Annotated in this window: 63 protein-coding genes and 1 tRNA gene (1 of these 64 cut by a window edge); 29 read left to right on the forward strand and 35 right to left on the reverse strand. The window is 39.1% G+C overall.

The window, feature by feature from the left end:
• Positions 1–378 (forward strand): TetR family transcriptional regulator (locus E0H82_RS13220; protein ID WP_131265225.1); only part of this gene is annotated, 378 nt, incomplete at its 5' end.
• Positions 379–526: 148 nt separating this feature from the next.
• On the opposite strand, the gene E0H82_RS13225 is transcribed toward E0H82_RS13220, so the two are convergent.
• The 6 genes from E0H82_RS13225 to E0H82_RS13250 form a co-directional block, all read right to left on the reverse strand.
• On the reverse strand, positions 527–958 hold the full coding sequence (locus tag E0H82_RS13225; protein WP_131265226.1) for a hypothetical protein: 432 nt from the start codon (positions 956–958) through the stop codon (positions 527–529).
• Positions 959–1,120: 162 nt separating this feature from the next.
• Complete coding sequence (locus tag E0H82_RS13230) at positions 1,121–1,885, reverse strand: alpha/beta fold hydrolase (protein ID WP_131265227.1); 765 nt, start codon at positions 1,883–1,885, stop codon at positions 1,121–1,123.
• 142 nt (positions 1,886–2,027) lie between these two features.
• Entirely contained in the window at positions 2,028–2,906 is an 879-nt protein-coding gene (locus E0H82_RS13235) for an MBL fold metallo-hydrolase (protein WP_131265313.1), read from the reverse strand.
• Entirely contained in the window at positions 2,903–3,328 is a 426-nt protein-coding gene (locus E0H82_RS13240; protein ID WP_131265228.1) for a YeeE/YedE family protein, read from the reverse strand. The genes E0H82_RS13235 and E0H82_RS13240 overlap by 4 nt, the downstream gene beginning before the upstream one ends.
• A 2-nt stretch (positions 3,329–3,330) precedes the next feature.
• Positions 3,331–3,744, reverse strand: coding sequence for a YeeE/YedE family protein (locus E0H82_RS13245; protein ID WP_131265229.1), 414 nt, complete (start codon positions 3,742–3,744; stop codon positions 3,331–3,333).
• 275 nt (positions 3,745–4,019) lie between these two features.
• Positions 4,020–4,919, reverse strand: a complete 900-nt coding sequence (locus E0H82_RS13250; protein WP_131265230.1) for a LysR family transcriptional regulator — start codon at positions 4,917–4,919, stop codon at positions 4,020–4,022.
• Positions 4,920–5,042: 123 nt separating this feature from the next.
• On the opposite strand from E0H82_RS13250, the gene E0H82_RS13255 reads away from it, so the two are divergent.
• Positions 5,043–5,453, forward strand: coding sequence for a CidA/LrgA family protein (locus E0H82_RS13255; RefSeq protein ID WP_416224503.1), 411 nt, complete (start codon positions 5,043–5,045; stop codon positions 5,451–5,453).
• Positions 5,450–6,145 (forward strand): LrgB family protein, encoded by a 696-nt coding sequence (locus tag E0H82_RS13260; protein ID WP_131265232.1) that lies wholly within the window; start codon positions 5,450–5,452, stop codon positions 6,143–6,145. The genes E0H82_RS13255 and E0H82_RS13260 overlap by 4 nt, the downstream gene beginning before the upstream one ends.
• A gap of 17 nt (positions 6,146–6,162) precedes the next feature.
• Here the strand turns inward: E0H82_RS13260 and E0H82_RS13265 are convergent, their stop codons facing one another.
• The 12 genes from E0H82_RS13265 to ybaK form a co-directional block, all read right to left on the reverse strand.
• Positions 6,163–6,921, reverse strand: coding sequence for an adenosylcobinamide-GDP ribazoletransferase (locus tag E0H82_RS13265; RefSeq protein WP_131265233.1), 759 nt, complete (start codon positions 6,919–6,921; stop codon positions 6,163–6,165).
• Entirely contained in the window at positions 6,918–7,523 is a 606-nt protein-coding gene (locus E0H82_RS13270; RefSeq protein WP_131265234.1) for a histidine phosphatase family protein, read from the reverse strand. The genes E0H82_RS13265 and E0H82_RS13270 overlap by 4 nt, the downstream gene beginning before the upstream one ends.
• A 10-nt stretch (positions 7,524–7,533) precedes the next feature.
• Complete coding sequence (gene cobT / locus E0H82_RS13275) at positions 7,534–8,586, reverse strand: nicotinate-nucleotide--dimethylbenzimidazole phosphoribosyltransferase (RefSeq protein WP_131265235.1); 1,053 nt, start codon at positions 8,584–8,586, stop codon at positions 7,534–7,536.
• Entirely contained in the window at positions 8,583–9,104 is a 522-nt protein-coding gene (gene cobU, locus E0H82_RS13280) for a bifunctional adenosylcobinamide kinase/adenosylcobinamide-phosphate guanylyltransferase (protein ID WP_131265236.1), read from the reverse strand. The genes cobT and cobU overlap by 4 nt, the downstream gene beginning before the upstream one ends.
• Positions 9,086–9,730, reverse strand: a complete 645-nt coding sequence (locus E0H82_RS13285) for a 2'-5' RNA ligase family protein (protein WP_228258666.1) — start codon at positions 9,728–9,730, stop codon at positions 9,086–9,088. Before E0H82_RS13285 ends, cobU begins: the two co-directional genes overlap by 19 nt.
• A 106-nt stretch (positions 9,731–9,836) precedes the next feature.
• Positions 9,837–11,978 carry a bifunctional mannitol-1-phosphate dehydrogenase/phosphatase gene (mtlD, locus tag E0H82_RS13290; protein WP_131265237.1) on the reverse strand — a complete coding sequence of 714 codons (2,142 nt, stop codon included), beginning with the start codon at positions 11,976–11,978 and terminating at the stop codon, positions 9,837–9,839.
• Positions 11,979–12,249: 271 nt separating this feature from the next.
• Positions 12,250–12,486 (reverse strand): hypothetical protein, encoded by a 237-nt coding sequence (locus tag E0H82_RS13295; RefSeq protein WP_131265238.1) that lies wholly within the window; start codon positions 12,484–12,486, stop codon positions 12,250–12,252.
• A 611-nt stretch (positions 12,487–13,097) separates the two neighbouring features.
• A tRNA-Met gene (locus E0H82_RS13300) sits at positions 13,098–13,174 on the reverse strand.
• Between the two features lie 180 nt (positions 13,175–13,354).
• Positions 13,355–13,564, reverse strand: coding sequence for a cold-shock protein (locus tag E0H82_RS13305; protein WP_016167826.1), 210 nt, complete (start codon positions 13,562–13,564; stop codon positions 13,355–13,357).
• 170 nt (positions 13,565–13,734) lie between these two features.
• Positions 13,735–13,956, reverse strand: a complete 222-nt coding sequence (locus E0H82_RS13310) for a transposase (RefSeq protein ID WP_131265239.1) — start codon at positions 13,954–13,956, stop codon at positions 13,735–13,737.
• A gap of 239 nt (positions 13,957–14,195) precedes the next feature.
• Positions 14,196–14,930, reverse strand: a complete 735-nt coding sequence (locus E0H82_RS13315; RefSeq protein WP_131265240.1) for a hypothetical protein — start codon at positions 14,928–14,930, stop codon at positions 14,196–14,198.
• A 238-nt stretch (positions 14,931–15,168) separates the two neighbouring features.
• On the reverse strand, positions 15,169–15,636 hold the full coding sequence (gene ybaK / locus E0H82_RS13320; RefSeq protein WP_131265241.1) for a Cys-tRNA(Pro) deacylase: 468 nt from the start codon (positions 15,634–15,636) through the stop codon (positions 15,169–15,171).
• Between the two features lie 156 nt (positions 15,637–15,792).
• Here ybaK and E0H82_RS13325 point away from each other — a divergent pair, with 156 nt between their 5' ends.
• The 6 genes from E0H82_RS13325 to E0H82_RS13350 are packed head-to-tail and all read left to right on the forward strand — an operon-like array spanning position 15,793 to position 21,661.
• Complete coding sequence (locus E0H82_RS13325; protein ID WP_131265242.1) at positions 15,793–16,443, forward strand: CDP-alcohol phosphatidyltransferase family protein; 651 nt, start codon at positions 15,793–15,795, stop codon at positions 16,441–16,443.
• 22 nt (positions 16,444–16,465) lie between these two features.
• Entirely contained in the window at positions 16,466–18,220 is a 1,755-nt protein-coding gene (locus tag E0H82_RS13330; protein WP_131265243.1) for a bifunctional alpha/beta hydrolase/class I SAM-dependent methyltransferase, read from the forward strand.
• A 6-nt stretch (positions 18,221–18,226) separates the two neighbouring features.
• Positions 18,227–19,579: a phosphatase PAP2/dual specificity phosphatase family protein gene (locus E0H82_RS13335; RefSeq protein WP_131265244.1), complete on the forward strand. Its 1,353-nt coding sequence runs from the start codon at positions 18,227–18,229 to the stop codon at positions 19,577–19,579.
• Positions 19,576–20,019 carry a hypothetical protein gene (locus E0H82_RS13340; protein ID WP_131265245.1) on the forward strand — a complete coding sequence of 148 codons (444 nt, stop codon included), beginning with the start codon at positions 19,576–19,578 and terminating at the stop codon, positions 20,017–20,019. The genes E0H82_RS13335 and E0H82_RS13340 overlap by 4 nt, the downstream gene beginning before the upstream one ends.
• 14 nt (positions 20,020–20,033) lie before the next feature.
• Positions 20,034–20,720, forward strand: coding sequence for a lysophospholipid acyltransferase family protein (locus tag E0H82_RS13345; RefSeq protein WP_131265246.1), 687 nt, complete (start codon positions 20,034–20,036; stop codon positions 20,718–20,720).
• On the forward strand, positions 20,717–21,661 hold the full coding sequence (locus E0H82_RS13350) for a phosphatidate cytidylyltransferase (RefSeq protein WP_131265247.1): 945 nt from the start codon (positions 20,717–20,719) through the stop codon (positions 21,659–21,661). The genes E0H82_RS13345 and E0H82_RS13350 overlap by 4 nt, the downstream gene beginning before the upstream one ends.
• 319 nt (positions 21,662–21,980) lie before the next feature.
• Here E0H82_RS13350 and E0H82_RS13355 read toward each other — a convergent pair whose 3' ends face one another.
• On the reverse strand, positions 21,981–22,475 hold the full coding sequence (locus E0H82_RS13355; protein ID WP_131265248.1) for a CinA family protein: 495 nt from the start codon (positions 22,473–22,475) through the stop codon (positions 21,981–21,983).
• Positions 22,476–22,616: 141 nt separating this feature from the next.
• Here E0H82_RS13355 and E0H82_RS13360 point away from each other — a divergent pair, with 141 nt between their 5' ends.
• From E0H82_RS13360 to E0H82_RS13375, 4 genes are all read left to right on the forward strand, one after another.
• Positions 22,617–22,847 (forward strand): hypothetical protein, encoded by a 231-nt coding sequence (locus E0H82_RS13360; protein WP_131265249.1) that lies wholly within the window; start codon positions 22,617–22,619, stop codon positions 22,845–22,847.
• A gap of 234 nt (positions 22,848–23,081) precedes the next feature.
• Positions 23,082–23,732 (forward strand): TetR/AcrR family transcriptional regulator, encoded by a 651-nt coding sequence (locus E0H82_RS13365; protein ID WP_131265250.1) that lies wholly within the window; start codon positions 23,082–23,084, stop codon positions 23,730–23,732.
• Positions 23,733–23,838: 106 nt separating this feature from the next.
• On the forward strand, positions 23,839–24,759 hold the full coding sequence (gene argF, locus E0H82_RS13370) for an ornithine carbamoyltransferase (RefSeq protein WP_131265251.1): 921 nt from the start codon (positions 23,839–23,841) through the stop codon (positions 24,757–24,759).
• 93 nt (positions 24,760–24,852) lie between these two features.
• On the forward strand, positions 24,853–25,326 hold the full coding sequence (locus tag E0H82_RS13375; protein WP_131265252.1) for a hypothetical protein: 474 nt from the start codon (positions 24,853–24,855) through the stop codon (positions 25,324–25,326).
• A 6-nt stretch (positions 25,327–25,332) separates the two neighbouring features.
• Here the strand turns inward: E0H82_RS13375 and E0H82_RS13380 are convergent, their stop codons facing one another.
• From E0H82_RS13380 to rpiA, 8 genes are all read right to left on the reverse strand, one after another.
• On the reverse strand, positions 25,333–25,686 hold the full coding sequence (locus E0H82_RS13380; protein WP_131265253.1) for a YnfA family protein: 354 nt from the start codon (positions 25,684–25,686) through the stop codon (positions 25,333–25,335).
• Between the two features lie 105 nt (positions 25,687–25,791).
• Positions 25,792–28,068 carry an ATP-dependent Clp protease ATP-binding subunit ClpA gene (clpA, locus tag E0H82_RS13385; RefSeq protein ID WP_131265254.1) on the reverse strand — a complete coding sequence of 759 codons (2,277 nt, stop codon included), beginning with the start codon at positions 28,066–28,068 and terminating at the stop codon, positions 25,792–25,794.
• Positions 28,069–28,077: 9 nt separating this feature from the next.
• The gene (clpS, locus tag E0H82_RS13390; protein ID WP_131265255.1) at positions 28,078–28,491 is read right to left on the reverse strand and encodes an ATP-dependent Clp protease adapter ClpS; all 414 of its coding nucleotides are present in this window, start codon (positions 28,489–28,491) and stop codon (positions 28,078–28,080) included.
• 15 nt (positions 28,492–28,506) lie between these two features.
• Positions 28,507–29,259 (reverse strand): DUF6776 family protein, encoded by a 753-nt coding sequence (locus E0H82_RS13395; RefSeq protein ID WP_131265256.1) that lies wholly within the window; start codon positions 29,257–29,259, stop codon positions 28,507–28,509.
• Positions 29,260–29,337: 78 nt separating this feature from the next.
• Positions 29,338–30,387, reverse strand: coding sequence for an N-acetyl-gamma-glutamyl-phosphate reductase (gene argC / locus E0H82_RS13400; protein WP_131265257.1), 1,050 nt, complete (start codon positions 30,385–30,387; stop codon positions 29,338–29,340).
• Between the two features lie 105 nt (positions 30,388–30,492).
• Complete coding sequence (locus E0H82_RS13405) at positions 30,493–31,614, reverse strand: GGDEF domain-containing protein (RefSeq protein ID WP_131265315.1); 1,122 nt, start codon at positions 31,612–31,614, stop codon at positions 30,493–30,495.
• A 163-nt stretch (positions 31,615–31,777) separates the two neighbouring features.
• Positions 31,778–32,461 (reverse strand): M48 family metallopeptidase, encoded by a 684-nt coding sequence (locus E0H82_RS13410; RefSeq protein ID WP_131265258.1) that lies wholly within the window; start codon positions 32,459–32,461, stop codon positions 31,778–31,780.
• Between the two features lie 71 nt (positions 32,462–32,532).
• Complete coding sequence (gene rpiA / locus E0H82_RS13415) at positions 32,533–33,204, reverse strand: ribose-5-phosphate isomerase RpiA (protein WP_016167805.1); 672 nt, start codon at positions 33,202–33,204, stop codon at positions 32,533–32,535.
• A 105-nt stretch (positions 33,205–33,309) separates the two neighbouring features.
• On the opposite strand from rpiA, the gene ilvA reads away from it, so the two are divergent.
• Positions 33,310–34,848 (forward strand): threonine ammonia-lyase, biosynthetic, encoded by a 1,539-nt coding sequence (gene ilvA, locus E0H82_RS13420; RefSeq protein WP_131265259.1) that lies wholly within the window; start codon positions 33,310–33,312, stop codon positions 34,846–34,848.
• A 46-nt stretch (positions 34,849–34,894) separates the two neighbouring features.
• On the opposite strand, the gene E0H82_RS13425 is transcribed toward ilvA, so the two are convergent.
• On the reverse strand, positions 34,895–35,437 hold the full coding sequence (locus E0H82_RS13425) for a hypothetical protein (protein WP_131265260.1): 543 nt from the start codon (positions 35,435–35,437) through the stop codon (positions 34,895–34,897).
• 156 nt (positions 35,438–35,593) lie between these two features.
• Here E0H82_RS13425 and E0H82_RS13430 point away from each other — a divergent pair, with 156 nt between their 5' ends.
• Both E0H82_RS13430 and E0H82_RS13435 read left to right on the forward strand, forming a co-directional pair.
• On the forward strand, positions 35,594–36,244 hold the full coding sequence (locus tag E0H82_RS13430) for a potassium channel family protein (RefSeq protein ID WP_131265261.1): 651 nt from the start codon (positions 35,594–35,596) through the stop codon (positions 36,242–36,244).
• Between the two features lies 1 nt (position 36,245).
• Positions 36,246–37,586: a TrkH family potassium uptake protein gene (locus E0H82_RS13435; RefSeq protein ID WP_131265262.1), complete on the forward strand. Its 1,341-nt coding sequence runs from the start codon at positions 36,246–36,248 to the stop codon at positions 37,584–37,586.
• A gap of 272 nt (positions 37,587–37,858) precedes the next feature.
• Here the strand turns inward: E0H82_RS13435 and E0H82_RS13440 are convergent, their stop codons facing one another.
• The 3 genes from E0H82_RS13440 to E0H82_RS13450 all read right to left on the reverse strand — a co-directional run bounded on the left by E0H82_RS13440 (position 37,859) and on the right by E0H82_RS13450 (position 42,569).
• Positions 37,859–39,001 carry a phospholipase A gene (locus tag E0H82_RS13440; protein WP_131265263.1) on the reverse strand — a complete coding sequence of 381 codons (1,143 nt, stop codon included), beginning with the start codon at positions 38,999–39,001 and terminating at the stop codon, positions 37,859–37,861.
• Positions 39,002–39,025: 24 nt separating this feature from the next.
• Positions 39,026–41,965 (reverse strand): insulinase family protein, encoded by a 2,940-nt coding sequence (locus E0H82_RS13445; RefSeq protein ID WP_131265264.1) that lies wholly within the window; start codon positions 41,963–41,965, stop codon positions 39,026–39,028.
• Positions 41,966–42,119: 154 nt separating this feature from the next.
• Complete coding sequence (locus E0H82_RS13450; RefSeq protein WP_131265265.1) at positions 42,120–42,569, reverse strand: GNAT family N-acetyltransferase; 450 nt, start codon at positions 42,567–42,569, stop codon at positions 42,120–42,122.
• A gap of 148 nt (positions 42,570–42,717) precedes the next feature.
• On the opposite strand from E0H82_RS13450, the gene E0H82_RS13455 reads away from it, so the two are divergent.
• The 8 genes from E0H82_RS13455 to E0H82_RS13490 all read left to right on the forward strand — a co-directional run bounded on the left by E0H82_RS13455 (position 42,718) and on the right by E0H82_RS13490 (position 48,577).
• Entirely contained in the window at positions 42,718–43,725 is a 1,008-nt protein-coding gene (locus E0H82_RS13455) for an adenosine kinase (protein WP_131265266.1), read from the forward strand.
• Between the two features lie 14 nt (positions 43,726–43,739).
• On the forward strand, positions 43,740–44,048 hold the full coding sequence (locus E0H82_RS13460) for a Rieske (2Fe-2S) protein (RefSeq protein ID WP_165492958.1): 309 nt from the start codon (positions 43,740–43,742) through the stop codon (positions 44,046–44,048).
• A 15-nt stretch (positions 44,049–44,063) separates the two neighbouring features.
• Positions 44,064–44,681, forward strand: coding sequence for an OB-fold-containig protein (locus E0H82_RS13465; protein ID WP_131265267.1), 618 nt, complete (start codon positions 44,064–44,066; stop codon positions 44,679–44,681).
• 554 nt (positions 44,682–45,235) lie between these two features.
• Positions 45,236–45,427: a cytochrome oxidase putative small subunit CydP gene (gene cydP, locus E0H82_RS13470; protein WP_016167794.1), complete on the forward strand. Its 192-nt coding sequence runs from the start codon at positions 45,236–45,238 to the stop codon at positions 45,425–45,427.
• On the forward strand, positions 45,427–47,007 hold the full coding sequence (locus E0H82_RS13475; RefSeq protein ID WP_131265268.1) for a cytochrome ubiquinol oxidase subunit I: 1,581 nt from the start codon (positions 45,427–45,429) through the stop codon (positions 47,005–47,007). Before cydP ends, E0H82_RS13475 begins: the two co-directional genes overlap by 1 nt.
• Entirely contained in the window at positions 47,004–48,149 is a 1,146-nt protein-coding gene (cydB, locus tag E0H82_RS13480) for a cytochrome d ubiquinol oxidase subunit II (RefSeq protein ID WP_131265269.1), read from the forward strand. The genes E0H82_RS13475 and cydB overlap by 4 nt, the downstream gene beginning before the upstream one ends.
• A gap of 23 nt (positions 48,150–48,172) precedes the next feature.
• The gene (cydX, locus tag E0H82_RS13485) at positions 48,173–48,274 is read left to right on the forward strand and encodes a cytochrome bd-I oxidase subunit CydX (RefSeq protein WP_002120988.1); all 102 of its coding nucleotides are present in this window, start codon (positions 48,173–48,175) and stop codon (positions 48,272–48,274) included.
• A gap of 3 nt (positions 48,275–48,277) precedes the next feature.
• On the forward strand, positions 48,278–48,577 hold the full coding sequence (locus E0H82_RS13490) for a cyd operon YbgE family protein (protein WP_131265270.1): 300 nt from the start codon (positions 48,278–48,280) through the stop codon (positions 48,575–48,577).
• Positions 48,578–48,618: 41 nt separating this feature from the next.
• Here E0H82_RS13490 and E0H82_RS13495 read toward each other — a convergent pair whose 3' ends face one another.
• The 3 genes from E0H82_RS13495 to prmB all read right to left on the reverse strand — a co-directional run bounded on the left by E0H82_RS13495 (position 48,619) and on the right by prmB (position 51,431).
• The gene (locus E0H82_RS13495; RefSeq protein ID WP_131265271.1) at positions 48,619–49,155 is read right to left on the reverse strand and encodes a GNAT family N-acetyltransferase; all 537 of its coding nucleotides are present in this window, start codon (positions 49,153–49,155) and stop codon (positions 48,619–48,621) included.
• Between the two features lie 158 nt (positions 49,156–49,313).
• Positions 49,314–50,408, reverse strand: coding sequence for a chorismate synthase (gene aroC, locus E0H82_RS13500; protein ID WP_131265272.1), 1,095 nt, complete (start codon positions 50,406–50,408; stop codon positions 49,314–49,316).
• 12 nt (positions 50,409–50,420) lie between these two features.
• Entirely contained in the window at positions 50,421–51,431 is a 1,011-nt protein-coding gene (gene prmB / locus E0H82_RS13505; RefSeq protein WP_131265273.1) for a 50S ribosomal protein L3 N(5)-glutamine methyltransferase, read from the reverse strand.
• Positions 51,432–51,713: 282 nt separating this feature from the next.
• Here prmB and E0H82_RS13510 point away from each other — a divergent pair, with 282 nt between their 5' ends.
• The 5 genes from E0H82_RS13510 to E0H82_RS13530 all read left to right on the forward strand — a co-directional run bounded on the left by E0H82_RS13510 (position 51,714) and on the right by E0H82_RS13530 (position 56,845).
• Positions 51,714–52,016: a hypothetical protein gene (locus E0H82_RS13510; protein ID WP_131265274.1), complete on the forward strand. Its 303-nt coding sequence runs from the start codon at positions 51,714–51,716 to the stop codon at positions 52,014–52,016.
• Positions 52,017–52,163: 147 nt separating this feature from the next.
• Positions 52,164–53,537: an ABC1 kinase family protein gene (locus tag E0H82_RS13515; protein ID WP_131265275.1), complete on the forward strand. Its 1,374-nt coding sequence runs from the start codon at positions 52,164–52,166 to the stop codon at positions 53,535–53,537.
• Between the two features lie 232 nt (positions 53,538–53,769).
• Complete coding sequence (locus tag E0H82_RS13520; protein ID WP_171458295.1) at positions 53,770–55,056, forward strand: acyl-CoA dehydrogenase family protein; 1,287 nt, start codon at positions 53,770–53,772, stop codon at positions 55,054–55,056.
• Between the two features lie 22 nt (positions 55,057–55,078).
• Positions 55,079–56,278, forward strand: coding sequence for an acyl-CoA dehydrogenase family protein (locus E0H82_RS13525; RefSeq protein WP_131265277.1), 1,200 nt, complete (start codon positions 55,079–55,081; stop codon positions 56,276–56,278).
• A gap of 81 nt (positions 56,279–56,359) precedes the next feature.
• The gene (locus E0H82_RS13530; RefSeq protein WP_131265278.1) at positions 56,360–56,845 is read left to right on the forward strand and encodes a GNAT family N-acetyltransferase; all 486 of its coding nucleotides are present in this window, start codon (positions 56,360–56,362) and stop codon (positions 56,843–56,845) included.
• 75 nt (positions 56,846–56,920) lie between these two features.
• Here E0H82_RS13530 and E0H82_RS13535 read toward each other — a convergent pair whose 3' ends face one another.
• Positions 56,921–57,469 carry the final stretch of an alkane 1-monooxygenase gene (locus E0H82_RS13535; protein ID WP_131265279.1) on the reverse strand. Its footprint extends 669 nt past the window's final position, so only the last 549 of its 1,218 coding nucleotides appear in the window; its start codon lies beyond the right edge, outside the window; it ends in the stop codon at positions 56,921–56,923.

The following is a 57,469-nucleotide window of genomic DNA, read 5'->3' on the forward strand; positions in this document are numbered from 1 at the left end:
TTAACTTTTCAAACAGATGGTCTTAAACATGAAGTTATTTCAATTATCTACGTTAATAAAGAACTATCGCTGGTTGAACAGCTTCGTAAAATTTTCTTTTTACATGCCAATGTAGAAGGGCTTTACAATTTGCCGTTTAAAGCGATTTTTGAAATATCGAAATTATATCCAAAGGCGTATCAGCTTGTAATTGACTACCGAAACTGGCTGATGAATGAAATCTATAATTTGCTTTTAACGACTAATTCGAATGCTTTAAAACAAGATGCACACATGTTTTTGTTTGTGATAGACGGGGCAATGGTTCAGCTTTTAGACCCGAACAAACCAGATGAGCGGGAGAGGTTACTTGAGTATTTTTTAATGGGGTTGGGGTGATAAATGCTGTTTTATTTAATACGAAAGTCAAGTAGCTGTCTTAATATTCTGTTATTTGGTGCTCGTGGTATTAAGGCCGAGAGTAAGTGAAATAAAAAAGCCCCTAAGAAGGGCTTTTTAAGATTGAGCTATGTGACTGAATAAAAAATTATTCTCGATCTAAATAGATTTTACCTAAATCAATTTTTTTATAATGCTCAAAATTAGCTTTTTCTTCTGGAACTTGCTCATTAAACTTTTCTGAGTAATCTATTGTTTTATTTTGATAATTTTTAAAACTTATAAAAATTTCTGAAGGGAAATTAGTGTATTGCTTTACATCAGGTCTTATAAAGTAATACGTTGCTGTAACAGCAGAAATAGTAAAGCTACCATCCGACTTCAAATTAATTTTGGCATTATCACTATCAGTTCGGCCATTAAAACCCATATATCCAGCCTGATTACTCAATGGTTTATGAGTTTTACTGTCATAAATATAACCAATTACTTCAGGAGTAAAATATAAGGTATTTTTAGTACAAGCTGGGAGGGCTAGTACAGATAAAACCATACAGATAAAAGAAATATAATTTTTCATTGTTTAAAAATTCCTGAAATAAATAACAATCCCATAGTATTTAACATAATATACATTATACGAAATGCAGCATATAAAAGCATAAGACCATGATTAATAAAGACTTATGCTGTCTTAACTACTTACTGTTCTACAGCGATATAGCTGTAGAACATCATCTTATTATTTTAAAAAGCCAGAGATCTCTAATAAAACTTCATCTGTTTTTTCGGCATGTAGCCAATGTCCCGCATTCAAAACCTCTTTTATTTCAGCAACAGGAAACTGTTTCCGAATAGCATCAAAATGCTCTGGTTTATGAATATACGGAGACAGCCCACCACGTAAAAATAACACAGGCTTTGTATAAGGCTTTATCTCTTGCCAAGACAATATCTCAGTGTAATGTGCAAAAATAGCATTTAAATTAAAGCGCCATTTACCTTGCGTGAATGATTTCAATAAAAATTGAATCACCATATCTTCTTGAATAAATTTTCTCATTATTTCAGTAGCTTGCAATCTAGATGGTGGTGCAGTTTCCTGTACAGCAAATAATGCTTTAAAAATTTGTTCGTGATGATTTTCTTGATAAGCAAATGGTGCAATATCCAATACGATTAGACCTACCACACGATTTTCAGCCTTCTCCGCCACTTTCATGCTTATTTTTCCGCCCATGGAGTGCCCAATGAGGGAAAAATTTTGAATCTGTAGATGATCCAAAGTCTCTAACACATCCTGTGCCATCAAATCATAGTTCATCTGTTCACTATGCTCAGATAAGCCATGATTACGGACATCTATTTGTATTACAGCCCTTTTTTCATTCAATGTCCGAGCCAACATGCCAAGGTTACTCAAACTGCCAAATAACCCGTGAATGAGTACAACAGGTTCGAATTCGCTTGAGTTTATTGATTGCTGTATTTGATGATTAAGGATCATAGGGCTTCTATCAGGTATTTTTATATATAGTGGCTTTTTAGTTTTTAAGAATCAATAAATTTGCTTAGGCTATTTATAAAAATACCAAAAATCAGAGATAATAGTGATGTATTATCCTGATTTTTTTGCATTTATTTCATATTTATACATTGGTTTTGAAAAAATTAAATGGAATTTTCAAATAACGAATCCCGTTTTCCTCAGGTTCAGGGAATTTTCCTGCCTGCATATTGATTTGTATAGCAGGTAAAATCAGTTTAGGCATTGCCAATGTAGCATCGCGTTGATTTCGCATCTGAACAAAAGCTTCTTTTTTAATACTTTCATTGATATGAATATTATGCTTTTTTTGTTCAGCAATACTGGTTTCATAAACAAAGTGATCACGACCTTCAGGTAAATAGTCATGGCACAGGAACACGCGCATATTATTATCTAAAGCAAACAGCTTTTGAACTGAATCAAATAATGTCGCTGCGCTACCTTTAGGAAAGTCACAACGTGCTGTACCGTAATCATGCATAAATAACGTGTCACCGACGAATACAGCATTACCAATCACGTAACTTAGGCAAGCTGGCGTATGTCCTGGTGTTGGAATGTTATAAGCGTCTATTTCACCAATTTTGAAATGTTCGCCATCTTTAAATAAATAATCAAATGAGCGTGTCGCATTAAAATATTTGGGTGAAAGGTTATAAATTGCGCTAAAGGTTTCCTGCACAATTGCAATCTTCTCACTAATGGCAACCACTCCCCCCACCTTCTGTTTTAAATATTGGGAAGCTGTTAGGTGGTCAGCATGGACGTGTGTTTCCAAAATCCAAATGACGCTTAGGCTATTTTGCTGAATATATGAAATTATTTCATCCGCCAAAGTTGTCTTTGTCGTTGCAGATGCAGCATCATAATTCAGCACACTATCGATAATGGCAGATTGGCGACTCTTCGGGTCTGTAACCACATAGCTAAAAGTATTGGTTTCTTTATCAAAAAAAGCCTTAACGATTGGTTTTATCAACACGATTTCGCTCCCATCGTTTTATTAAATATAATCATACCTATTGCCATAGCAGTAATAAAATATAGCGTTTGATAGTGACCTAAACCAATCAAGGTAAGACTTGGTGCGGGACAAATACCTGCTAAGCCCCAACCGATACCAAAAATTGCGCTCCCTAGAATTAATCTTGAATCAATCTGTGTATTCTTAGGCATTGTAATCGGTTCTTTAAAAACCGTTTTTGGGGCTTGTTGTTTAGAGAGTATCTGAAAAGGAATAAACGCCACCGCAATTGCACCCATCATCACAAATGCCAGACTAGCATCCCAAGTTCCAAAAACGTCTAGAAAATTTAGGACTTTTTCTGGATTAGACATTCCTGAGAACATTAAACCAATGGCAAATAGACCACCAAAAATAAAGGCAAATATATTTTTCATGTTTATGCTCCCAAAATATGACGCATTACAAATACAGTCACGGCGCCAGCAAGCATAAAGGTTGCTGTTGCTATGAGTGATCGTTTTGATAAACGACTAATCCCACAAATTCCATGACCACTGGTACATCCAGAACCTAGTCGCGTACCAAAACCCACCAATAAACCCGCTAAAATCATAATGAACGGTGAGCTCTCAATTTGAATCTGTGGTTGCGTAAATGCTCCATAAGCAAATGGCACGATAATTAAGCCTAATAAGAACCAAAGTGCAGGTGTACTCAACAAGGTTTTGGGACTAAGGACTTGTGAAATCAGGCCACTAATTCCTGCAATACGACCATTGACCCACAAATAACCAACGGCGGATACACCAAGCAGTGTTCCACCGATAAAAGCGGTTAGATAGTCATGCATTTTCTGCGTTCCACTTATAATAATATATATATTTATAATATGTTTATTTGTAAATTATTCAAGAGCAATTTTGTATGAATTTTACGCAAACTCACCTTTAGAATTCGTTTAAGAGTTTATTCTAAAACTGCAGCTTCAAGCTCATCGGCATTTATTTAAATAAGCACGGATATAATATGATAATAAATAATCTTTGACGTACTTTACCTAGAATCATCTTAGCCAACAAACATACAGATTCTAGATTGGGACATAATTGATATAGTTTTCTTTAACTAAAAATGAATACTTTCCAAATTATCTTCAATAACATTCAGCCAAGCCCGAGTCGCTGGAGTCATAGTGACTGTGCTATTCCAAGCCATCTTTAAGTTCCAGTTGATATTCGGCTCTGTCAGTAAAGCAATATGAAATTCATCGTTATTTAGTCGCTCACAATAGGCTTGAGGAAGTAAGGCAATGCCGACATTCGATTCAACCAACTTGGCAATAAAATCCCATTGACTACTCCGACATGCCACTTTCGGTTCAAAACCCACCGACTGCGCCGCCTGAATAATGACGTTGTTTAGAGTAAATGTATTGGCGTACAGTAAAAAAGATTCCTCCTTGAGTTCAATCAATTTAATTTCTGATTTTTTGCGCCAATGTGAGTTTTTCTTTGCCAATAGGCAAATCGGAGAATTAATAATTTCAAAGCCACTCAGTAAAGGTTTTAGCTCTCCCATCACCACCCCAGCATCGACCTCTTTACGAAAAATCGCCTCCTCAATGCCTGTCGCCCCGACTTCCAGAAAGTTCAGCTCAATATGCGGATATTGACTATGAAACTTTGCAATTACGGTACTTAGCATCATAGCTGCCAAAGGCGGTAGACCAATCGTCAGCTTACCTTTCTTTAAGCCTCTGACTTGAGTCACCATATCAAAAATACGTTGTTGTTCATTCAGAATAATTAAAGCGTGTTCGTACACCTGCTGCCCCACATAGGTCAGGGCAACCCCGCGTTTTCGTCCTGCTTCCCCTTTATGCAACAGTACGACTCCGAGTTGCTCTTCTAGACCGCGCATTGCCTTACTAATAGTCGGTTGAGTTAAATTGAGCTGTTCCGCTGCTAATGTAAAACTTTGAACCTCCACCAAGGTAACAAAGATTTGCAGACTTTTAATATCCACAAAATATTCCATATTTGCATAATTATTTATTTATTATTCATAATTCATACGACAGGTCAATTTTAAAATACCTTCATGTTGTTTAAACCTGTTTGTATCATGTCCTCTCCCTCGACCTCAAAAATGACTTATCCTCTCAAAGTCATCACTCAACTTTTATTTTTAATTGGACTCTGGTGGATCAGTAATTGCATTCAAAAGTTCTTTCATCTTCCGCTCTCCGCTGGCGTGATCGGACTCATTCTGCTTCTATTCGCGCTAATGTCAGGAGTAATAAAATTAGTCTGGATTAAATCAGGCGCAGATTTCATTCTTGCCGAATTGGTGTTGATGTTTATTCCCTGTGTCGTGGGCTTAGTCAAATATAAACAACTCTTTCTCACACAAGGCTGGCAACTCATTCTTGCGGTTGTAGTTGGTACCATCTGCGTTATGGTCATGACCGCATACAGTGTTCATTTCGGCTTTAAGTTAGAACATAAACTTCAGCAAAAGCAGCATCGTCGTCCATCTAAGGTAGAAGCACACTCATGAACTTCACGGCGCTAATTTGTTTCATTGCAACCATTATTGGATATATTTTGGCGAAAAAACTCTATCGTCGTTATCCCTATATGTTGCTATCCCCTGCCATGCTGGTTCCTTTTGTGCTGATTTTAATCTTGTTGGGTTTCCATATCTCCTATGATACCTATATGACCGATAACCACTGGATTGTTTGGATGCTTGGACCTGCAACCATCGCCTTTGCCATCCCTATCTATGAATATCGTCAACTGATTCGTGAACATCTGTTTTCAATTGCTCTGGGAATTGTGATTGGAATGAGTGCTGGTGTAATCAGTGCCTTTTATTTGGCCAAACTTTTTCATTTTGATAGCCAAACCACCTACAGCCTAATGTCACGCTCTATTTCTACCCCCTTTGCCATGGAACTGACCGCACATATTGGTGGATCAGTCGAACTGGTAATTTTATTTACCATGATTACAGGGATTGCAGGCGTACTTTTGGGAGACACGGTACTACTGCTGTTAAAACTGAACTCTGCTTTTGCACAAGGCGCTTCGTTAGGCAATGCAGCACATGGCTTTGGTACCAGTAAAGCCTTTATGCGTCATCATGAAGAAGGTGTGATTGCTTCCCTAACTATGGTTTTGGCAGGTGTATTTATGGTGATCCTCGGACCTAGCTTAATTCATCTGGTATTACGCTGCTTAGGCTAATTAGTTGGTTAAAAAACTTAAAACAAGGTCGTCATTGGTAAATAATTCATGCCGATCACAAACACCAATAAGCAAACCGTTTCACTTAACTCAATACTCGCACCAATGGTATCTCCTGTAATGCCGCCTAGACGTTGCAGGAACTTAGCACGCAAATAAAAGAATGTTAGTACCCATGCCAGTCCTGTAAGTAAGCCTATACCGTAAAAATACAAGACTAGACTCAAACCAAGTGCAATCACGCCATATACACGGCGCTTAGGCAAATGTGCTGCAATACTCGAACCTAATCCATTGGAACGGACATACGGTGTGCTTACAAATAGCGCTAGAGGAATGATTCGCGCAAGCAACGGAAACAGGAATAAAGCCAGTGCTGCTTTCTGCTCTAGCAATACATACAAGGCAGCCCATTTTAATACACAGACAATAATTAAACTTAAAACCCCAATTGGTCCACAACTCGGGTCCTTCATGATCTTAAGAGTACGCTCCTTGTCTCCAAAGCCACCAACCCATGCATCTGCCGTATCCGCCAAACCATCGAGATGTAAGCCTCCTGTCAGCCAAATCCAAAGCACCAGAATTAAACTTGAGAGTAGAACTGTAGGCAATCCAGACAACAACAGCGCCACGACATATAAGATTAGCCCTATAATTAGACCCACTAAAGGATAAAATAAAATCGAGTTTGCATTCTGCTCAGCCGTCGGCATTTCTTTAAGTTGAATTCGTAACGTAGTCAAGAATTGTAAAGCAATCAGAAATGGAGTCATGTTAACTCTCTTAAAGCCAGCGTCTGTGTAGCCGCGTCCCAATGAAAAGAATTGAGTTGCCCCAATTCAGCCGACATTTTCAACACATCATCCAAGGGTTGCTGTAACACTATACATTTTAACAGTTTAATTACGCCGCCATGCGTGACCACCAATGCAGATTGCCAACTGTTGAGCTGCATCTGCTGCTGTATGTTCGCCATCGCTGTACTGACTCGAAGATGAAACTGATGCATAGTTTCCGCATTAGGAAGTGTAGTCTGCGTTGGTTTTTGCCAAAAGTCTGCCAAAGTTTCAGGAAATTGCTCATATAGCTGTTGTATCGACTGTCCTTCCCAATCGCCAAAATGCATTTCTTGCAAGTTTTTATCTAAAATAAGCGGTATATCCCGCTCTTTTACAAAGTGTTCTGCAAACATACGGCAACGCTGCAAGGGTGAAGAAAACACGATATCCCATTGCTGAGGCAGAGTTTGAGATTGATCTATACTGCTCAGCATTTGTTGCCAACCTTTAGCTGTCAGAACATCATCCAGTGAACCGCGCAGCGTATGACTCAGTTCACTTTCGCCATGTCGTAGTAGATCAATCTTTAAGTGCATAGCAGATTTCCTAAATTTTCTCACCAATCACGGCGGCTTCTGCAAATGTCGCCATTTGATTATGTAAGTGACAGGCCAATTTAATAATCCCAAGTGCTGCACCTGCACCACTGGCTTCACCTAAGCGTAAATTTAACTTTAAAATTGGCTCTGCGTTTAACTCTTGCAATAAGCGTTGATGTCCATACTCGGCAGACTGATGTCCAAACAGCATCCATTCACGAACCGCAGGGTTCAGTTGGACTGCAACCAGTGCAGCAGCCGTACTGATAAAGCCATCAACAACCATTGGTAGACCTAATTGTGCACAATGAATATATGCACCGACCATCGCGGCAATTTCTAAACCACCGACGGCGCATAAGGCTTTGAAAGCATCTTGCTGAACATCATCACGGTGCAATGCCACAGCGCGATCGATCACTTGTTTTTTATGTGCCAACTGCTCTGCACGAATGCCTGTTCCAACCCCTGTAAGTTGTTCTGCGGCTTCATTGAGTAACATACAAGCCAGAGCGGAAGCCGAACAGGTATTGCCTATGCCCATTTCACCCGCAACATAGATAGAGGCTTTTTCCTTTACGGCACGTTCGACACTTTGCTTCCCCAAATTCATGGCTGCAATACTTTGTTCTTCTGTCATTGCAGGCTGTTTGGCAAAATTGGCTGTGCCTGGAGCAATACAATGGGTTTCTACGTGTGGATATTGATAAGTATCTCCCACCGTACCACAGTCAATGACTTGTAAAGTTGCCGCATATTCCTTAGCAATCACACTAATACAGGCACCACCCGTGGTGAAATTAAGTAACATTTGACGGGTCACTGCTTGAGGATAAGCGGAAATATTCTCTTCCATCACCCCATGATCGCCAGCAAAAATACTAATCCACGGCGCTTGAATATCGGGTTGATCTTTATTCTGCAAACTTGCCAATAAAATTGCGATACGTTCTAACTCAGACAAAGAACCTGTAGGCTTGGTGAGTTGTAATTGGCGCGCTTCTGCACGTTGTTTCGCTGCATCATTCGGTTGTTGACACGCCTCTAACCACCAACTCATGATTTGTCTCCTTTTAATTGCATTGATAATCCCGCCACACAGAACAGCACCTTATCGGCAAGTTGAGCCAGTTGTTGATGCAATCTCCCCGATTCATCCACAAACTTACGGCTTAGCTCTCCCATAGGCACAACGCCTAAACCCGTTTCATTACTCACAAGAATAATGGTGGAAGATAAAGTCGGTAAAACTTCTAGTAATTTTTGCATCTGATGTGCCAATAAGGTTTGATCATCTGCCAATAAGAGATTGGTCATCCATAAGGTCAGACAATCCACCAAAATCAGTTGTTCTGGCGCATCTATACGCTGCAAACAATCGGCCAAATACAGCGGCTCTTCGCTGAGTTGCCAATGTGGTGGACGTTGTGATTGATGATGTTGAATCCGTTGCTGCATTTCAGCATCTAAAGCCTGAGCGGTTGCCACATAATGAACCTTAAGCCCCGAATCTTGTGCAATCCGTTCAGCCAAACGACTTTTACCTGAACGAGCACCCCCTAATATGAGTTGCAACATACTTCACCTAATGAAATGCTCTGTAAAGCATATAAAGGACCTTGTAAAACTTGAGCCTGATAATAACCAAACTTGATCTGGCTAACGTCAATTTCAAACTGCTCAGCAGGAAATGCAGCCATTTTGTCTAAAATACTTTGACTGGGATACGCAGCGTTATATAAACCCACGGTAATATGTGGGCAATAGCTTAATGCCGCAATTTCATCACTAAACTGGGCACATTGCGCTCTGATGTGCTCCAAAGCCAAGTCAGTATCGATAACCTCAAGATATAAGGCACTACTAAAACTGTTTAGAGCACCTATTTTAAGTTTAAATTTTTGAGGTAGATGTGATTTTAAGTGCTGATATTGCTGTTGGAGCTGTAATTGAGTGAAGTCATCATTAAGAATGGCTTTATCTTCGGTTAAAAAACCACAAATAAACAGTGTGATATGAAACTGACGTGTATTGGGAAGTAATAAATATTCAGAGAAATAATCTTGAACTTGATTAAGATACAAAATCAAGTCTGGATTTTGAATTTCGATATACCACAAAGCATATTGCTCCCGACCATGATGCCATTCGGGATAATCACGGCGGCTTGTCAGAACAACATGACTGATGTGATCTAAAGACACGTTTAATATCACTTTAAACTGCAAAGTGATATTAAAGCACGTTCTTTACCTGACTCATGCAAGGCAAAGTTTATAAATATTCAACTTGTGCTGAAAATGATTCAAATTATGCACAATTGACAGCCGTTGTATTCAAATAACTTAAAATTTGTTTGGGGTGAAACTGGTCTGGATACTGAAGCACATTCACCAAACCACATTTTAAATGCATGAATAAGGCTTGTTGCTGAGGAACAGTCAATAATAGCTGATCTACTTCACACTGCATCGCAGTCAAAACCTCATCTAAAGGCATTTGATGATGCAAAATGGCATAGGCATAACCCAATATTGCACCTGCAACCAAGTAATCATAGGCTTGTCCATTTACAATGAGCTGCTGTACAGAAGATAGGACTCGTTCGCCTGACTCCAGCTTGCGTAAGGGATCACGTGCTACCCGCGAACAAGGGTCTTTAAAGGCAAATTTACAAGAATCTATGAAACTCTGTGTTAAACGGTTCAAATCTGCTTCCCGATGTGGCAGTTGAAGTGATAAACCTAGCTTAACTTGTGCTAAAACCTGTTGGCTAAACTGCTGCACACGCACATCGCCCATAGCAATCCCAATCGTTTCATGCCCCAATAAGCAGGCATACCACGCCAACAAGGCATGTGTCCCGTTCCATAAGCGATTTTTGATCAGCTGAATTTCGGAAATATCATCCACAACAATCATTTGTCGCATTTTACTGAGCAAAGGACTTTGATTTTCCACATAAATTGGCATATCCAATTCAGCATGAAACAAGATTAAATCCATACTTTGTAAAATATGACCTGGTTGGAAATTACGGCGTAAATCGTCGATATACAAAGAAGCCTGATATGTCTGGGAGGAATCCAACTGAATACTTTCATCCAAATCAACATTTTCAGTCTCATTTTCTTCCTGAAACTGTTTAAAAATATTGTATTTAATTTTCAGTTGACGATATAGATTTTTCTGACTGAGCTTAGACACCATACGGTTAACCACCGTATCGCAAAAATAATGTTGTTGTAGAATCTGCTCGGTAATGGCCACACTGGTTAATTCATTCAAAGCCTTTCGTAAATAATCAAGAAAGAGCTGTTTCGCATTCACCTTATTCAGAATGATCAACATAGTCAGTGGTTCATTGGGCATGACGGCCTGAGATGTATGTCGAGCATATAATCCTTTCGCAATTATTTTTACTTCATGTGCTAAAGCATTTTCAGGTAAACACACTGCAATCAAACTAGATTCTACATACATCTCAGTCATTTCTGCTTCAGCATCGGCATCAATAACGGTCATATTTTGAATTGGCTCATCATAAGAAATTTGCCCATAACGAATACAATAACCAGCAAAGGCATTCACCGCTTCGCGGAACAGATGATTCCGTGTTGAAGCAAGTATGCGTTTTGGACGTGTATAACCATCCCAGTGTGAAAGAACTTGTGCTAAATAACCGCCACCAATCGCACCAAAACCATGAATACCTACAGTGAGCTGATTTAAAGTTTGAGGAAAAGATTCTTGTAATTGGGGTAAATCTTGTTTTGCAATATAACCATCTAAATCTTTCAGATAGTCATACATGTTTTCGTAATAGTAATTGGCTTTGCCACGCATATTGGCATTTGCTGGCTTAATATCTTTGAATAAAACGGTAATACCTTTAGCATCAAATGCCGATGTCACACCATTTTCCGAATCTTCAAACATTAAGCATTGATCAGAGTCTAAATTGAGCTTTTCTGCAGCGGTCAGAAAAATTTCTGGATGGGGTTTGCCCTTTTCAACTTCATCACCACACACCACCACATCAAAGAATTTATAGACATTGGCATTAATCAAATATTCTTCTGCAATGGCACGGCGACTAGAAGTTGCTACCGCCATACGCAAACCTGACTTTCTTAAACGCTCTAGAACCTGAACAAGCCCCTTTTTAATTGGAACGCCATAGCTACGTACAGACTCTAATTCCAATTCATCTGCACGTTTACGAATTGCTGCATAAGGAATATCTGCTCCATAGGTTTCCTGTGCCAATACATGTGCTGTTTTAGCACTTAAGCCTAAACATGCCATTAAGTACGCATTGGAAAAAGACTGACCGATAAGTTCTTGAGATGCCTGTTTCAATGTTTGAAACCGAAGACGCTCAGTACCAAACATTGTTCCATCCATATCAAAAATAGCACCCAAAACAACATGTTCATGAAATTTCAGCATTTATGTTCCTCAAATTATTGTTATGTACAGCCATTAGCCTAATCAAATAAATAACAGTTGAGCAAAAATGACACGATATGAAATAATTTTGATCAAAAAACACCCATAAAAACCTAAATTATTCGAATTCATGTTTTATTTGTTTAACAATCTGTAAGTTCATGTAACAAAAAATCTACTTTGGCTTTTTTACTAAGCCTTATTAAAAACAATAAAAAAACCTACCCAAAATATTGAGTAGGTTAAATAATTAAAATTACAGCATCTAAAATTAATTTTTCATTAGAAAAGTTAACTCATAATCGTCGTGGGTAATCTTAACCCGAATTCCGCGATAGCTGCGCTTATCGGGATCTAATGCTGAATTAATTACTTCATCTGCGAACTTTTGATCGGCCATAAATTTTGCGTATAGTTTATATCCAACACGAATTTTCTTAATTTTTTTGTCTTTTGCTTCGTACTTATCTATGGTCTGGTCTAAAAACTCTAAGTTCAAGTCACTCACGTATTTATCCTCTATTGTTCTACTCTATGCCTTATTTACTTGTACCCGAATTAAGTTCAAATAACCAGTAAATAAAAAGTCCAGCTCAAAATAGCTTGTAGCGTATAAAGCATTTATAAGGAGAAATTAAAAACACCCTCAACCCTGGAAGATGAATCAACAATATTGATAGGATTAGTCTTATCGTCTTCATCAGTGTCGCGGAGCAAACAACGAAGTTTATTTGGGATCTCAACCAAATGCTTAAATAAGGCATCAAAAACTGATGACTGTTTGCGTACACTTGAATCCGTTAAAACTTTATTCTTGAAAACAATTTGTTATTGATTAAATTAATCTACAGGATCATTCACAACATAGGATCGAGCAATAATTGTTCACAAAAGAAAGTTGATAGAAGATAAAAACGATAAGAAGCTGTTCAGTCTTCCGTATAGCAAGACATAACCATCAAATAAGCCAATATAACAATCAACAATCAACAATCAACAATGCTTTCACAGCTATAAAGCTACATCCAGTGTGTGGATTACTCGCCCCAAACCAATCAATCACGCATAAAAAAACCCAATCTAAGAAGATTGGGCTATAAACTTTGAATCTTTTCTCGTTGGTAGCGGGAGCTGGATTTGAACCAACGACCTTCGGGTTATGAGCCCGACGAGCTACCAGACTGCTCCATCCCGCATCAACGAGTTGACTTTATACGCTCTACTGGAAGATAAAGCAAACTTTATTTTGAATTATTTGTTTATTGTCTAGAAAATAAACATATTTGTATTAAAATGGTCAAACCACATACTTTTCACTAGGCAAGAAAAAAGCCCGCCTAAAGCGAGCTTTTATACTTTAAGCAATGGATTAAAGCTTAGATTGCTGTAATACCACTAGCTTGAGCACCTTTTTTCCCTGCAGTAACAGTGAATTGTACTCGTTGGCCTTCTTGTAAAGTTTTGAAACCATTTGTTTGGATTTCACTGAAATGAGCGAATACATCTTCACCATTGTCAGCAGCAATAAAGCCAAAACCTTTAGTTTCATTGAACCACTTTACAGTACCAGTAGTTAAATTAGACATAATATATTTCCTATACGATTGAGCAGATAATAGAAAATAATTTATTAAACATAAACTTTTAATAAAATGCAGGATGAAAATCAACAACACAATAAAATCAGTAAACACAATAAAATTATTGTTCTAGCGCGCACAACTATACACGCTTTATTTACTAAATAATAGAATATTTAACTATTTAATTTGTAAAGTTTGTGCAGTGCAGTATAAAACGATTTACCATCAACATTGAGGGGGTATTTTTCACCAGACTCAAATTCAATCTGTTTACCCACTTCGACCCAGCTCACACCAAATAAATTATTTTGTTTTCGCTTCAGAGGGATAATTTTCACACGTATTTCATCGCCATTTGTGGCTCTTGCTGTGGTCCAGCCATTTAAAAAAATCAACTTAATTACTCATATATTGAGCCTTTGCAAACAAAAAGTATTTCATAAATAAGACCATTCGGGAGTTTGGAGATTATTCTATAAAGAGGCATTTTGCCTAGAACTTATAATATTTACATCAGCAAAGCATGTAAAATGGATATCAGGACGTATCCAACTTTGGACGTGCATACTACGCGATCTAGGCTTGGTAAGCAAACTACACAAAAAAGCCCATTCTCAGATGGGCTTATACAAACTTATACCTTCGTTCCTTTACATACAATATCTGCTATTTTTCCAGCAGGCTCATTAAAAATGTAAATCAGGTTAGGATCTGTGACACAGACCGAAGCCTGAAATAAATCTCGAACGAATAGCCAAATATTGAATTCTTTTGCTTCATTTAAATTTGATCTATTTGCATTCATTTCCGCATACTGCTGAGCTGCCTGAGTAAAGATTGCACTCCAGTTTTCCCCAAATTTCTCCAAATCTGCTGTAGAGGTACCTCTTAAATCAATAATCTGATCTATCTGAGAAGAGTTAGGATTGTATACCGCAATAAAAGGACCCGTTGAATACACCAACTTAGGGTTGAGCTTAACCAATTCACTTTCCGCAAGATTGTAGTCATATACTCTTAAAATCAAATCGCAATCACGGGTATTTTGCGACAAATTTGTTGTTACTGGCACTTTAGTTACAACCTGATGCTCAATAGCTACGCCTTCACCCGCCTCAACATCCTCGGCAGTTTCTAATTGCACAAAGCCCTCACACAGTGCTTTGTTAAATTTTTCGGCATTCACACCTTTATTAAAAAAGATCACGGCGGAAGGTCTTGTGCTATGGGCAACAGGCGTTAAATCGGCCAATGATGTCGTGAATTGTCGAGTCATCACATCTGAGTCATGAATAGGTATCATGGCAACTGGTGGTGGAGGCGCTGTTACAGGTGCAACAGAACACCCCCATAAAGGTAGGAGACTCATGCATAACATTGTTACAATCCGACATTTACCCATCTTATTTCATCCCTGTTCGCTACATATTAAGGTCGGGCATATTATCATTCTGACTTTCTCTAAACAAATCAGCCGATTAAACTACACAATGTAGACTCAAATCCTAAAACGACTGCATCTATATTTTATCAAAATCAGATATGTGAATGATCAGGTCAGCAACACTTCAAAAATAAGCTTAAATTCATCGAGCAAAATATCGTAATTATTCATCAATCACATCTGCAAATACGGCACTTAATACTTCACTCAGGTCTTGCGGTGCCAACCCAATATCTAAGCCACGTTTTCCACCACTGACGTAAATTTTTGCCAAGCTTTGAGCACTTCCATCAATCACAGTTTTAAGTCTTTTCTTTTGTCCAACTGGACTAATTCCCCCAACCAAATAGCCTGTTAAGCGCTCAGCATCTTTAGGATCGGCCATATGCACTTTTTTGGCCCCAACCGCAGCGGCTACTTTTTTTAAGTTTAGTAAATGATGTACTGGTAAAATCGCAACGTAATAGTTCTTATCATCAGTGACTAAAAGTGTTTTAAACACTTCCTCTACATTCAAGTTCAGCTTTTCTGCTGCCTCTAAACCAAAACTTTTCGCATTGGCATCGTGCTCGTATTCATGAATAGAGAAATCAATTTTTTTGCTTTTTAGTAATTTGCAGGCTGGCGTCATCTTGCTTCTACTTTTGAAATAAACCGCATAATTATAGGCATTTCATAATCAAAATGTGAATTCTACTTAGGCTATTAGTTTTGAAATTCATCTAGCTTGAATTCAACTTCCTGAAATGGGTACAATTCAAGCAAAATACGATACTTAAAAAAGCCAATGCCTTCTATTTATCAGCTTAAGCCTGCGTTTCAGAATTTATTGCGACCTTTCGTTCGCCGCTTATATCAACATGGCATTACGGCAAATCAGGTTACTTTATTTGCAATGTTCATTTCGTTGCTTTTAGCAGGTTGGTTAGGTTTTATTTTTAGCAAACCAACACAGGCAAATGCATTTTATTTTCTACTTCTTCCCATTTGGATGCTCATTCGCATGGCCTTTAATGCAATTGATGGCATGTTGGCACGCGAATTCAAACAACAATCTAAATTGGGTGCTTATCTAAATGAGTTGTGTGATGTGATTTCAGATACGGCGCTATATTTGTGCTTTATCGTTTTAAGCTGTATATCTGCGCCTTTACTGTTATGCGTCGTATTCTTAGCCATCCTCAGCGAATATGCAGGAGTCATGGCCCCTGTGATTGGTCAAGAACGCCGTTATGATGGGCCTATGGGGAAAAGTGACCGAGCTTTCTGGTTTAGTCTTTTAGCCGTCTTCTATACACTCAGCCAATATTTTTCAGAACATGTCACATTTAAACTACAACAATTAATGAGTAATGGCTTATTAGCCATCATTGCGCTTTTGCTCATGATAACCATCTATAACCGCATACGTCATGCGATTCAAAGTACTTCACATTAATTGATCATTAGGACAATAAAGAATGCCTTATAACAATAGTCAGCAACATTTCATTAGCCATGATGGTGCATCCTTGTTCTATCAACACTGGGCTTCGTCACATAACCCAGAGAAAAAAGCCATTGTGATGTTTCATCGCGGGCATGAACATTCGGGTCGTATGGCGCATTTGGTTGAAGAGTTAGATCTTCCTGATTTTGATTTTTTTGCATGGGATGCACGCGGTCATGGTGAATCACCCGGTGAACGTGGCGATGCACCTAGCTTTTCTGCTTGTGTGAAAGACATTCAATACTTTGTTCAACATATCGAACAGACTTATGCAATTCCATCTGAGAATATTGCGATTGTTGCTCAAAGTGTCGGGGCTGTATTGGCAGCCACATGGGTACATGACTATGCCCCTAAAATTCGTGCCTTATGTTTAGCATCTCCTGCCTTTGACATTAAGTTGTATGTACCCTTTGCCAAACAAGGTTTAACTTTACTGAATAAATTACGCGGCAATTTCTTTATCCAAAGTTATGTCAAAGCCAAAATGCTGACGCATGATTTAGACCGTGCCCAGCAGTATGATCATGACCCAAAAATTGCCAAAGCCATTTCTGTACGTATGTTGCTCGGGCTGTATGATGCTGCCGAAAGATTGGTTAAAGATGCCCAAAATATCTATGTACCCACTCAAATCTTGTGTTCAGGTGCTGACTTTGTGGTACAGCAGAAACCGCAACGGGATTTTTATGAACGTTTGGCGCATCCAAATAAAGAATTTCATGTTTTAGAAGGCTTTTTTCACGATACTTTAGGGGAACAAAACCGCGAGATTGCCGTTAAAAAAGTCCGTCGTTTTATTCAAGAATGTTTTACTCATCCTTATGATACGCCAGACATTTTGAATGCCGATAAAATTGGCGCAAGTTGCTCAACTGCTGAACAATTTAGTCAGGCACTACCAAAAACATCCCTTAAGAAACTGTTTTGGGATTTGACCCAACGTCAACTCAAATTTGGTAGTCAGTTTTCTAAAGGCCTTAAAATTGGTGAACAAACAGGTTACGACTCTGGCAGTACCCTAGACTTTGTCTATCGCAATCAATCAGAAAGCCAAAATTTACTGGGTAAAGTCATTGATCAACAGTATTTAAATGCGATTGGTTGGCGTGGCATTCGAGTCCGTAAACAAAATATTGAATCCCTACTGGAAAAATATGCTGCATTGTTGGCTAAAAAACGTAAACCAGTTCGTATCTTAGATATTGCGGCTGGGCATGGGCGTTATATTTTAGATGCAGTTGCACAATTACCTAAACAACCCGAATCTATTCTGCTACGTGATTATAGCGAACTCAATGTCAAAGCTGGGCAAACACTCATTCAAGAAAGAGGCCTAAACGAAATTGCAACTTTTGTTCAAGCTGATGCTTTTGATACGGCGTCTCTCGCAAACATTAAACCCAAAGCAACCTTAGCTGTTGTTTCAGGACTCTATGAGTTGTTTAGTGATAATGATTTATTACGTCAATCTCTAACTGGACTATACAAAGCCATGCTCAAAGATGGCTATCTGGTTTATACGGGACAGATTTGGCATCCGCAGCAAGAGTTTATTGCCCGTGCACTCACTTCACATCGTCAAGGCGAAGCATGGGTCATGCGCTTACGTTCACAGGCAGAGATGGATGCTTTAGTCGAACAAGCTGGATTTAAGAAAATTGATCAATGCATTGATGAGTTTGGCATTTTTACGGTTTCTGTCGCGCAAAAGATCGAGTCTTAACATTCTATGCAGGCACTCACACAGCAGGCAGGTACATGGAAATGGGGAATACTCTGCCTGTTATTTCTTGCCCCTTTTTTCTTTTTAAGTTACGGCTTTGCCAATCATTATGCTGCGGGGCTGAATTACGTTCCAAGCATTGTGTTCTCTTGGGAAAAACATATTCCGCTATGGCCATGGACGATTGTTCCCTATTGGTCAATCGACTTGTTTTATGGACTCTCGTTGCTGCTGTGCTGGAATAAATTTGAACTCAAACAGCATGTGTTACGCCTGTTCAGCGCACAACTCATTTCTATTGGCTGTTTTTTATTATTTCCACTGAAATTCAGTTTTGAGCGCCCCGAACTACAAGGCTTCTTCGGTGTTTGGTTTGATATTCTGATGGGTTTTGATAAACCGTTTAATCAAGCTCCGTCCTTACACATTGTCCTGTTAATGATCTTGTGGGATTTCTATCGTCGCCATGTAACGTCCTCGTATCGCTGGATTGTCGATCTTTGGAGTTTTCTGATTGGTGTTTCTGTACTAACTACTTGGCAGCATCATTTTATTGATATCCCGACTGGCATTTGGATTGGGGCATTCTGTTTGTGGTTATTTCCGTTGTATGCATCATCTCCATTACAAACACAAAAAGTACAACAGCGAACTTTAAAGCATTTCAAGTTAGGCAGTTACTATCTTATTGCAGCATGCCTTCTGACATTTTTAGCTCTGTTTTTTAAAGGATGGATGCTTTGGTTGGCTTATCCCGCAAGTAGTTTATTCTTGGTTGCTTGCGCTTATAGCCTCAATCGTCCACATTTTTTTCAGAAACAACCCGATGGCACGATGAGCATTGCAGCGTGGATTTTATTTGCGCCTTATTTTCTTTTCGCAAAACTCAATAGCCGTATCTGGACCAAAACACATCCCAACGATTCTTTAATTCTGACCAAAGAGAACACTCAGATTTTTCTAGGCAGAATTCCTTCAACTCAACACATGCAGCAGTATGAAGGTTTATTTGACTGTTGCGCTGAACTTCCTTTAAAACCACTACACGATTATCAGCAATATCTAAGTCTTGACCTCATTCCATTACAAGCACAACAGCTAAATCTGGCAGTGCAAGCATTGAATCAACTGATGTCTTCACAATACGGTAATACGAAAGTTCTGATTTTTTGTGCCTTAGGATATTCACGTAGTAGCAGTATACTTGCTGCATGGCTGCTCCAAACTGGGCATGCCCATCAAGTGGATGATGCCATTCAAATCATTCGTCAGGCTCGACCTTGGATTGTACTGAACACTCAGCAACTCGCAGCGATAGATAGCTATCAAAAACAATATTTACAGCAGGTCAAGACATGAAATTACTGATTGTCGCCAAGTTACTACAAAATACAGACGGTATACGTCATGCAGGCTATGTCGCATTTACCTTATCTGTTCTGTGCTATTTTTTTTATGCTTGGCAGTCGATTGGCGTTTATCTTTCTCTCATCGTTATTTTTGTTTTATGCCTATTACAACATTATCTCAGTATTCGAATTAAGCTCGATGCCGAACTGTTAAGTTTGATAGGGACTAACTCAGAGCACATTGAAGATGCACAATCCATAGCACAAAAAACGCAAATACTTGACCAGAGTTTACTCGAATTAGGACTCATTCCTGCTAAAAAGCAACAGCGTAGTTGGGATGCCCGTATTCAGGGCTGTATGCGCTTATTCAAGCTTCATGTTGTTATAGTTTTATGCCAATATATGGTTTTAATATCGCTCATGATATTTTTATTACAACAAAAATAAAATTCGGTGACGTTATGCAAAGTACAAATTCTTCCTCAACTGAAACCGATCATAAAGCCCATTTTCTTTCTCAGTCACTGGCACGTTTTATTGCTTTTTTAACCCGGCGTAGCGCACGACTATTAACCGGTGCACGTAGTCGATGGATCGGTTGTAAACCTGCCACCAAACAGCGAATTTACTATGCCAATCACAATAGCCACATCGATTTTATTTTACTGTGGTCATCATTACCAACGCCTATCCGCCGTAGAACTCGACCAGTAGCAGCTTCAGATTATTGGCTAAAAGATGGCTTTCGCCGTTTTCTCATTCATGACACATTTACAGGTGTAACGATTCAGAGGAATCATAATGGGCAGTCAGATCCACTTGAACCAATAAAAAATGTCCTTCGGCAAGGCGATTCTATTATTTTTTTCCCTGAAGGAACGCGTAACTTAAATGATGATGTGGAACTATTACCCTTTAAAAGCGGGCTTTATCATTTAAGTCAACAATTTCCAGAAGTTGAAGTCATCCCTGTTTGGATTTCCAACCTTAAACGTGTCATGCCCAAAGGGGCTTTAGTCCCATTACCCTTATTATCGACTGTGATTTTTGGTGCTCCATTAACATTCACAGCCCATACAGATAAAAATGACTTCTTATTACAAGCCCAGAAAGCATTATTAGAATTGAAAGAGGTTGAGTTCCAATGACCGTAACCAACTTACAGCAAACCTATTTACTCTTTGCGATTTTCACTGGAATTCTTATCTTTGCTTCAACCATCGGTTGGGTATTAAAGCAACGTACCGCCCAGCAAGTTTCACCAGTCATCGATAATTTAAATGCGCGAATCAATGCTTGGTGGGTCATGCTCGTTGTGCTTGCTACCGCAATATTAATGGGAAAAGTGACCTTTATTCTGCTCTTTGCCCTTATTTCACTTTTTGCACTTAGAGAATTTATTAGTCTACTGCCTACACGCCGTGGTGATTATTTTCCATTATTGATCGCTTTTTATTTTGTTATTCCTTATCAATATTATTTGGTTTATATCGATTGGTACGGTCTATATTCCATTTTTATTCCATTGTATGTTTTTCTTTTAATTCCAATCGCTAGCTTGAAACAGGAAGACACCAAACACTTTTTAGAGCGAAGTGCTAAAATCCAATGGGGACTCATGGTTTGCGTCTTTTGTATTTCGCACGTTCCAGCACTTATCAATTTAAAATTGCCCGGCTTTCAAGGCGAAAAAATCTGGTTAGCCATCTGGCTGATTATTGTGGTACAAGTCTCTGATGTACTGCAATATGTCTGCGGAAAACTGTTTGGAAAACATAAAGTTGCACCGATACTTTCACCATCTAAAACCATTGAAGGTCTTTTAGGCGGTATGTTCTTGGCAACAGGGCTAGGCATTCTTATGAAATGGCTCACACCCTTTAGTTATTGGCAAGCAGCACTCATTGGATTGATTGTTTGTATCTTTGGCTTTTTTGGCGGTTTGGTCATGTCTGCAATTAAAAGAGACCGCGGTGTTAAAGACTGGGGACAACTTATTCATGGTCATGGCGGCATGTTAGATCGCATAGATTCAATTTGCTTCTCAGCACCAATTTTTTTTCATATTTTGCGTTATTGGTGGAGTTAAAAAAAGAAGCTGTTCTTTTTATACCCTACAACATAATAAACCCTAGTTATAAAACTAGGGTTTATCTGACTTTTAAAAATAAGATGATATTTTCAAAGTCGTTAATGCATCATTTGCCCAAAGGCATAAACTACAACCATCAACATCAGAACCGACGATGACGTTATTAATAATTCTAAAGCTTTCATACCCCACCCCCATTTATTAAGAGGTAGTCTTATTTAGACACGTTTAAGCTACATTTACAACCCAAAAGTGTGACAAATTTTGACATTTATAGACAAAAATAAAACATTATTAGCCAAACCTCTAATCTTTCTTACTTCGCAGACAATTTACTGTCCATCGTGATTAATAACAAAACCGACACTGCGACTTTTTCTGTCAGTACATTTAATCTTTGTTGTGGCGTCCCTGTAATCAAATAACGATAATCATGTAATTTCCCAGAAAAAAGAATTGAAATAAAAAAAGTCCCTTCTGGTTTTTCTGTGGTTGCACTACCACCAGGTTTTAATAAACCTGTACAAGCCACAATCACATCGGCTTTAGTAAATAGTTTTTTCCCCTCATTTGCCAAAGCCCGTGTAACCTCTGCTGACTCAGCTGTATACTGCTCAATTAATTTTGGGGCAATATGCAACACTTGTAGTTTAATACTTGGATCGTAACAGACCAAACTTCCCAATAAAATTTCAGCACCGCTATGTTTATAAATAGAAAATTGGCTGCATAAAAAACCAGAGCTGGCACTTTCTATGAATGCTATTTTGAGCTGTTGGCGCTCTAATTCATTACAACATTGCTTGAGCATAATTTCCCCATTACACCTCATGACGCCATTTAAAGTGCTATTTGTGCAATTCCTAGTCAAATTCAAAGCATAACGGTTTATTACGCGCTTAAAAACTGATACAACTAAAAATAAAGCATAGAAACAAAGGCAGAGATTACAATGAAAACAACCGTCAAATATGTGGTTTTAAAAAGTAAAGATTACCAGCTTGGCACACCACTGTTTGAAGATGAATTAGATGCAGATAGCCAATATTTTGATCAAATTCCGTTAGTTATTCACTTTCAAAATCGAGATTTCAAAGTGAAAAGTAAGGAATTACAGCGTAAACAAATTCAAGATGATTTTGAAGAAAGTCAAACCATTTTAGTCAAAGTCATTGCACAATAAATTTAATTGATTCAATAGCACAACAAGTTAAATAACAATATAACATGGAGTAAAGTTTCTCCATGTTATAAGCAAAGCAATCTAAATTTTAATGCACAAGAACAACATATATAAATATAGTGTTATTAATTAATCTCATAACATGAGAAATACATATAAATACTATGGATTAAGTAAATTTACACAAACTTTTGCTATAATTTCAAGTGATTTTTATAGATACTTTTCAAAAACATGCAAGATATAGCAGATTTAGAACCTCTCGCACGCGATGTACCACATACCAAACGTGGGCATGAGCGTTGTCTTGCACTTTTATTAAGTGCAAATGAGTTGTTTTTACAACATGGCTATGATGCTGTTTCATTGGACGATATCGTCAACCATGCGGGTGGCTCCAAAGCATCGATCTACAAGTATTTTGGCAACAAAGAAGGTCTATTTACCGCAATCTGTGACTACCGTCGCGAGCAGTTTTTTAAAGATATTTGTATGCCCTTCGATATAGAGAAAGACGACTTACGTCATTATCTCATTCAAACTTTACTACATTTACAAATTCATCTTGTCTTACCTGAAAATGCCTCGTTCTTTCGTCTCATTATGGAGCAGACCCAGCGCAGCACTCAGCTTGCTCAACATATCCATGAACAAGGTCCAAAACATATTCAAAATGCGATTGCTTGCATATTAACCAAAGCTCATGCGCTCGGGCTCATTACATGCGAAGAACCACAATATTCTGCCCAACTCTTTTTTGGGATCGTACGTAATTTAGAATGGCAAGTGCTAATGAATATCTATGTACAAGAAAATGAGCAAGAAAACTTAAAATATATTCATTATTGTGTCGACCGCTTCTTAGACGGTCATCAAAAAGCCTAGTTTTTTTGCATTTCCAGACATTTTTAGTATATAACTGTTAGTCTTTTCTTTTAACCAACCAACAACTAATTGTTGTACATGAAACAGCAATTATTGTGGAGTAACCATGGCTCTACGTCACTTTCTTACTTTACGCGATTTATCGACTTTAGAACTCAACCAAATTTTGCATCGTGCAATCGAATTGAAACGAAAACAGCACGACAACGAAGTTTTTCAACCTTTCGTTGGTAAAGTTATGGGCATGATTTTTGAAAAATCGAGCACCCGTACACGCGTTTCGTTTGAAGCTGGAATGGGCCAATTTGGGGGCAGTGCAATTTTCTTATCTCCACGAGATACCCAACTCGGTCGTGGCGAACCTATTGAAGATTCAGCACGTGTTATTTCAAGCATGTTAGATATTGTCATGATCCGAACTTTTGGACACGATATTGTTGAACGTTTTGCTTCTTATTCAAAAGTCCCTGTGATTAATGCTTTGACAGATGACCATCATCCATGTCAATTACTTGCCGACATGCAAACCTTCCTAGAACATCGTGGTTCAATCGAAGGTAAAACCGTTGCTTGGATTGGTGATGGCAATAACATGTGTAATTCTTATATCGAAGCTGCACATATGTGGGGCTTCAAATTAAAAATTGCTGCGCCGAAAGGTTATGAACCACAGGAGAAATTCTTATCTGAATTTGCTCATTGTGTTGAATTGGTAGACTCTGCCGAAGATGCAGCAGTCAATGCTGACTTGATCGTGACCGATGTCTGGGCAAGCATGGGACAAGAAGAAGAGCAAAAAATCCGTGAAAAAGCTTTTGCTGATTACCAAGTCAATGAACGCTTAATGAACCTCGCTCACCCTGACTGTTTATTCATGCATTGCCTACCTGCCCACCGTGGTGAAGAAATTTCTGAAACCATGCTAGACCATTTAAATGCTGTAGTCTGGGATGAAGCAGAAAATCGCTTACATGCTCAAAAGGCATTGGTTGAATTTCTCATTAATGAAAACCTAAAAAAAGACTAGAAAAATTACGCATAAAAAAAGCACCTTTGGGTGCTTTTTTTATGCCAGCAACGATATAATCAAAACCATAAAGTCTATAAGTGATTTAAACACATGCTACTAAAAAAGATTATTCTTGGTGTATTCACCACTACCTTCTCCATGATTGCTTTGGCACAACCTACAGATTTAGATCAATATTTATTAAAGAAAAAAATTGTCGACCAAAATTACACCATTAAGAATACAACGGCCCTAAATGAAATTCTTGATTATATTAGTGATGAAGATTCTCGTACGATGCCTTACCAACTCGACCAGAACATCGTAATTGAAAAAATGCGTTTATATGCAAACCACATGGAAATCTCGGGGCTTATTACCTCTCCAGACTTTAAACAATTTGCACAAGATATTGGTGATGATCAAGTCCATGAAATGATGAAAAAAACATTAGTTCATAGTTGTCCGAAATTTTTTGAGCACCAATTCCAAAGAGTAAATCCATATCAAGTTCAAATTAAACTGACGGCAGAACAAAAAAGTTATGCACTTAATTTAAAGAATTCAGATTGTAATTTTGAATAACTGAGTTTAACGAATGAGTCCTTGGGGTTGCATAATAATGATTGCAGCCCCAATCAATACAATTGCCCCACCCAATACATCCCATCTCGAAAGCATAACTTGATCGACATATCGTAACCACATGAGTGCCGAAAAAATATAGATCCCACCATAAGCCGCATAAATACGCCCCGATGCCGTAGGATGTAAAGTCAGTAACCACACAAAAATAGCCAAACTCAATACTGTAGGTAGCCACAACCAATGTGAACGACCTTGATTCAAAATTAAATAGGGAAAGTAGCAACCTAAAATTTCAGCAATAGCTGTCAATGCAAATAAAAAAAAGGTTGTCAAAATTTTAAAAATTGGATAATCCATAAAGCTTTTTTCGCGATATCAGTCTATTTAAACAGGCATTTTAAAAGTTTAAACAAAAAATAGCCCGTGTTAACACGGGCTATTGATGTTCAACAAGGTGCTATTTTATGCAGGTTCAGCAGTTTGATCTTCAAAAACTTCAAGTTTTAAACCAACGGCTTCGCCATTTTCCACCTTAACAGAAACCGCAACGTTACCGCCATGTTCTGCCAACTCACCAAACAGAATCATTTCAGCAAGTGGCTTTTTCAAATGCTCTTGAATAAGTCTTTGCATTGGTCGAGCACCCATTAAGCGGTCATAACCATGCTCTGCCATCCACTCACGTGCACTTTGATCGACTTCAAGCATGACTTTCTTATCATCAAGCTGCGCTTGTAATTCAGTCAAAAACTTATCAACCACATTCTCAATCACGGTGGTTGGAAGTGCTTTAAACTGAATTACACCATCAAGCCGGTTACGGAATTCTGGTGAGAACGCTCGTTTCATGGCTTCCTGATTGTCACGACTATTGTCTTGCTCCATAAAACCAATACTAACGCGTGAAATACTTTCTGCACCAATATTGGTGGTTAGTACCAAAATCACATTACGGAAATCAGATTTACGTCCATTATTATCCGTTAATGAGCCATGATCCATGATTTGTAATAACAAATTAAAGACATCTGGATGTGCTTTCTCAATTTCATCGAGTAACAATACACAATGTGGATTCTTATGAATTGCATCGGTTAACAAGCCTCCTTGGTCAAAACCAACATAACCTGGAGGTGCACCAATTAAACGTGAAACCGCATGGCGTTCCATATATTCCGACATATCGAAACGAACCAGTTCAACACCTAACAATTTTGCCAACTGTTTTGTGACTTCTGTTTTCCCCACCCCTGTAGGGCCAGCAAACACAAAACTTCCGACAGGTTTGTCTGGAGATTTTAAACCAGCACGTGACAATTTAATGGCAGAAGATAATGCGTCAATTGCTTCATCTTGACCAAATACCACACGTTTTAAATCACGTTCAAGATTTTCGAGTACCGTTTTATCATCTTTGGATACTGTTTTCGGTGGAATACGAGCAATCTTCGAAACAATATCTTCAATATTTTCAACAGTAATCAAGCTTTCATCTTGTTCAGCTTTCAAACGACGTTGTGCACCAGCTTCATCAATTACATCAATCGCTTTGTCTGGTAAGAAGCGATCATTGATAAATTTCGCGGACAGCTCTACCGCTGAGACCAGTGCTTTATCGTCATATTTCACGTGGTGGAAATCTTCAAATTTAGATTTTAAGCCACGTAAAATATCAATCGTTTCAGAAATTGATGGCTCATTGACATCAATTTTTTGGAATCGACGTGAAAGTGCATGATCTTTTTCAAACACTTGGCGATATTCTTGGAATGTGGTTGAACCGATGCAACGTAACGATCCATTCGCTAAAGCAGGCTTGATTAAATTCGATGCATCCATAGTGCTACCCATACTTGAGCCAGCACCAATAATCATATGAATTTCATCAATAAATAAGACAGCTTCAGGTCTTTTCTTCAATGCATTTAACAATTGTTTTAAACGCTTTTCGAAATCCCCACGATATTTAGTCCCAGCAACCAAGGCACCAATATCTAAGCTAAAGATTTCAGCATTTGCGAGTGGCTTTGGTGCCTTACCATTAACAATAAGCCAAGCCAAACCTTCTGCAATAGAAGTTTTGCCCACACCAGGATCACCAACGAGTAATGGATTATTTTTACGGCGACGGCATAAAATTTGTGCCGCGCGCTCAATTTCTTTTTCACGACCAATGAGCGGATCAGTTTTGCCTTTTTGTGCTTCATGATTCAGGTTGGTCGTGTAAAGCTCTAATGGACCTGCATTGGCTGAAGATGCGGACTCCCCATCCAACTCCTCGGCTTCTTCTTCAACTTGGACTTCATCTTTACGCGTACCATGCGACAAGTATTGCGTTAAAGTTAAACGATTAATTTGATGACGTTTTAATAAATAAACCGCAAATGAATCCCGTTCGGAATACATTGCCACTAAAATATCTGCCCCTTCTACAGTACGATCACCGCCACTCGATTGTACGTGGAAAATGGCACGTTGCAGAATACGATCAAAACTTTCAGTTGGGTGCGGTGCTTGATCGCTGTTTTCACCAAGTTTAGGAGTATGTTGTTCTACGTATTCTTCTAATTCTTTCCGTAAGACGATGATATCTGCGCCGCATGCTTTTAATGCATTCACAGCAGAGTCATTGTCTAGTAATGCCAATAATAAATGTTCAACTGTTAAGAACTCATGTCTCTTTTGACGAGCCATGCTTACAGCCAAACGTAATGATACTTCCAATTGACGACTGAGCATGTAACCCCCTTAATCTTTTGGCTCAATCTGACAAAGTAGTGGATGACCTTGAGATCGAGCGTAATTATTGACTTGGTTCGCTTTGGTTTCCGCGATGTCTCTTGGATATACGCCTGCAACACCTTTACCTTCGTAATGTACTGTTAACATTACTTGAGTGGCTTGGTCAAGATTCATTGCAAAGTATTGTTGTAAAATTTCAATTACAAAGTCCATTGGGGTGTAATCATCGTTCATTAAAACGACAGCATACAAAGATGGGCGCTTTAATTCGGGTGGCGCAGTTTGTACAGCAACATCCCCATGCTCATCGTGCTGAGGCTCATCCACTAAACGAGGATTAAAATGCCAGTCCACTAAACCAGACTGATAAAAACTACTTTTAATGTCGTTTAGACAAATTTGGCGTTTCGAATTTCGCATAAGATATAATTACAACTATTGGGCATTCGCTTCAGCTTGAGGAATTTCAGAAATATTGGCAGATGGTGATTCTACTGCATTCCCTTTAGCCCAACTAAAGCGTTTAATTACAGGTGTATTCGTTCCAGTTAAACGAACTTCTACAAATTGTGGGGTAAAACCCTTAGGCATTGTCCAACGCCCAGTCAAACGCTCGTATTCATCAAAATTAAAGTTTTTATCTTCCATTGGAACAACCAAAACGTCAGTACCTTGAATGAGACGTAACTCTACCTCCCCAGAAGTATTACGTTTACTTGGGCTGACTTGCACTAAATCTAGCTGATATTCAAAAGCATTTTCAGGTAAAGGCTTAATACTTAGGTTCTGTACAGTTAAGCTTAGACCACCGCGTTGGCGCAACACTTCACGATAAAGTGCACCCAAACCACGGGCCTGATTTTCACTGTCCTTCGCCTGATTGAGTGCCGTGAATAAATCATTTGAATTACTTACCGCAACATCCCGCTCTTGTACCGCGGTATTCATGCTTTTGTTTAAGCCTTCAAGCGTTTGTTTTTGCTTTTGTACAACTTCAACCAGTTGTTCGGCATCTGCATCATAACCAACCACTGTTAAACCCTGCCGATGCCCTACCGAATAGCCAATAAAACCACTTCCGAGCACCAAAACGGCAGCACCAATCACTAAAGGTAAATTGGTTTCAAGAAAAGGCTTTTTGACAGGTTCATTCGATTGTGACGTAGTGTTCGAGTCAGTATTCTGCATCGTCATCTCTTGTTTTGAATTATTCAAAACACACATTTAAATCTAAATTTAAATGTGTGTGAAGATATTTAATAAGTTTTATGGTAATAAACCAATGCCTTCTAGTCCTGCTGTTTCAGCAAAACCGAACATTAAGTTCATATTTTGAACAGCCTGACCAGCAGCACCTTTGACCAAGTTATCTTGCGCCACTAAAACCACCAATTTCTTAGGTTGTGGCTTATAAAGAGCGATACGCAATTGATTGGCTCCACGCACTGAACGAGTCTCAGGTGAACTATTTTCAGGCATTACATCGATGAAACTTTCGTTTGCATAGAATTGTTCATACCATGTTTGTAAATCAACAGCAGCACCAGCATCCGTCAAATCCACATAAATGGTACTGAGCATGCCACGAATCATAGGTACCAGATGCGGAACAAATAAGATCTGATCAAAAACACCAGTTTGACCTGAAATATTTTCTAATGCTTCTACAATTTCAGGATGGTGACGATGTCCTGCTACGCCATAAGCTTTGAAGTTATCAGCGTTTTCAGTGTAAATCATGCCCATACTGGCTTTACGTCCAGCACCAGAAACACCTGATTTCGCATCAATAATAATACTCTCAGGTTTAACCAATGTATCGCTATGCTTAAACAATGGTGCTAAGCCAAGCTGTACCGTTGTTGGATAACAACCTGGGTTACCAATGACATTTGCCTGCTTAATTTTGTCGCGGTTCAGTTCTGATAGACCATAGACCGAATCTTTAAGCAGTTCAGGGCAAGCATGTTGCATGCCATACCATTTTTCAAATTGCACCAAATTTTGCAAACGAAAGTCTGCTGCTAAATCAATTACTTTGGTATTTGCTGCAACCAGTTCTTCGGCATGCTTCATGGCTACGCCATGCGGTGTCGCAAAAAACACCACATCACACTGTTTTAATTGTTCGATATTTAAGTCTGAATATTTCAGGTCTGTATGTCCACGTAAGCTCGGGAACATATCATCGACACGGCGCCCATTTTCAGTCCGTGATGTCAGTACATTGACTTGTACATTTGGATGTCGAAGCAATAGGCGCAATAATTCAACACCTGTATAACCTGTTCCACCAACAATACCTACTGAAATCACGCGTTTTACCCCTATTCAAAAGCAGCCATTTTGTAACTGCGTAGTATGACAGGAAGTTGAGGCTTTCTAAACTGTTTTACTTGGATTTTCTATGTTTTAGTGTTGTTAAAGCTTTAATTCGATGCAGGGAGAAATCACTTTGGTATGATCCAAACCTATACAATTCCGTCCAGATCGCTTCGCGGAATACAATAGTTGATCAGCAACACCTATTGCCTGTATAAAATCTTGCTCAAAGATCTGCGCTAAACCAAAACTGGCAGTCACTGATATTTTACTGACTGATAACTGACTAGTTTCTATATTGACCCGAATACGTTCGGCAATTGTATAAGCCTGATGTTGGTCGTCTACCTGTAGAAGCAGAATAAACTCTTCACCACCAAAACGCCCAACCAAATCTTGATCTCGAACATTTTCTCGAATAATCTGCCCAACCTGTTGCAAAATACTATCGCCAATCAAATGCCCATGTTGATCATTGATACGCTTAAAATGATCAATATCACACATGAGCAAAAAATAGCTGTGTTGAGATATGCATGAAAGTACTGACTTTGCCTTTTCATAAAAACCACGTCGATTTAATAAATTGGTCAATGGGTCTTTCAAACGCTCATCATTCAACTTATGAATAATGTCTCGCGCCAAGGTTCCCAATAAAACAATCGCAAACCACATACTTAAAAAAATACTTGCGGCAAGCATCATTAACCACCAAACGGAGGTAACAAGCATATCTGCTTCAATATTACTTAAAAATAGATAAATAATTAAACTGCGTGTAAAGGTATAGATCACAATGAAAAAATAAGAGAAATCTACAATTTTATTTAAGATATCAACATCTTGATAATGCCTAAATATCGAAAATAAAACCAACGACTCTACTGTTGCGATAGCAGAATTAAGAATCAACATCCTGATCCACAATTCATTGTCTACATATGAAAAATAGCTCAGCAACAATAGTGCTATCGCAATTAAACCAAAACACCAATACGAATGTGCATGGGCTTTTTTTCTTAAGGCCATTGCATAGGCGCTCGCCCAAGCCCCAAATAAATACATTCCTCCCAGTAACGGCGCATACAAAGCCAACTCCAAATTAGACATAAAGCTTTGTGCTGCCACTGAAAAAGAAGGCACGATATAACCTAGACCTAGCCAAAATAAATATTTTGGAGCCTGATAAAAATAATGGCATATTAAAAACAAGCTTCCCATTAAGATCAGGCAAGCTGGAACAATTAATATAAAATAATGGGTATCTGTAAGATTCACGTCCAATACCAAAAATTTGTACTAAAAGTAACCGCAGTGTAGATGATTTATTTACTCATTCAAACTCAAATCGACCATATCAATCACATCGTAAAATTTAGGTATTTTAAGAAGAGAACCACCAAAAGGGTAATGTTGTATTTTTTAAGGTATGGCGATGCTGTTTAAAGTTTGGATCGTGCTCAGTGACTTTTGCCCAAAAATGAGCACTATGATCAAAATAAACGGTGTGAGCCAATTCATGCACACACACATAGCGTGTAATTTCCATAGGAAACAAAACCAAAGCACTATTCAACATAATGTCATGCTTCGCACTACAACTCCCCCAACGCGTTTTAGGTTGTCGAATACTGCACTGCGAATATTGCAACCCCGTCTCACCAGCAACTTGTGCCAAATAAAGTGGTAAATGCTGCTTTGCATAAGCAATGATAAAAGCTTTTAAATATTGTTCAGGCTGTCGATCACTCACCCAAAGCTGATGATTTTGTTCATCAAAAATAAAAGATTGCTTTTGTGTTTTATAAATAACTGGTAAAGGTTGCTCTAGATTAAACAGGTTCAATTGTATCGGTAGGCTTCGATCGAGCTGCCCCATTTTATTTTGTTGTTTTTTCCATGTTTCTTGCATCCATTGCTCAGACTCACTCAAGAAAGCCTGTATTTGTTTTTGGCTACAAAACTTCGGAACGGTTAAGCGAATTTGAGTAGGCTCAACCCGTAAACGTAACCGCGTTGCACGAGCATGATGAGTGATTTGGATTTCAGGTACGTCTGCTAAGGTCATTAATATTATTCTTTTATTTAATCATCCTCCCCAGCCCTCCTTTCAAAAAGGAGGGCTGGGGAGATTTAAAATTAAACCGCAGTACGTTCTTCAATACCATTGTCTGTAGCAACGATAGCAATATCCGCTTTGTTTAAAGCAAAAATACCGTTACATACCACACCTGGAATGTTATTGATGGTTTTTTCAAGTTCAAGTGCATTCAGAATATTTAAGTTATAAACATCTAAAATCACATTGCCATTATCTGTCACTACACCTTCACGGTAAACTGGATCACCACCCAAGCTCACGATTTTACGTGCCACAGCAGAACGTGCCATAGGAATCACTTCTACAGGTAATGGGAACTCACGACCCAATTGTTCAACCCATTTTGAATCATCAACAATACACACAAACTTCTTTGCAATTGATGCCACAATCTTTTCACGAGTTAATGCAGCACCACCACCTTTAATCATATGCATATGACGGTCAATTTCGTCGGCACCATCTACATAGGCATCTAAGCCACCGACATGGTTCATATCAACCACTTCAATGCCAAGTTTCTTTAAACGCTCTGCCGTTGCTTCTGAGCTTGCAACAGCCGCTTCAAGTTGAAGTTCTGGTAAAAGCTCAATTAAAAAATTAACGGTACTGCCTGTACCTACCCCTAAAATGCCACCTTTTGGTAAGTGTTTTAAAGCGGCTTTCGCTGCTGCTTGTTTTTTCTCATCTTGGGTTGCATATAGACTCATGACATCACTCAACTTTTTTTCACGTTTTGCGCAATTTTAAAACGCAAATGTGTAGGGGTTTGTTACAATAAGCGCCTATTTTAAACTGTTAGATGGAAAATTAACATGCTGTCTCGTTTGGTTCGACAAATTTTACAAGCAACGGTGTATGACGTTGCAATCGAAACCCCACTCGAAGCAGCGCCACGAATTAGTGAAAAGCTAAACAACAACATTCGCTTTAAACGCGAAGACTTACAACCTGTCTTTTCTTTCAAACTACGCGGTGCGTATAACCGCATTAGTCAATTACCGAAATCTCAGTTGGAACGTGGCGTTATTACTGCTTCAGCAGGTAACCATGCTCAAGGCGTGGCTTTATCTGGTCAAAAGTTAGGTATTCACGCCATTATTGTTATGCCAAAAACCACGCCTGATATTAAGGTGCAAGCCGTAAAACGTTTAGGTGGTGATGTTATTCTACATGGTGACTCATTTGATGTTGCCAATAAATATGCCATTCAACGTGCTAAAGATGAAGGTATGACCTTTATTCCACCTTATGACGATGAACTGGTGATGGCGGGTCAAGGCACCATTGCCAATGAAATTTTACGTCAATGGCGTGATGTCGAATATGTATTCGTTGCTGTGGGTGGCGGTGGTTTAATTGCAGGTATCGCTGCATATTTAGGTGATGTCGCACCGCATGTGAAAATTATTCCTGTTGAATATGACGAATCGGCTTGTTTAAAAGCAGCATTTGAAGCCAATGAACGTGTGATTCTACCTCAAGTTGGTCTATTTGCAGATGGTACAGCCGTCGCACAAATTGGTGAAAAACCATTTGAAGTATTACAACTGCAAAAATCAGACAACTCTGGGCCTATTGTTGAGCGTGAAGTCGTTCTGGTGAACACTGACGAAATTTGTGCAGCCATTAAAGATACTTATGACGAATGTCGTAGCATTGTCGAACCTTCTGGTGCGATGGCTTTAGCAGGTATTAAAAAATACGTTGAAGAACACAATATTCACGGTAAAAATATGGTGTCAATTGTTTGCGGTGCAAACATGAACTTTGACCGTTTACGCTATATCGCAGAACGTACAGAACTCGGTGAACACAAAGAAGCGATTTTTGCAGTAACTATTCCAGAAGAAAAAGGTTCTTTCCTCAAATTCTGCCGTGCGCTACAAGGTCGTAACATCACCGAGTTTAACTATCGTGCAAGCAATGCATCTGCCGCGCAAGTTTTTGTAGGCATTAGCCTAAAAAGTGGTGAAAAAGAACGCCATGACATTCATGAGTTACTCAAGACTCAATATGATGTCGATGATCTTTCTGATGATGAAGTTGCAAAACTACACATTCGCTACTTAGTCGGTGGTCATGCAGATTTAGAAAATGAGCGCTTGTTCCGTGTCGAGTTTCCAGAGCGTCCTGGCGCATTGCTCACTTTCCTTGAGCGTTTAGGGCCAACCCATAACATTACCCTATTCCACTACCGTAACCACGGTGCTGCCGAAGGTCGCGTTTTGGTCGGTTTAGAAGCCAGCGATGCCAAACAGAATCCAGATGGCTTGATTGAAACATTGGAAAGTATTACTTATCCATACGTGGAAATTACCAACAATCTTGGTTACCAACGCTTTTTAAAATAATCAATTGAGTCAACCCAAACAGAGTCTTTATGGCTCTGTTTGTCATTTAAATAGACCAAGACATTTCAGAAGGTTGATATTTTTCAACTTTTAAACCAGCACCATCAAATTGCTGATTAAATAACACACAGAATGCTTCTATTTTTTTTGACTGATTTGGTACGGCGAGCCAATAGTGCTCCTCTCCCCAAAGCAACAATAATGCAAAATTCTGAGATTTCAAAAATTTATAAATTTCATCTAAGATGATTTCTAAAATTTGATCCTGTACCCGATAAAACCGTCCAATCACATGCTCAAATTGCTCATAGTGTTTTAAGATTGGATCTGCACGTGATTGTATTTGTGCTTGCACCATTTCAATTTCAGTGGTCATGTGCTGAAAAACAGGATGTGCTGCCAGTCCATTTTCCAAATATTGATGCATGTTCAATGCAATCAAATATTCAAAAGTTTGTTCACTCTCCTGAGTATTTAACCAAGTTAAAAAGTGTTCAGCTTTTGTACGATACTTTTTTTTAGGTAATGGATGCTGTTTCAGCTCAGGAAACCACTTTCTTAACTGCTTATAAATTTTCTTTTCATTCATACTAAACCCCTAATTATTTTATTCATTTTGCTTTTACTACTAAATGTACAGTCAATGCCGCAAAACTTCATTTCAAACATCAATTAACGCTATGATTAGACATTATGAAATTTAAATGTGTAAATAATAATACACCTAACAAAATAAGGACCTAACATGGCTCAATTTGCAGTGATTGGTTTAGGAAGTTTTGGTGCAACTGTTGCAACTGAATTGGTCGATTTAAAGCATGATGTTCTTGGCATCGACAGCAATAAAAAATATGTAGAAAACATTTCTGATGTATTAACCCATGCTGTCATTGCAGATGCTACGGATGAACACGTACTCAATGAATTAAACATTCAAAACTGTGATGCCGTTGTGGTGGCCATTGGGGAGGATATTGAAGCCAGTATTCTTTGTGTTTTACATCTCAAGAACCTTGGCATTGAAAAAATTTGGGTAAAAGCAAAATCAAAATCCCACCATATGATCCTGAGTCATTTGGGGATCAACAAAATTATTCATCCAGAAGAAGATATGGGCGTCCGTGTTGCACAGTCGCTTAGCTACCCAATGGTCAGCCGCTATATGTCTTTGGATGATGATCGCTATATGGTAAAAATTGAGATTAAAGACAATTTACATGGCACTCGTTTTCAAACCATTTGCGAGTACAACTCAGAAATTAAAGTTATATTACACAAGCGTGGTAAAGATCTTTCATATCAGGTAGACCCTAATTTGGTATTACAACATGGTGATATCATTGTGGTTGAGGGTCACTTGGAACAACTACGAAAATTATCGAATCGTTTTAAATAATATGAAAATAATACGAAAAAAGCCCAAAAACACGGTTAACTTAAGCCCTCCTAGCTTATTAGCACTCGGCTTTTTAAGTTTTATCCTTATTGGGACCTTGCTGCTCAAATTGCCCATTGCCCATCATGGCGATTTGTCTTGGATACATGCACTATTCACAGCAACATCAGCAGTCACAATTACAGGTTTATCTGCTGTCAATGTCGGTGAAGCTTATACTGTATTTGGCAAAGTCGTCATTATGCTATTGCTGCAATGTGGTGGTTTAGGTTTTATGACTTTCGCCATTTTAGCCGTAATGAGCCTTTCAAATAAAATTGGGCTAAAACAGCAAATTATGGCGCAAGAAACAATTGGACACACCAGTTTATCTAAGGTCTCACACACCATTAAAGCAGTTCTATTGTACTCATTATTTTTCGAAGCCATTGGTACATTTATTCTCACGATTGCTTGGATGCAAGAATATGACTTTTTAAAAGCTTTCTTTTATGCAGCCTTTTACAGTGTTTCAGCCTTTAATAATGGTGGATTTTCATTATTTCCCAATAGCTTAATGGACTTTTCTAGCCAATATTTTATTACATTTACCATTAGCCTGCTATACATTATTGGCGGTATTGGTTTCTTGGTCTTAATGGATATTAAACACAAAAGAAGCTGGAAAAAACTAAGTCCAAATAGCAAGCTAATTTTATTGACTATTGCTGGTCTCAATCTATTTTCCTTTGTCATATTTTGGTTATTAGAAGTCAATAATCCTCTTACACTCGCCCCAATGAGTACGATGGAACAAGCAGTCAATGCATGGTTCCATGCGACTGTTCCGCGTTCATCTGGGTTTAACAGTTTAAATGTAGGCGACATGACTGACGCATCTGCACTGGTGACCATGGTGCTCATGTTTATTGGCGGTGGCTCTTTAAGTACGGCGGGCGGTATTAAAGTCGGTACTTTTATTGTGGTTACCTTAAGCGTGGTCAGCTTTTTACGCCGTGCGGATGAAATACGTATTTTTAATTTTTCTATCCCACAAAATACGTCATTCAAAGCCATGGCTGTAGTGTCTATTACCGCTATGTTGGTGTTTATGGGTTTTTTGACCTTATTGCTATTAGAACCTAAACACCATTTCCTCGATTTACTTTTTGAGGCTGTATCGGCAGCCTGTACGGTTGGTCTGTCACGTGGTATTACCTCCGACTTACAACCTGCCAGTCAAATTACCTTAATGCTGTTGATGTTTGCTGGTCGACTTGGCCCACTTACTTTAGCCTATATGATTGCCACGCCGAAAAAAACACGCTTAAAACATCCACCTACAGATATTCAGATCGGTTGAAGATTTCAGGATGCCTCGCTACTAAAAAGGGAAAATATTTGAGAATTTAGTCGGCATCCTATTCTATTCTGTACGGATAAACTATGAGTGAAGCTCAAATAATTTCGAGTATAAAGTGAATACAAGCCTTTTTCAGTGAGCCAGTACTGCGCCATTTACACCATAGAATACTGCCAGATAAAGGATTGTGAAACAGCGTAATAAACTACAAAGATTGCATAAAAAAAGCCTGAAATTTTAATTTCAGGCTTTTTAAACGTACTCAAAAAGTATCAGTACCAATTCAGTAACGATACCCCCAACCCGACATAGGTTGCACGATGATTATAATCAATCAAACTTTCACCATAACCATCAAACAACTGGAATTGACCACGCAATTTGCCATGAATTGGAAATGACCAATCAAATTGTACTGCGCCGTGAGAATCATCTCCGCCTTTTAAAGAGTGGCGTAACATTAAAGAAAAATCATGATCATCTTTACGGTAGAATGCTGTTATGTCACCCCGTCCCATATAATCTTTAATGTCTGGATTGTTATCATCTTTAGCATTTTCGTCAAAACGATACCAAGGACGAATCATCAAAGCAAAATTATCACGCTCAAAGCCTAAATTTAAAATAGCCCTATTCCAACTACGTGATAATGGATCTGAACGACCATTGGACTGGTGATTTAAAGTGATCCCAAAAAGACGCGCATTTAAACCCAAAATTTCATAATTGGTGCGAAACATTAAACTCGCTTCAGGCTCATAATTGGTTTCACGAAATGGGCGCGACTCATCTTCGTTATAAACTTGCCAACGCGAAGACTGTGTGTACCCTACCCAAATATCACCATTATCACCAAATAAATTTTCTACAGCTTTGGTCTTGAGTGAGATTTGAAACTTTGCCTCAGTCGATTTTAAGTTTTGGTCTTCATCCACGGTATTACGCGGGTTTGGACTATCTGGAAATTCATTTTTCTTACTTGACCAAAACACAGGCAACAAATATACGGGCTTGTAAGCACGAATATTCCAAGTCCCTAACTTACTGTCTGGCGATAATTCCCAGCGTTTATCTAGCAAAGACTGATTGGGGTCAATTTTCGGACCCTCCAGTGCAAATAAATTGCTAAAACTATTGCCTTGCTTCTCAGTGCCTTGCGGTTCCTGCTGTTTCGTTGCCGTTTGCTTGACTAAAACAGGTTCTACAACCTTTGGTTTTTCTTCGGTTGCAGGTGTTTTAAATAAGGTATCATAACAAGCCAATCGATCTGCATTTGACTCTAAACCTACACAAGCTTCTGGACTAGCAGGTGAAATTTGCTCTGCTGAATCTTGTGCATAGGCAGCAGTATATGCCGAGCTGAGCATAATAACGCTCAGCGACAGCACACCACGTTCAAATGATTTGAGCGCCATAAACACACCCCTTTTCTTATTGTATTAATTAACTTGATGAATTTCGAAGCCTAATGCTAACAATTCATCTTTTTTCGCCATTGGGGCCACAACAGCCTTATTGGCTTCTTGATTAAGCAAATATTGTTCCGCTACACGCTTCAAGTCATCCAATGTCACAGACAACAAGCGTTCACGTAATTGTTTGCGGAATGCAGGTGTCCGAGCATGCAACAAAGCATAACAAGCGGTAATCGCTTCGCCCGCTGGTGAACCAGGTTTATCCATAGAAGCAATGAGGCCTAAAATAGCTTCTTCCAACTGATGTGGTTGTTGTTCAGTATTTAACAACCAAGCAACACTGGCTTCAAAATCATTAAAAGTTTCTGCTAAGCGCGGGTCACGGTAGCTATAGAAGCGGAAAGAACACGCATTGCCATCATAACTTGCGCCACCACCATAAGCTCCTCCTTTTTCACGGATTGCACTATGTAAGAAACCATTACGCAAATATGCTGCCAATACCATGAGTGGTGCTGCATCAGCGTGCGCGACATCTACAGCAGGATAGGCTGATGCACAAAATTGTACATTGGCTTGAATTAGCCATGCTTCATCCGCATCGGTATCAACCTGCTCAGCAGTTTTTAAAGTTACAGTGTGTTTAGGAACATCTAACTTGTCCCACACATTTTGAACCTCTTCCACCAAGCGGTCTGATTGATGTTCTTCGCAGACCAACAAGAACTGTTTCGGTGCTTGTAAAAGTTTTAAATGAATCGCTTTTAATTCATTGATCAAATCATCATAAGCCGCTGCATCTTTTTCAATTCGGCTGACCAAATCACCCAGCCAGTTTAATGCACCTAAACCTGTGTTGTGATAATCACGTTGTGCCAAAGCACTGTGGTTACGTCCCGCAATTTGCATGGCATAACTGTGACCTGAACCTGAAAGACGTGATGCCCAACGCGTTTTACGTTGTTGTAATAACTCGACAATTCGATCTTTTTCATCAAAACGTAGCTGTTCAAAAGCCAATTTTAACAAAGCAATACTGTCAAAATTACTCACCAATGATTTAGTGGTCAGCGTTAACCATGCACTAATCTTCTGTTTATCATCCACTTTAGAACGTAAAGAGGCTCCCATACCCAAACCGCCACTCACCGCGGTTTGCAGTTGTTGTAGCTCAAGATAATTATACTGACCTGCACCAACTTCACCCATCAAAATAGATAACAAGTTAAAGTATGGCGATTGCACTACATCTTGCGGAATTTCAATCAGCACCTGATTATAGTAAATACCATTGGTACCTGCATGATAAAGGTTCAGCGGATAGTCAATACGATTTGAGATAATTTCGCGCAATTGCCCTTGTACAATTTGTAGTTCCGCAGGCACATCTTCCAAGCCTACTTTAGGCAACAAATTTAAGTCATCAGGTGTATCTTGACGAACTTTCAGCGCTTCAGTTTGTGCTTGAATCTCTGCTTTTTCCGCTTCGGTCAATTGTGCACCAATTTCGGCTAAACGTGCTTTTTCTGCCGCCGCTTCCACTGCTGACTTGTTGGCATCAGGCACTAAGGTCATTTGCACGCGATGAGGATTATCAATCAAATGTGTTTTGATTAGGTTTGACAACCACATTGGATCTTTGAGTTCTTCTTTCACCGCAGCAATGGCTGAATCGACATCCCAAACCGTGATTGGATCGCTATGATGAATAACGCTGCCCAAACCATTTAAGATGAGGCTTAGACCATACGGCATGCCATCACCATTGATTTCACGTTGGTGCAATTCAATTTGATGTAAAATCGCATCGACCATGTTTTGATCGACCGGTTTTGAAGCAACATCTTCCAAAATTTTAAACACGCCTGCTTTAAACTCTGCCGCATGTTCTGGGTTTGAACCTTGTACGCCACAGTAGAAGGTCATTTCATAGTTAGAGTCATCTACACCCATAATTGGACCTGTAGACTGTGCATAATCACAAGTCTCTAAATAATGGCGTAGCGGAGAAGCTGAATCTTCTAACAGAACCCCTTCCACAAGGCGCATACCTAAACGTAGTTTGATCTCACTGGCTTTAGGCAATAACCACGAAATGATGTGATAAGTTTTGTCTTTTAAATCTTCTGCATCCACCGCATAGGTTTCAGTCACTTCTAGCGGCGCAGTTAAACGACGCTCTTCTTTGGAAAATAGCGTTTCACCTTTTGAAAACTTCGCCAATGCCAAAGTTTCAAACTGTTCTTGTAAGTTGTAAGCAGGCTCATTACCAAAGGTCATGAAAACCGCATTACTTGGGTGATAGTGTGACTTATAGAAATTAACTAACTCTGGGTAAGTTAGATCAGGAATGTCTTTAGGGTCACCACCTGAGTTGTAATGGTAAGTCGTTTCTGGGAATAAATGATGTGCAAGTTGGTGATACAACTGATCTGAAGGAGAACTCATTGCCCCTTTCATTTCATTGAAAACCACACCTTTATAAACAGGCTCACCATTTTCAAGCTCAATACGAATACCTTCTTGAGCAAAATCTAATGGATTTAAATTGGCTGCAAAAGCAGCATCTAAATACACTTCAAGTAAATTCTGGAAATCTTTTTTATTCTGGGTTGCAAATGGATACGCGGTCCAATCCGCAGCGGTAAACGCATTCATAAAAGTATTTAATGAACGTCGAATCATTAAGAAGAACGGGTCACGCACTGGGAATTTTTCAGAACCACACAATGCTGTATGCTCTAAAATATGCGCTTCACCTTTTGAATCCATGGGCTGGGTACGAAAAGCCACCAAGAACACATTTTCATCGTGGTTAGTCGCAAGATGATAATGTACAGCGCCAGTCACTTTATGCTGGTACTCGGTCACTAAAATATCTAAGGCTTCAACATGGTGTTGACGAATCAACTGAAACGCGGGATGTACAGTTTGGGAAAGGGTTTCAGTCACATCTACAGTCATGTGCGCTCCTAATAATCTTTTAAATAAAACTGAAGTGATTATAGCTTTAGTTTGAGCCATAATTCACGTATAAACCCGAGTATTTTATTCGGGTCTGAAACAATACACAGTAACACACTGTGCATTGTGTTAAATGCAGTAAATTACTGAAAAACTAGATTAAATATTTAAAGTAGTTATAACTTGGATTATTTTCAACCCAAACGTAGTTCTGTTTTTGATAAAAATCTGCGGCTAATCGTGTATCCGTATGTAAACAGAGCGCTGAAAAGTTAGGTTTAGCTTTACTTTCCAAGTATGCCAACAGGTCTTTTCCAACGCCATGTCTTCTATATTTGGGATGTACATAAAAACGTCTTACTCGACCAATTCGGCTTTTTTGCCCATCTTCTTCACGTTGTTGATTTAATCCACCACACCCAATCAGCTTTTCACCATCATAAGCAACTAAAAAAAATTCACCTTCATCCTGAAATCTATTTTTGCCATTGGCAAATTCTTCAATTAAACGCTGAACAATATTGAATCCTTCTTTGTTTGCAAGTTTGAGTAAAGTATCAATCTGAGTGGGTAATTGTGTTGCTTCTTGAATGATGAGGTCCATGTTTTATCTATTACCTAACACTGGTTTTTACCTATTAAACAATAAAACACAATCAATTACGCATAATCTTGAATTTTATTCACAAAACTTCTGCAATCCTGAGCATTGGTGTAAACTTAGCGTTTTATTTTAGATGTGATTGAACGACATGACCTCTGTTGATCTTTTTGCAATTGGTAATGCGCTGATTGACCAAGAATTTAAAGTTTCTGATGAATTTCTTACGCAACACAATCTGCAAAAAGGAACCATGCAACTCACCGATGGCGATCAACAAGCAAATTTATATACTCAACTGCAACAGTCTGAAGTTTATAAAGGTCAGGCTTCTGGCGGTTCTGCTGCCAATACAACCGTGGCATTTAGCGCACTTGGTGGTACAGCATTTTATGGCTGCCGCGTAGGTAATGATGAACTAGGTAAAATTTACTTAGATGGCTTAAATGAAGCAGGCATTCAAACCACTGCTAAATCAGTCAGTGATGGTGTAACAGGTACATGTATGGTTCTGGTCAGCCCTGACTCAGAACGTACTATGCAAACCTACTTAGGTATTACAGCAGAACTTTCTGCAGAACAAATTGATTTTGAGCCATTAAAAACTGCACAGTGGCTCTATATTGAAGGTTATTTATCTACGAGCACTACTGCACGTGTTGCAGTCAAACAAGCCCGTAAAATTGCTCGTGCTCATGGAGTCAAAATTGCATTAACGTTGTCTGATCCAGCCATGGTGCAATATGCACGTGATGGTTTAAATGAATTGTTAGATGATGGTGTAGATTTACTCTTTTGTAACCAACAAGAAGCCATGATGTACACCGAAACTACGACAGTTGAAGATGCATTGGCTAAATTGAAGCTACATAGTAAATACGTTGTAATTACATTAAGCGCAGAAGGTGCGATTATTTCATCTGAACAAGAAACCATTCGTGTGCCTGGTCGTGCAGTGACTGCGGTTGATGCTAATGGTGCTGGCGATGCATTCGCTGGTTCATTCCTTTATGCATTGAACACAGGTGAAAATTTACAAACTGCTGCTGAACTCGCAATTTTAATTTCAAGTGAAGTGGTCTCTCAGTTTGGTCCACGACTAACCAATCAAAACTATGCTGAATTGCTTGCCAACTTTCAAAAGAAGGAATGTGCCTAATGCATAAACTTTGTATGACCGAAGACATTCCAGAGCGTGAAGCACGTGCTTTTGAAACGCCAAATGGTGATACGATTTTTATTACACAGCGCGATGGTGCTTTTTTTGCCTATCAGAATGTTTGCCCACACCTACAAGTTGAACTTGAATTTCTTGAAAATCAGTTTCTAGACCGCGATCAAGAATATATAGAGTGCTCTACACACGGTGCATTATTTACTGTAGAAACGGGCGAATGCATATCTGGTCCTTGCCTAGGTCAGTCACTTGAAAAGGTCGAGATAACTGTGCATTCTGATGGTGGAATCTACCTACCTGAATAATATATGGAATTTGCCATGCTTGAGTTAATACACGATATAAATTTAATGCCGTTTCATTTAAGTTTATTAGCACTTGTATTACTCAGCTTGGTAGAAACCATTGGTTACTTTTTACATATTCAACCAAGCCAATTTTTTAAGCGTGTTATTCCTCAAAAACTCGCAGAAGCTCCCTTACTCAACGTAAAATTTTCCAAGATCTTAATTTTAGTCTTCCTGTTGATGAATTTCAGCTTTTCTGGCTATTTCCTTCAATTTAGTTATTTCGCACAACAAGAAAATTTTTTACCCGCATATTACGTTATTCTTCCCGCATTAATTATCGCAATTTTCTTTACTGTGTTTATGATTCATTGTCTAGATCAAGTGATTAGACCTACGCAAATACAGCTTCAATCTAATTTGCTGGGTAGGCTAGCAACCATTTCGAGTGGTAATGCTCGACCAGGTTTCTCTGCTCAAGCTCGAGTTAGAGATGAATATGGTCAACTGCACTATGTACAAGTCGAACCAGAATTTGGCGAGTTGGAATTTCAATCTCAAATTATTTTAATTCGCATTAAACATGCACATTACATCGCCAAAAAAATCTCAAAATCAAATGAACTTTTCTCTAATGACTTACACAAATAAGTAGGCTCTCGAACACTTAGCGCCCTATTTAGCTTTAATCCTTATTCGCTTTTACTCCCCCTTAATACTGTACTAACTGTACTAACTGTACTAACTGTACTAAGTTTAATTCAGCAGATAAATCACAACAGCTCAAGGACTTCTTGAGCCTGTAGGATAAAAAAATTTACAAATAAGCCTCCCTCACCCCTTTCAATTATGTGTATATTTATTAATCAATAATAAATAACATGAGCATTAATTAAGAAAACTAAATCTCAAACCAACTCTTTTAGTATAGTTTAATAATCAATCTATTTTTAAATAGACTAAAATAGTTTGTTTTATTATTTTTAAATAAAAGCATTTTAGTCGGATTTAAATACATTAAATCACAACCGTTTTAGTCAGAAATAAAGCCTTGATTTCTAGAATAGAAATAACACACAACCAACCACAAGCTATTGATTTTAAATAAAATAATAATATATTTTTATTTTAAGTGTATTTCCTATTTATTTTTTGTATGAAATTGTTTAATAATACCAATTATGTTTCAAAACAGGCTTATTCCTATGAGCTTAGTTCCAAAAGATTTTAATCAACGCCTAGTCCGTGAAATAACAATCATATTAATAATTAAGGTTGTTATCTTACTCACGATTAAACACATCTGGTTTGATGCACCGACTATTCCCAAAAACTTTGACAATCAAGTTGCTGAGCGTATTGCTGGCAGTCCATCCCAAATCAAGGAGACACGTTGATGATTTCTGAAAGCGTGGTCGATCTTTCGCGGTTCCAATTTGCAATGACCGCGATGTATCACTTTATTTTTGTTCCACTTACTATTGGTATGGCTTTTATTCTTGCCATTATGGAAACGACTTATGTCATTTCTGGCAAAGAAATTTATAAAGACATGACCAAATTCTGGGGAAAACTCTTCGGGATTAACTTCGCACTCGGGGTAACAACAGGTTTAACAATGGAATTCCAGTTTGGTACAAACTGGGCTTACTACTCACATTATGTCGGCGACATTTTTGGCGCACCATTGGCAATTGAAGGCCTAATGGCTTTCTTCTTAGAATCTACCTTTATTGGCTTGTTCTTCTTTGGTTGGGATCGACTTTCCAAAGTCCAGCATTTAGGTGTGACGTGGTTGGTTGCTCTGGGTTCCAATATGTCCGCCCTGTGGATTCTTGTTGCCAACGGCTGGATGCAAAACCCTGTTGGTTCTAAATTTAACTACGAAACCATGCGTATGGAGTTGGTCGATTTTGGGGCATTAATTTTCAACCCAGTCGCGCAGGTTAAGTTCGTACATACTGTTTCGGCAGGTTATGTAACTGGCTCAATCTTTGTATTGGCAATTTCAAGTTATTACCTGCTTAAAAAGCGCGATGTTCCATTTGCTCGTCGTTCTTTTGCAATCGCAGCAATCTTCGGCTTGGCATCAACACTCTCAGTAATTCTACTCGGGGATGAATCTGGATATGAGTTAGGTGATGTTCAGAAAACTAAACTCGCTGCTATTGAAGCTGAATGGGATACACACCCTGCACCTGCGCCATTTACACTGTTTGGTATTCCAAATAAAGAAACCATGACCACGGACTATGCAATTAAAGTTCCGTATCTTATGGGTCTCATTGCAACACGTTCGACAACTAAAGAAGTCACAGGCATTAAAGACTTACTAGTTCAACATGAAAATCGTATTCGTAATGGTATGGTTGCATATTCTCAACTAGAAAAGCTTCGTGCAGGCGACACATCTCCTGAACTTATAGCTGCTTTCGAACACTCTCAAAAAGATTTAGGCTACGGTCTACTTTTGAAAAAATATACACCAAATGTAGTGGATGCATCTGAAGATCAAATCAAATCTGCTGCAAAAGACACGATTCCACACGTACCAAGCTTATTCTGGGCATTCCGTGCCATGGTTGTGTCTGGTTTCCTTATGCTGTTGTTGTTTGCGCTAGCAACCTTTGCTGTAGCAAAACGCAATGCAGAAAACAAACCATGGTTACTGAAGTTCGCACTTTTCGCTCTACCTCTACCATGGGTTGCTGCACAAACAGGCTGGTATGTTGCAGAAGTGGGTCGTCAACCATGGACAATTGGTGAAGTACTACCTACACATTTATCAGCATCTAGTTTAAGCACTGGTGATGTATGGGGTTCTATCGCTGCTTTGGCTGCGTTCTATACTGTACTTTTGATTATTGAAATGTATTTAATGATCAAATTCTCACGCCTTGGTCCAAGTTCGCTTCATACTGGTAAATACCATTTTGAAAAACTTGAAGCAGCTCGCAATAAGGAGACTCAAGCATGATCGAATATGAATTACTCAAAATTATCTGGTGGGTTCTGGTCGGTGTCCTTCTTATTGGCTTTGCCCTCACCGATGGCTTCGACATGGGCTCTATGGCAATCATGCCATTTGTAGGTAAAACAGACGAAGAACGCCGTGCAGCCATCAACACGATCGCTCCGCACTGGGATGGCAATCAGGTTTGGTTTATTACCGCAGGCGGGGCTTTATTCGCTGCATGGCCAATGGTATATGCAACAGCCTTCTCAGGCATGTATTGGGCATTATTACTAGTTTTATTTGCCTTATTTCTGCGACCAGTTGGCTTTGATTACCGATCTAAACTGCAAAATACAAAATGGCGTACGTCATGGGATTGGGGTTTAGCAATTGGTGGTGCTGTGCCTGCTCTGGTCTTTGGTGTGGCATTTGGCAACATGTTCTTAGGTGTACCATTTAGCTTGGACGACACAGTTCGCTCAACCTATACAGGTAGCTTTTTTGCCCTACTTAACCCATTTGCTTTAGTCTGTGGCTTAGTCAGCTTGTCTATGCTGTGTGCACATGGTGGTGCATGGCTCATGCTCCGTACCGATGGTGATTTGCGTAAACGTTCAGCGCAAGCAACCAAACTCATGGGCATCGTTTATCTCATTTGTTTCTTAGGTGCTGGTGCTTGGTTGTACTTTGGTGGAATCGAAGGCTATACCTTAGTGACTCCATTTGACACCAATGGTGCGGCTAATCCATTGGCGAAAGAAGTCTTAACCAATGCCAATCATGGCTGGATGAACAACTACTCGACTTATCCTATCACCATGCTTGCACCTATCGCAGGGATATTAGGTGGTTTAATTGTGGTGCTTGCAGCAAGCAAAAACAAAGCGGGCTTTAGCTTCTTAGGTTCAAGTTTAGCGGTCGTGGGTGCAATTTTAACTGCAGGTTTCGCTTTGTTCCCATTCTTAATGCCATCAAGTATTCAACCCGTTGCAAGCTTGACCATGTGGGATGCGGTTTCAAGTAAAACTACGTTAACCGTTATGACAGTTGCAGCATGTATCTTTGTACCACTCATTTTGTGCTACACCACTTGGTGTTACTACAAAATGTGGGGCGTTATTACCAAGAAACATATTCAAGAAAATTCACATAGCCTTTACTAAGGCAATGCTTAGGAGAATAAATTATGTGGTATTTTGCATGGATTCTCGGTATTTTGATGGCATGCTTTGCTGGTGTACTCAGTGCCCTATATATCGAACATCATCAAGATTTAGATGAGGAATAAAACATGACTGAAGTAGCAATGACAACAGAACAGCCGAAAAAACCCAATAAGTTTATAATGGCGGTGTCCTTTTTGTTGGCATTGCCTCTCGCAGCAGTCCTGTTAATTCATCCAAGTGCAATGCTCGATGCTAATGGTGAATATAGCCATCGCGCCATGATGTTTATCATGATTGGCATTTCAGGTGGTTTCATTTACGGCGTAGGATTTATCCCCCGCTTTTGGCTCTGGAAGTGGCTATTTAGCCCTCTTATTGCTTGGCCCCTCATGTTATGGGGATATTACACTTGGTTTCTCGCCTAATTTTAAAGCCTTCTTCATGAGGGCTTTTTTAATATCATTATTTATTTAATATTCTTGAGCATTTGCTGTAACTCAATATGCCTTAATGGCTGACCTACATTTGCGTCAAGAGGATAAGATATTTTAAGGTCAGTGGGTCTGTAGCCACGACGCTGATAATAGGCCAGCAATTCGGTGCGTATATCCAATACAAACATCACATATACATCAAGATTGGGTTGAATCAACAGTGCCTGTGCTTCTGCAAAAGACAATACTGTTTTACCAATTCCTGTGTTTTGAAAGATCGGATCTACACAAAAAGTTCCAATTTCGACTTCATTGTGATTAAAAGTTAAACCAATACAAGCAACTATTGATAAGGTAGATAAATCATTGTCGATTTCGGCAACATATAAATGGAAATTCTGATCTGCTAAAGCCTGTTGCAATTGTTGTTCATCAATTCTCGACCCTGAAACAAGCTTGGCTTCATTGGTCCAGCTTCGAGCAGTATCGTGACGATATGCACGATTAATTAAATACAGCAATTGTTCCACATCTTTTAATTCTGCTTTACGAAATTTTAATGGCTGCATAAAGTCTACCCTTGAATACTTATTTAAAATTAAGGTGTAAAAATTAACTCAAACCTAGTGATTGAGTGTTTCTTATGAATTTATAATGACATCAATGCTTAGGCTATTTTAAATTAAGCTATAAAAAACCAGTTCAAGCGAACTGGTTTTTGTGCAAATTATTTAGGTTCAATCGGTGCAAATGGCGCAACAACATCAGCATTCTGTGCACGATGACGCATGAAATGATCCATCAGCACAATCGCAAACATTGCTTCTGCAATTGGTGTAGCGCGCACACCAACACATGGATCATGGCGGCCTTTTGTAAGGACATCTGTGTTTTCACGATCGATATTAATCGTTTTACCTGCTGTGGTAATACTTGCAGTTGGTTTTAATGCAATTGCAACACGAATGGTTTGACCACTCGAAATGCCACCAAGAATCCCACCAGCATGATTTGCCAAAAAGCCATTTGTGGTTAATTCGTCACGTGTTTCGTGCCCAAACTGTTCCGCTACAGCAAAACCATCGCCAATTTCGACCCCTTTTACGGCGTTAATTGACATCATCGCATGGGCAATATCTGCATCTAAACGATCAAATACTGGCTCACCCCAACCCACAGGAACATTTTCAGCCAAAATTTCTAATTTTGCACCACAGCTTGTGCCTTGCTCGCGTAAAGAAGTCACTAGGGCTTCAAAACGTGACACTGCATCGACATCGCCACAGAAAAATGGATTATTTGGAACTTCATTCCAATCTAACTTTTCTGCTTTTTCGGTACCAATTTGGGTGACATGACCACGGATTAAAATTCCGAATTTTTCTGCAAGGTATTTCTTCGCAATAGCTCCCGCAGCAACACGCATCGCTGTTTCACGCGCACTTGAACGACCACCACCACGATAATCACGGAATCCGTACTTTTGCGTGTAAGTGTAGTCAGCATGCCCAGGTCGGAAAGTTTGTGCAATATTGCCATAATCCTTAGATTTTTGATCTGTATTGCGAATTAATAAACCAATTGGTGTACCTGTGGTTTTACCTTCAAAAACCCCTGAAATAATTTCAACTTCATCAGGTTCTTTACGTTGCGTGGCAAATTTCGAGGTTCCCGGTTTACGACGATCTAAATCTTTTTGTAAATCTTCGGCAGAAAGCTCAAGCCCTGGTGGAACGCCATCCACAATTGCCATCAAGCCTACACCATGAGATTCACCACAGGTCGTTACACGGAAGAGTTGTCCAATACTATTACCTGCCATGTTCACAACTCCTTATGCTTGAACAGATTGAATGAATAAATCACGGAATTGGCGACATTGTGCAGCAGTTAAAGCAAAGATGCCTGAACCACCTTTTTGGAATTTTAACCAATGGAAATCAATAGTATTGAAATTCTGTTTCATTGCCCATTCAGAATTACCAACTTCAATGACAATCAAACCATTTTCAGTTAAGTAATCCGCAGCTTGCGCCAACATTTTACGCACTAAATCCAGACCATCTTGTCCAGCAGCCAAAGCCAACTCTGGTTCATGGCGGAATTCATCAGGTAAATCTGCCATATCTTCCGCATCCACATACGGTGGGTTCGATACAATCAAGTCATACTGATTTTCGGCAGGAACTTTCGCAAACAAATCTGACTCTAATAGCGCAACTTGATACTGCTTGTCGTGATGTTCGGCATTAATTGAAGCAACTTCTAATGCTTCTTTTGAAATATCGGTTGCATCTACTTCCGAATCTGGAAATGCATAAGCCAAAGCAATGGCGATACAACCTGAACCAGTACACATATCTAAAATGCGTTGCGGTGTTTTAGGCTGAGTATTGACTGGAAGATTATTGTCCGCTGCACGCATTTCACCGTTTTCATCTAAACAGTAAGGTGCAAAACGGTTTTCAATGAGTTCAGCAATTGGCGAACGCGGAATAAGTACACGCTCATCCACATAAAATGGCTTATTAAAGAAATAAGCCAAATTCAATAGATATGAAGTGGGTACTTTTTCATTAATACGGCGTTCAAGTAACTGTAGAAATTCTGCTTTTTCACTTGCTAATAATTTTGCATCCAAAATTTGTGAATCGGCATTCCAATCCAAAGATAAGGTTTGTAATACCAACGCTGAACTTTCAGCGAAAAAGTCTTCTGTACCTTGACCTAAGTGTGCATCGTATTGACGTAATGCTGTTACCCCAAAACGGATAAAATCACGAATAGTGGTAAGGGTTTCAGCGGCTTCCTGTAAATGTTCAGGGCTAATAGTCGGTCGATCCACTTAAGGCGTCTCCAAAGTTCAGAATCATAAAAACGGCTTATGATACCTTGTTTTGCCTGATTTTATAATGCTTAACTGCGTTTCTTCTCTATTTCATTCCATTTTTCAATCACCTGTAATTTTATTCAGAACCAGCTTTTATCGAACGATCTCAGGCATTGTATTTTATAGGTTTGCATCTTAATAAACAGATACAAAACTTTCACCATTCTCGCCAAAAGTAACTTGAATTAGGGACTTTCGAGACTTATATATAGCTCACTATTTACTCCTTTTCTTGATATGAGCTATAAACACAACAATCTTATGGCAATGCGCCAAAACTATTGGAACAACGAGTCTTCAGATGTTCTTTCTGAAAAATTATTTTTAATGCAGCAATTGTCCGAACATCAGGTTTTTAATAGCCCAACTTTAGATGATGCAAAATATTTATTTTTTAGCTTACCGAGTATCGTAATTGTTAAAGGCTATGCACATGGTTTTACTCACATTAGCGTACAAAACATGATTACGACCTATATTCAAAGCCATAAGGTACAACTCTCGAACAAAGAATCACTAAAAATAAAATTTCATATGTAAACAGAACGCCCTGATTCTCTATAAACTTAGATGCAGTTCCAAAAAAACCGTGTCATTCAGCAAGTTGAACTTTTTTAATACGTGAAGACGCGTTAATATCAGTTACAATTAACTTTTCTGTGAATTGCTGATTAAGGATTGCATTGAATGTCAGATCAGAATGATAAGCTCAAACAACTTAAAACCTCCTCTATGGATCGTCGCTTATCTATTGCAAAAGCATCCTTACTGGCGGGAACACGTTGGGCGGCATCCAATGCGACATCAATGTTCTCAAGCGAAGCTGAAAAAGAAAAAAAACGTAAACAAGCCATGAGAGAACAGGCTAACTATTTAGTGGCTGAAATTGGCAAGCTAAAAGGTTCAATTGTAAAAATTGGACAAATGATGGCGCTATATGGCGAACATTTCTTGCCAGAAGAAATTACTCAAGCGTTAAATACCCTAAATAACCAAACCGTTGCACTGGCTTGGCCTGCAATTAAGCAGCATTTAGAGCAACAACTGGGTGATAAAATTCATGAACTGACCATTGATCATGAGCCACTGGGTACAGCGTCATTGGCGCAAGTTCATCGTGCAACACGTAAATCGGACGGATTAGAACTGGTACTGAAAATTCAATATCCAGGTGTTGCTGATGCAATTGATTCCGATATGAGTTTGTTTAAAAACATGCTCAAATTGACGCGCATGGTTCCGCAAACCCGTGAATTTGATCAGTGGTTTGATGAAGTGCGCGAAATGATGCATCGTGAAGTAAGTTATGATATTGAGGCTGCAACCACCAGACGCTTTGCTGAACGCCTGAAAGATGATCCTCGTTATATCGTGCCAGAAATTGTTGATGAATTTTGTACCAATCAGATTCTATGCATGACGTTTGAACGTGGTGTGCCCATTAACAGCCCTGTGATGCTTTCCTTGCCGCAAGATCGTCGTAATCTTTTAGGTGAAGCTTCTTTAGAAATTGCTGTGCGCGAAATTTTCGAATGGGGTGAAATGCAAACCGATCCTAATTTTGGCAACTACTTGGTTCGCTTGGGAGATGGAGATCAACAACCTGATCAAATTGTCTTACTCGACTTTGGTGCCATTCGTCAGTTCGATCAGCACCTGCTCAATGTTGCTCGCAATCTTATTCATGCAGGTTATCTGCATGATCCGCAAGCCATGGTGACTGCCATGACTGGCTATGATTTCTTTGACTCAATTCCGCAAAGTATTAAACCCGATATGGCGAAGGTTTTCTTATTGGCAACCGAAGCATTTAGCTGTCCTGCGAATAATAAAGATTTACCTGCTGGCGTTATGGATGAACATTACCGCTACGACTGGAAGAAGAGCCTGTTACATAGCCGTGTCATGCAGCAAGCATCTAAGTCGATGGCTTCACGTTATTTCAGTGTTCCACCGAAAGAATTTATGTTTATTAGTCGTAAATTTATCGGTGCATATACTTTTATGACTGTGATTGATGCCAAAACCAATGTCCGCGACATGATTAAATCTTTTATTTAATTTGTTCAGACTAGAATGGCAACTTTGTCATTCTAGTCAATACATTCCCTATTACCACAATTTAACTAAAAATATTAATAATATAAATCAGTGTCTTAAATCCAAATACCCTATTAGTTTACCGTTTATCTTTGACAATTGAGTATGTCAACAATGACATGGTTTTTTGTATAGCGTCATGTCAGCATAAAAATAGCAATAATGCTCATATGGAACGAAAATAATGACAAATATGGTCAATAAGGCACAAGGATTAGGTTTATCGCTCATTACAAAAATTGCTGGAAGCGACGTTCTGGATCAACTTAAGCTCAGAAAATTTTTAGAAAAATCATTATATCAAGGCTCTAAAACTAGTTTTAAGGCACTGAGTAAAACACAAAAAGTTTTTAACAGTGCGGAACATCATCCTAAGCAGCGCCTACCTAGTCAGCAAAAATCTCTGTTCGATTTAAGTTTAACCACAGAACAGCAAATGACCTGTGATGCCATGAGTCAGTTTGCGACTGAAGTCCTCTACCCGCTTGCCCATCAAGCCGATCATCAAGAGCAGTTCCCTCCGCAACTCTGGGCGCACATTGATGAATTGGGTTTAAATTATTATGCATTACCTGAATCCTTTGGTGGTGTTGCCACTGAAAAAGACATCATCAGTCATATCTTAATTGCAGAACATTTAGCCAAAGGCGATTTCAGCCTAACCGCAGGCATGCTCTCAACGTTTAGTGTGATTAATGCCATAACACAATGGGGTTCCGAACAGATACAAGACCGTTATTTATCTGCATTTGCTGAAGATAGTGAAGTCAGAGCCAGCTTTGCTGTCCAAGAAAATACGCCTGCATTCAATCCAATGCAGCTTAAAACCAAAGCTCTCAACAATGGTGGTCAATTTTATTTAAGTGGTGAAAAAACACTGGTAATGTTAGGTGAAACTGCCGATGTATTGATTGTAAGTGCTGAATTTCAAGGTCGACCAGATGTATTTGTGGTCAAACGCGATGCTTCTATTCGTGCTCAGAAAAATCCCGCAATGGGCTTAAAAGCTACGGAAACCATGACTTTACAATTTAATCAAACCCCTGCCGAACGCTTAGGCGACGATGACTTTGATTACACCGCTTTTATAGATCAAGGAAATCTCATGTGGTGTGCCATGGCTGTAGGCACTTGTGAAGCAGTAAAACAATACTGTATTCGCTATGCCAATGAACGAACCGCCTTTGGTGAACCGATTTCTCATCGTCAAAGTGTGGCTTTTATGATTGCGGATATGGCGATTGAAATTGATGCCATGCGTATGTTGGTGTTGAATGCGGCAAGTTTGGCAGAAGCAGGTAACCCTTATCATCGTGAAGCGTATCTTGCTCGTTTACTCTGTGCAGAAAAAACAATGAAAATAGGCACAGACGGCGTGCAAATTTTGGGTGGACATGGCTTCACCAAAGAACATCCTGTAGAGCGTTGGTATCGTGATTTACGTGCTACGGCCATCTTACATTCAGGTTTACACGCTTAAAATAATAATCAGGACAATAGCCATGAACTTACAAAACCCTAAAAAATTTAAAATCTTGCTCGATCAAGCCCATGAAGTTGCATTAAATGTGTTGCGCCCAATTTCACGAAAATACGACAAAGCCGAACATGCCTACCCAAAAGAACTGGATATGCTTGCATCCTTACTCGATGGCATGAATGACGGTGGTGAAGGTATAAACGCTGGAGCTGCGGTAGGAAAACGCGGTTCACAAGACGACAGCAATAAAAACGGCGTCAATATGTCTACAGCATTAGGCATTATCGAAATGTGTTATGGCGATACGGGACTGTTACTGTCTATGCCACGTCAGGGACTTGGCAATTCAGCGATTGCTGCCGTTGCGAACGATGAACAATTGGAACGCTTTAAAGGCACATGGGCGGCAATGGCAATCACCGAGCCAAATTGTGGTTCTGACTCTGCGGCTATTCGAACCACAGCCACCAAAGATGGTGACGACTATATCTTAAATGGTGAAAAAATCTTTGTGACTTCAGGCGAACGTGCCGATTCTGTTGTGGTCTGGGCGACGCTGGATAAAAAACTTGGTCGTGCTGCCATCAAATCTTTTGTAGTCGCAAAAGGTACAGCAGGTATGACAGTTGAACGACTGGAACACAAACTCGGAATTAAAGCATCTGATACTGCCGTGATTCGTTTTGACCAATGTCGTGTCCCTGCGGAAAACTTACTCGGGAATGCCGAAATTGATGTTGCAAAAGGCTTTGCTGGGGTGATGGAAACTTTTGATAACACGCGTCCTTTGGTCGCTGCGATGGCTATTGGATGTGCCAAAGCCTCTTTAGAACGCATCAAAGAAATTTTTCAGGATCAACTTGATTCAAACTATGCTACCCCTTATTTGCAATGTTCCAACCTAGCAGCCCAGATTTATAAAATGGAAGCAGAATGGGAAGCCGCACGTCTACTCATGTTAAAAGCAACGTGGATGGCAGACAATAAAAAACCAAACTCTAAAGAGGCTTCTATCGCAAAAGCCAAAGCAGGTCGTGTGGGCAATGACATTACATTAAAGTGTGTGGAACTTGCAGCTTCTGTCGGTTATAGCGAAACAGAGCTTTTAGAGAAATGGGCACGTGATTCTAAAATCTTAGACATTTTTGAAGGTACGCAGCAAATCCAGCAATTGATTATTGCACGGCGTGAACTGGGTAAAAGTTCAAGTGAGTTAAAGTAAGTACTATTCGCTTAAAAATGCCCTCACAAATGATGGATTATTTGCTATAACAATCCATCATTTAAATACTTTGCTTAGCCAATGTTTCAAATTCGTACGCTCCAAGAACAAGATAATCCTGCAATTGCCCACATTATTCGTGAAGTGTCCAAAGAGTTTGGCCTTGCACCTGAATCTGGCTTTGCTGTTGCAGACCCTATTTTAGACAATTTATATCAAGTTTATAGTCAGCCCAATGCACAGTATTGGGTAATTGAAAATGCACAAGGTCAAATTTTAGGTGGTGGTGGACTTTCGCCGCTTAGTGGTGATCATGAAACGCTTGAAATTCAAAAAATGTACTTTTTACCTGAAATTCGTGGTTTAGGTTTTGCCAAACAAATCTTAGAACAATGTTTCAAATTTGCTTTGGCACGAGGCTATCGTTCCTGTTATTTGGAAACAACCAAATCTTTATGGCAAGCTGTCAAACTTTATGAAAAGTTGGGCTTTCAACACCTATCAGCACCCAAAGGTCATACGGGCCATAGCCATGCCTGTGAAATCTGGATGGAAAAAACACTTTAAAATACGCACAAAAATGACATCAATCCCACTGAATTGATGTCATTGCTTGCTCAATTTTGAATGATGTATAAATCATTATGAGTTCAGTAATTTATCTATTACACCAAATTTCTTAAAAATCTTCGCTCTACGCTTAGGGTGAATATTGGCTTTATTTAAGTCACCGCCATAATGTTTAAATACGCGCTTATCCATCATTTTGAACCATAATGGCGGGATCATCGCAGGTAAAAGCATACTCGCATAGCCACTTGGCAGCTCTGGTGCTTCATCGAAGTGTCGCAGAGCTTGGAATGGTCGTGTTGGATAAGCATGATGATCTGAATGACGTTGCAATTGATATAGGAACAAATTAGTCACAATGTTATTGTTATTCCAACTATGCTCAGGCATGGTTCGCTCATATTTGCCATTTTCATCTTTCTGGCGCAACAAACCATAGTGTTCAATATAGTTAATAATTTCAAACAAGCTAATGCCATATAAAGATTGTGTGATTAAATATGGCGTAATACCTGCACCAAACATTTTAATCATGCTGGCATGAAATGTGGCACTCATTCCCCAGCCTTGTAACAGCTCATTATCCTTAGACCAAAACGTCTTGCCTTTACGCTTCAAACG

This window comes from Acinetobacter sp. ANC 4910, from assembly GCF_004331035.1.
GTDB lineage: Bacteria > Pseudomonadota > Gammaproteobacteria > Pseudomonadales > Moraxellaceae > Acinetobacter.

Excerpts from the sequence above, each read along its gene's own strand:
- E0H82_RS13225 (WP_131265226.1), bottom strand. The coding sequence starts at position 958 with ATGAAAAATTATATTTCTTTTATCTGTATGGTTTTATCTGTACTAGCC.
- E0H82_RS13230 (WP_131265227.1), bottom strand. The coding sequence starts at position 1,885 with ATGATCCTTAATCATCAAATACAGCAATCAATAAACTCAAGCGAATTC.
- E0H82_RS13240 (WP_131265228.1), bottom strand. The coding sequence starts at position 3,328 with ATGAAAAATATATTTGCCTTTATTTTTGGTGGTCTATTTGCCATTGGT.
- E0H82_RS13245 (WP_131265229.1), bottom strand. The coding sequence starts at position 3,744 with ATGCATGACTATCTAACCGCTTTTATCGGTGGAACACTGCTTGGTGTA.
- E0H82_RS13255 (WP_416224503.1), top strand. The coding sequence starts at position 5,043 with ATGACTTATCCTCTCAAAGTCATCACTCAACTTTTATTTTTAATTGGA.
- E0H82_RS13260 (WP_131265232.1), top strand. The coding sequence starts at position 5,450 with ATGAACTTCACGGCGCTAATTTGTTTCATTGCAACCATTATTGGATAT.
- E0H82_RS13265 (WP_131265233.1), bottom strand. The coding sequence starts at position 6,921 with ATGACTCCATTTCTGATTGCTTTACAATTCTTGACTACGTTACGAATT.
- E0H82_RS13270 (WP_131265234.1), bottom strand. The coding sequence starts at position 7,523 with ATGCACTTAAAGATTGATCTACTACGACATGGCGAAAGTGAACTGAGT.
- cobT (WP_131265235.1), bottom strand. The coding sequence starts at position 8,586 with ATGAGTTGGTGGTTAGAGGCGTGTCAACAACCGAATGATGCAGCGAAA.
- cobU (WP_131265236.1), bottom strand. The coding sequence starts at position 9,104 with ATGTTGCAACTCATATTAGGGGGTGCTCGTTCAGGTAAAAGTCGTTTG.
- mtlD (WP_131265237.1), bottom strand. The coding sequence starts at position 11,978 with ATGCTGAAATTTCATGAACATGTTGTTTTGGGTGCTATTTTTGATATG.
- E0H82_RS13305 (WP_016167826.1), bottom strand. The coding sequence starts at position 13,564 with ATGTCTAATTTAACTACTGGTACTGTAAAGTGGTTCAATGAAACTAAA.
- E0H82_RS13315 (WP_131265240.1), bottom strand. The coding sequence starts at position 14,930 with ATGAGTCTCCTACCTTTATGGGGGTGTTCTGTTGCACCTGTAACAGCG.
- ybaK (WP_131265241.1), bottom strand. The coding sequence starts at position 15,636 with ATGACGCCAGCCTGCAAATTACTAAAAAGCAAAAAAATTGATTTCTCT.
- E0H82_RS13325 (WP_131265242.1), top strand. The coding sequence starts at position 15,793 with ATGCCTTCTATTTATCAGCTTAAGCCTGCGTTTCAGAATTTATTGCGA.
- E0H82_RS13330 (WP_131265243.1), top strand. The coding sequence starts at position 16,466 with ATGCCTTATAACAATAGTCAGCAACATTTCATTAGCCATGATGGTGCA.
- E0H82_RS13335 (WP_131265244.1), top strand. The coding sequence starts at position 18,227 with ATGCAGGCACTCACACAGCAGGCAGGTACATGGAAATGGGGAATACTC.
- E0H82_RS13340 (WP_131265245.1), top strand. The coding sequence starts at position 19,576 with ATGAAATTACTGATTGTCGCCAAGTTACTACAAAATACAGACGGTATA.
- E0H82_RS13345 (WP_131265246.1), top strand. The coding sequence starts at position 20,034 with ATGCAAAGTACAAATTCTTCCTCAACTGAAACCGATCATAAAGCCCAT.
- E0H82_RS13350 (WP_131265247.1), top strand. The coding sequence starts at position 20,717 with ATGACCGTAACCAACTTACAGCAAACCTATTTACTCTTTGCGATTTTC.
- E0H82_RS13355 (WP_131265248.1), bottom strand. The coding sequence starts at position 22,475 with ATGCTCAAGCAATGTTGTAATGAATTAGAGCGCCAACAGCTCAAAATA.
- E0H82_RS13360 (WP_131265249.1), top strand. The coding sequence starts at position 22,617 with ATGAAAACAACCGTCAAATATGTGGTTTTAAAAAGTAAAGATTACCAG.
- E0H82_RS13365 (WP_131265250.1), top strand. The coding sequence starts at position 23,082 with ATGCAAGATATAGCAGATTTAGAACCTCTCGCACGCGATGTACCACAT.
- argF (WP_131265251.1), top strand. The coding sequence starts at position 23,839 with ATGGCTCTACGTCACTTTCTTACTTTACGCGATTTATCGACTTTAGAA.
- E0H82_RS13375 (WP_131265252.1), top strand. The coding sequence starts at position 24,853 with ATGCTACTAAAAAAGATTATTCTTGGTGTATTCACCACTACCTTCTCC.
- E0H82_RS13380 (WP_131265253.1), bottom strand. The coding sequence starts at position 25,686 with ATGGATTATCCAATTTTTAAAATTTTGACAACCTTTTTTTTATTTGCA.
- clpA (WP_131265254.1), bottom strand. The coding sequence starts at position 28,068 with ATGCTCAGTCGTCAATTGGAAGTATCATTACGTTTGGCTGTAAGCATG.
- clpS (WP_131265255.1), bottom strand. The coding sequence starts at position 28,491 with ATGCGAAATTCGAAACGCCAAATTTGTCTAAACGACATTAAAAGTAGT.
- E0H82_RS13395 (WP_131265256.1), bottom strand. The coding sequence starts at position 29,259 with ATGCAGAATACTGACTCGAACACTACGTCACAATCGAATGAACCTGTC.
- E0H82_RS13405 (WP_131265315.1), bottom strand. The coding sequence starts at position 31,614 with ATGGGAAGCTTGTTTTTAATATGCCATTATTTTTATCAGGCTCCAAAA.
- E0H82_RS13410 (WP_131265258.1), bottom strand. The coding sequence starts at position 32,461 with ATGACCTTAGCAGACGTACCTGAAATCCAAATCACTCATCATGCTCGT.
- rpiA (WP_016167805.1), bottom strand. The coding sequence starts at position 33,204 with ATGAGTCTATATGCAACCCAAGATGAGAAAAAACAAGCAGCAGCGAAA.
- ilvA (WP_131265259.1), top strand. The coding sequence starts at position 33,310 with ATGCTGTCTCGTTTGGTTCGACAAATTTTACAAGCAACGGTGTATGAC.
- E0H82_RS13425 (WP_131265260.1), bottom strand. The coding sequence starts at position 35,437 with ATGAATGAAAAGAAAATTTATAAGCAGTTAAGAAAGTGGTTTCCTGAG.
- E0H82_RS13430 (WP_131265261.1), top strand. The coding sequence starts at position 35,594 with ATGGCTCAATTTGCAGTGATTGGTTTAGGAAGTTTTGGTGCAACTGTT.
- E0H82_RS13435 (WP_131265262.1), top strand. The coding sequence starts at position 36,246 with ATGAAAATAATACGAAAAAAGCCCAAAAACACGGTTAACTTAAGCCCT.
- E0H82_RS13440 (WP_131265263.1), bottom strand. The coding sequence starts at position 39,001 with ATGGCGCTCAAATCATTTGAACGTGGTGTGCTGTCGCTGAGCGTTATT.
- E0H82_RS13445 (WP_131265264.1), bottom strand. The coding sequence starts at position 41,965 with ATGACTGTAGATGTGACTGAAACCCTTTCCCAAACTGTACATCCCGCG.
- E0H82_RS13450 (WP_131265265.1), bottom strand. The coding sequence starts at position 42,569 with ATGGACCTCATCATTCAAGAAGCAACACAATTACCCACTCAGATTGAT.
- E0H82_RS13455 (WP_131265266.1), top strand. The coding sequence starts at position 42,718 with ATGACCTCTGTTGATCTTTTTGCAATTGGTAATGCGCTGATTGACCAA.
- E0H82_RS13460 (WP_165492958.1), top strand. The coding sequence starts at position 43,740 with ATGACCGAAGACATTCCAGAGCGTGAAGCACGTGCTTTTGAAACGCCA.
- E0H82_RS13465 (WP_131265267.1), top strand. The coding sequence starts at position 44,064 with ATGCTTGAGTTAATACACGATATAAATTTAATGCCGTTTCATTTAAGT.
- cydP (WP_016167794.1), top strand. The coding sequence starts at position 45,236 with ATGAGCTTAGTTCCAAAAGATTTTAATCAACGCCTAGTCCGTGAAATA.
- E0H82_RS13475 (WP_131265268.1), top strand. The coding sequence starts at position 45,427 with ATGATTTCTGAAAGCGTGGTCGATCTTTCGCGGTTCCAATTTGCAATG.
- cydB (WP_131265269.1), top strand. The coding sequence starts at position 47,004 with ATGATCGAATATGAATTACTCAAAATTATCTGGTGGGTTCTGGTCGGT.
- cydX (WP_002120988.1), top strand. The coding sequence starts at position 48,173 with ATGTGGTATTTTGCATGGATTCTCGGTATTTTGATGGCATGCTTTGCT.
- E0H82_RS13490 (WP_131265270.1), top strand. The coding sequence starts at position 48,278 with ATGACTGAAGTAGCAATGACAACAGAACAGCCGAAAAAACCCAATAAG.
- E0H82_RS13495 (WP_131265271.1), bottom strand. The coding sequence starts at position 49,155 with ATGCAGCCATTAAAATTTCGTAAAGCAGAATTAAAAGATGTGGAACAA.
- aroC (WP_131265272.1), bottom strand. The coding sequence starts at position 50,408 with ATGGCAGGTAATAGTATTGGACAACTCTTCCGTGTAACGACCTGTGGT.
- E0H82_RS13510 (WP_131265274.1), top strand. The coding sequence starts at position 51,714 with ATGAGCTATAAACACAACAATCTTATGGCAATGCGCCAAAACTATTGG.
- E0H82_RS13515 (WP_131265275.1), top strand. The coding sequence starts at position 52,164 with ATGTCAGATCAGAATGATAAGCTCAAACAACTTAAAACCTCCTCTATG.
- E0H82_RS13520 (WP_171458295.1), top strand. The coding sequence starts at position 53,770 with ATGGTCAATAAGGCACAAGGATTAGGTTTATCGCTCATTACAAAAATT.
- E0H82_RS13525 (WP_131265277.1), top strand. The coding sequence starts at position 55,079 with ATGAACTTACAAAACCCTAAAAAATTTAAAATCTTGCTCGATCAAGCC.
- E0H82_RS13530 (WP_131265278.1), top strand. The coding sequence starts at position 56,360 with ATGTTTCAAATTCGTACGCTCCAAGAACAAGATAATCCTGCAATTGCC.